The organism is Pseudomonas marginalis, assembly GCF_008692035.1.
In the GTDB taxonomy this organism is placed as follows: Bacteria; Pseudomonadota; Gammaproteobacteria; order Pseudomonadales; family Pseudomonadaceae; genus Aquipseudomonas; species Aquipseudomonas marginalis.
Genome location: NZ_VTFG01000005.1, coordinates 1 through 56,421 on the forward strand (window position 1 = coordinate 1; position 56,421 = coordinate 56,421).

Below are 56,421 nucleotides of genomic sequence, written 5' to 3' on the forward strand. Positions count from 1 at the left end.
GGGCTGCGTAGCAGCCCCAATAAGAACGCTGCAGTGTGCCAGACAGTTCCGGGGCTGTGTTTTGGGGCTGCTGCGCAGCCCAGCGCGGGGCAAGCCCGCTCACTACGAGGGTCCATTCGCCATAACGTTTGCGCTTACGGTGCCGGCTCCACCTCCTTGAACACCAGCCCTTGGCTATCGCTGACCTGCCATGGGTTGGCAGCGCCGGTCTGGCTGAAGACCACGTGGTCGAAGCGTGAGTCTTTCAGTCCATCGATACGCGCCTTGGCCGCGCCGCGAAAGCGCACGCGCTCAAACACCAGGCCCTGATGGTAGGCGTTGTGCAAGGCATCACCCTTGACCTCGATCGCCGCTCCCTGGGCATTCTCGACGCTCACGTCGCTCACCCGGATGTCCTTGAACTGCCCCGCGATGGTTGAGCGCTGATAGTCGAGCTTGGCGTTCGGGTCGTTGTAGTCGAGGGTAAAAATGAACGCCTGCTTGACGGTATTGCGGATCGCCGAGTCGCGGAATGTGACGTTGCGCGCGCCGCCGCCCATGAAGTTGGTGCTCTTCATGCGCAACCCGGCATCGGTGCCGTCCGACACGTTGTCTTCGGCCAGGATGTTCTGGATCCAGGCGCCGGTGTGGCTGCCGGCGACCACCATGCCATGACCCTTGCGGAAGTAGTTGTTGAAAATCCACGCGTCTTCCTGCGGCGGCTGGTGCACGGCGTCGGCACCGGTGCCGGCCGCAAAGTTCACGCAGTCATCACCGGTGTCGAAGAAGTTGTTGAACACCATCGCGCCCTTGCTGTTGGCGAACTCGATGCCGTCGCCGTTGTTGGCGTCGTAGGTCGTGTGGGTGGTGTTGGCCAGCACCACGTTTTCGGTCTCCAGGTTCATGATGCCGTGGAACGCCGGGTTCACCACGGTGAAGCCGCCGTAGAACACATTCTTCACATTGCGCAGGGTAATCAGCGAGGAACGCATCTGCCCGTAGGCGTCCTTGACGTTCATGCCGCGTGCCACGGCCTGTTCCACCTGCGCCTTGGCGAGGATGCCGTCCCGGGCATAGCGGGTATTGTCACTGGGCAGGTAGAACGGCAGTGCCTGGCCACGTTCGTCGACGACATCGACGTTGCGCTTCCAGCCATTGCCATCGAGGGTGCCCTTGCCGACGATGCGGATGTTTTCGAATGACTGATGCTGGCGCGGATCACGGGGCAACGCGTTGATCAGCGAGGCCGGGCGCACAGTGGTGGAATACGGGTACTGGATGTAGCCGGCCAGCGGGTAATCTTCGGCGCGCTCGGAGCCGAGCAGGGTCGCGCCTTCGGCGATCTCCAGGGTCATGTTGCTCTTGAGGTAGAGCGCGCCGCTTTTGTAGGTGCCTTCAGGCAGCAAGACTTTGCAACCGACGGTGCAGGCATCGATGGCGTTCTGGATCGCCTGGGTATCGAGGTGACTGCCGTCGCCTTTGGCGCCGTATTTTTTCACGTCAAATACCGCCGCAACCGGGGTGGTGCGTTGCAGCACCGGGGCGCTGTCGGCGGACTCCTTGCCGTTGCCGTCCACCGAACGCACGGTGAAACGGTACACCGTGTCGGGCTTCAGGCCTTGGGCGGTGAAGCTGTGAATGCCGACGCGATGGTGGAAGTTGGCGGTGTCTTGTCGATAAAACTGGTCGATGTAGGGTTTGGCCGGTGACACCTGGTCATTATTGGCATTGGCGCTGCCCAGCAGCGTGCCGTTGGCGTAGACCCGGTAATCCTTGATGCCGGCATGCTCGGCAGGTTTTTCCCACACCAGGATGATTTGCCGGTCATCAAAGGCCAGCGTCGGTACCTGCAGTTTTGACGGGGCTTGCAGCGCCCATGACAGCGGGCTGCATCCAAGCGCCACGAGGGCCAGCGCGCAACGCACCGAGGTTTTTTTCGAGGGTTGATACGGCATGTTGTTCTCCTTGTTTTTGCCGGTATTCACACCGAGGGGCGCTACATCTGCCGCCCGCTTTTTTCGAGGTAGTTGATAAGGCGGTTGCAGGAGCGGGCTTGCCCGCGAAACGCGTCAACGAACACACGCGTTACCGGGTGGCCCGAGTCGTCTGTGGTTTTTTCGCGAGCAAGCTCGCTCCTACAAGGGGCTTACTGGGCGCCCAATGCCTTGATCAGCACGTCCAACTGCTCCACTTCTTGAGGCAGCAAGTCGGTCAACGGCGCGCGCACCGGGCCGGCGTCGTGGCCGACCAGGCGTGCACCGGCCTTGACGATACTCACGCCATAACCTTCGCAGCGGTTGCGGATCGCCAGGTACGGCAGGAAGAAATCATCGATCAAGCGGCCCACGGTGGGGTGGTCGTCGGCGGCCACGGCGCGGTAGAAATCCATCGCGGTTTTCGGGATGAAGTTGAACACCGCCGAGGAATACACCGGCACGCCCAGAGCCTTGTAGGCCGCGGCATAGACTTCGGCGGTCGGCAGCCCGCCGAGGTAGGTCAGGCGGTCGCCGAGGCGACGGCGGATCGACACCATGGATTCGACTTCACCAATGCCGTCCTTGAAGCCGATCAGGTTCGGGCAGCGCTCGGCCAGCTGCTCGAGGCTGTCGGCATTGAGACGGCACAGGTTGCGGTTGTACACCACCACGCCGAAATCCACCGAATTGCACACCTGCTCAACGTGGGCCACCAGGCCTTTCTGGCTGGCTTCAGTGAGGTAGTGAGGCATCAGCAGAATACCGGCGGCACCGAGGCGCTCGGCCTCCTGGGCATAGGCGATGGCCTGACGAGTCGGGCCCCCTGCCCCGGCGAGGATGGGCACCTGGCCTTTGCAGGTGTCCACGGCAGTCTTGATGATCTGGGTGTATTCCTTGGCTTCCAGGGAGAAGAATTCCCCGGTGCCCCCGGCTGCGAACAACGCGCTGGCGCCGTAGGGGGCCAGCCATTCCAGGCGGCGGGCATAGGTGTCGGCACGGAAGTCACCGGCCGCGTCAAAATCGGTAACCGGGAACGAGAGCAAGCCGGAAGACAGGACTGTTTTTAGTTCTTGTGGCGTCATGTTCGCAAACCTCAAATCAAAAAATAAAGGGATACCTTAAGAGGTACGTCATCGTACAACTACAAATGATTGTTAGCTAGTCCTAAGTGCCTTAGTTCGCACCTTTAGATTTAACTCAATAAAAACAGCACATTAATCGCATTTCATAGTAATCAGCGCATGACCAATCAAGCATAGTCATACGATGACTACAGAAATCAGTCGACCCGCCGTCGCTCTGACTCCTGGCTGAAGTCACGACTGGCCTGCACCAGCATGCGCGTGTAGTCGTGCACGGCCTGGTCCTGGCTCAAGGCCTGGCAGTCGAGCAATTCGACGATCCGGCCGTGCTGCATCACCGCCACCCGGTCGCACAAGTGAGTGACCACCCCCAGGTCATGGGTGACCAGCAGATAGGTGAGTTTCTCGCGCTGGCGCAGGTCCGCCAGCAGGTTGAGGATCTCGGCCTGGACCGACACATCCAGGGCCGAGGTCGGTTCATCCAGCAACAGCACGCGGGGCTCAAGGATCAACGCGCGCGCGATCGCCACCCGTTGGCGCTGCCCACCGGACAACTGATGGGGATAGCGAAAGCGGAAGCTGTCGTTGAGGCCGACCTTGAGCAGGATCTCGTTGATCCGGTCGTCCTTGTCCCCTACCCCGTGGATAATCAGCGGCTCGCGCAGGGCGGTGTCGATGGTGTGCCTGGGGTGCAGGGAGCCGTAGGGGTCCTGGAAGACCATCTGCACTTTGCGAAAGTGCTCCTTGGGAATCTTGTGCTGCAACGGCGCGCCGGCGATGCTCAGCTCGCCGTTCCAATGCCGGTATTGCCCGGCCAGGCAGCGCAGCACGGTGGTCTTGCCCGAACCGGACTCCCCCACCAGGCCGAACGATTCGCCGTCGGCGACACTCAGGCTCACATCGTGCAGCACCTGGTTGATGGCAGCGCCGGTGCCGAAACTCAGGTTCAAGGCGTGCGCTTGGATCATGGGCATGGTCAGGTTCCTTATTGAGTCAGCCAGAGTGGATCGCGCTTGAGCACCGGCAGGTGCACGCGACGGTTATCCATGCTCGGCAGCGCGGCCAGCAGGCCACGGGTGTAGGGATGCTCGGCGTATTGCAGGTCGCAGGCAGCCAGGGATTCGACGACGCGCCCGGCGTACATCACTAGCACGCGGTCACAGTAGTTGCGCACCAGGTTGAGGTCGTGACTGACAAAAATCAGCCCCATCTGCTGCTGATCCACCAGTTCTTCCAGCACGTTGAGCACTTGCTGGCGCACCGAGACATCCAGCGCCGACGTAGGCTCATCGGCAATGATCACTTCCGGACGCGTGATCACCATCATCGCGATCATGATGCGCTGGCCCATACCGCCGGACACCTCGTGGGGGTACAGGTTGTAGACCCGCTTCGGATCGCGGATGTGCACCTGCTCGAGCATCTGCATGACTCGCTCGCGCGCATCACTGCGACTGGCCTTGTGGTGGGCCAGGTAGGCTTCGGCAATCTGGTCGCCCACCTTGACCACCGGGTTCAGCGAGTACTTGGGGTCTTGCATGATCATCGAGATACGCTGGCCGCGAATCTTCTGCATCGCCTTTTCACTGGCCGAGAGCAGGTCGACCTCGCCAAACGCCATGGCCTTGGCGGTGATTCTGGCGCTGGGCGGATGCAGCTTGAGCAGGCTGCGCCCGACGGTGGACTTGCCTGAGCCGGACTCACCGACAATCGCCAGTTTCTCCCGACCCAAGGTAAAGGACACATCGCGCACGGCGTGGGTTTCTTTCTGGCCACTGACGAAGCGCACATTCAGCCCTTCGACATTCAGCTTGATGGCAGACATAAGGTGTTCTCCGATTATTCGCTGCGCGGATCAAGGATGTCCCGCAGGCCATCGCCCAACAGGTTGAAGGCCAGGCTGACCAACATGATCGCCGCCCCGGGAACCGCCACAAGCCACCAGCACTCGAGCATGTAGCGGCGCCCGGTGGAAATCATCGCGCCCCACTCCGGCAGCGGCGCCTGGGCACCCAGGCCGAGGAAGCCCAACGCGGCGGCGGTGAGGATGATCCCGGCCATGTTCATGGTCAGGCGGATGATCACCGAGGACAGGCACATCGGCACGATATGGCGCAGGATAATCCGCGCCGGCGACGCGCCTTGCAGTTCCACGGCGACGACAAAGTCGGCGTTGCGCAGGGACAGGGTTTCAGCCCGCGCGAGCCGCGCAATCGGTGGCCATGAGGTCAAGGCAATCGCCACCACCGCATGCTCCAGGCCAGGGCCCAGGGCGGCGATAAAGGCCAGCGCCAGGACCAGGCTGGGGAAGGAAATAAAGATATCGGTCAGGCGCATGAACACGGTGTCGACCGCCCCGCCGAAGTAGCCCGAGACGGTGCCGATAAACAGCCCGATGGGACCGACGATCACGGTTACCAGGGCAATGATGTACAGCGTGATCCGCGAGCCATAGACCAGCCGACTGAAAATATCCCGACCGTATTCGTCGGTGCCGAACCAGTGCGCCGAGCCCGGCGCCTGCAAGGCTGTGGCGAGGTTTTGCGCGACCGGGTCGTGGGTGGCGATCCACGGCGCAAAGGCCGCGACCACCACCAAGAGCAGCGCAACCAGCAGGCCCGCCAGGGTCATGGGGTTGCGCAACAGGTGACGCAGCACCCGCAGGCCGCTCTTGCAGAAGGCATCGAAACTGGAGCCCGGCGAGCGATCCACCGGCCGCTTCGCCGCCGTGTCGATGGAAGACAGATTGGCATTCATAAGCATCTTCTCTGTGTGAATTCTGAAGGGCCGCAGCCCCACTCAACGCTGCTTGTAGACACCCAGGTAGCGGGTGGCCTCGGCATCGTCACCACTGAAACCCTTGACGTCGGCAGCGCTGACCACGGTGTCGGTCATCTGCGAGATCATCAGGATCGGCCCCACCTGCTGGTCATAGAGCGTCTGCGCCTGGTGATACAGGCTGACCCGCTGTGCCGAATCGCGCGTCACGCCCGCCTGGTCGATCAGGCTGTTGAGCTGCGGATTGAAGAACGAAGCGCGCCAGCCCTGGAAGTTCGGCAAGCCGGCGTCATCGCTGTTGTCGGGGTTGTAGGCGAAGGTGCGCAGGCTGAAATACGGATGGGGATAGCGCTCGGCGCCACGGGCCACGATGATCTCGAAATTGCGCGCGCGCATGGCGCCGTAGACCTGGTTGCCGGTGCCGGTGACGATGCTGGCCTTGATCCCGCCTTCGGCCAGGGTCGCTTGCAGGCGCGCGGCGATGTCAATGAACGGCGGCTCCGACAATGTACGAATGGTGGTGTTGAAACCGTCGGGGTAACCCGCCTCGGCCAGCAGCTTTTTCGCCTTGGCCACGTCCATGTGATAACCCGGATCCGGCAAGCGCGCTTCCAGCCCCAACTGCATCGGCTGCTGATTGAGCTTGCCGTAATACGGCATCACCTGTTCATCCAGGCCCTTGTAGTCGATCAGGTTGCGCACGGCTTCACGCACCTGAGTCTTGGCAAACTCGGGTTGCTTCATGCTCATCGCCACGTAGTACATAGTGCCGCGCGGCAATGACTGCACTTGGATTTTGTCCGAGCCGTCGATGGCGCGAATGTCCGGCGCCGCCATGCCGTAGGCCAGGTCGAGGTCGCCGCGTTCGAGCATCAGGCGCAAGGATTGGGATTCGGTCATGTGCCGCACCACCACGCGCTTGAGCTTCGCCGCGCCGCCCCAGTAGCCGTCGAAACGGGTCAGCAGCAGCGAATCGTTGGCGCTCCATTTGGTCAGCACGAAGGGACCACTGCCCGCCTCGTTCGTCACCAGCCAGCCGGCGCCGAGGTCGCCGTTTTTCTCATGGGCCAGGGCGGTCTTGCGGTCCACTACCACGGCGCTCGGCGAGATCGCCAAGGAGTCCACCAGCAGCAGCGGGTCCAGGGTCTGCGGCAGGTCGACGACCAGGGTGTGGGCGTCCGTGGCGCGGATCAGCGATTGGATATTCTCGACGCTGTAGCCGTAGGCCTTCCAGGTGGTGGCCAGGCCGAAATTGAGCTTCATCACCCGGTACAGCGACCACGCCACGTCCTCGGCGGTCAGCGGGTTGCCCGAATGGAATTTCACATCCTGGCGCAGATGAAAGGTCACCTGCTTGCCGTCTTCGCTGATGTCCCAGCGTTCGGCCAATTGCGGCAGGTGTTTTTCCGGGTTGCCCCGGTCACGCTTGATCAGGGTGTCGTAGAGGTTGGCGTTGACGCCGGAGGCATCCAGGCCAGGCGCATTGGCCGGGTCGATGGAGAACAGGTTGACCATGCTCATGCCGACGATCAATTGATCGGCGGGGGTCTTGGCGCTGGCCGTTGTCATCGGCCCAAGGGCGAGCATCGCCGTCAACAGGCCAAGGTGCAGTGTTGAAAATACCGTCTTCATGCAAAATTCCTTCTTTTTATAGTTTTATCGGTACGGCGCAGTGCGTTAACGGGTACGGGGGTCGAACACCTTGTACAAGGCGTCGCTGATCAGGTTGAGCGCGACGAAAATCAAGCCGATCACCAACACGCAGCCCATCACCGCGTTCATGTCGCCGAGCATCAGGCTGCTGGTCAGGTACTGGCCGAACCCCGGCCAGGCAAACACGGTTTCGATCAGCACCGCGCCCTCCAGCAACGAGCCGTAGGCCAGCGCAACCACCGTCAGCAACTGCACGAGGATGTTGCGAAACGCATGCCCCCACACCACCTGGCGCCGGGACAGGCCCTTGACCCGCGCGGTGATGATGTACTCCTGGGACAGCTGCTCGAGCATGAAGCTGCGGGTCATGCGGCTGATATACGCCACCGAGTTCAGGCCGAGGATCAGCGCCGGCAACACGATGTGGCGCAGGGCGCTGGCGAAGGCCTCCCAGTCACGTGCCAGGGTCGAGTCGATCAGCAGCAGGCCGGTGACCTCGGGCACCATGCCGTCATAGGCCAGGTCGATGCGCCCCGCTCCACCGGCCCAGCCGAGCCAGGCGTAGAACACCAGCAACCCCATCATGCCCAGCCAGAAAATCGGCGTGGAGTAGCCGAACAAGGTGATCACCCGCGCCACGTGATCGCCGAGGCGCCCCTGGTTGCTGGCGGCACAGACGCCCAGGGGCAAACCGATCAGCACGCCGAACAGAATCGCCAGGGTGGCCAGTTCAATCGTCGCGGGGAATACCCGCAGGATATCGTCCAGTACCGGGTGGCCGGTCAACAGCGCATTGCCGAAGTCACCGTGGAGCAGGTCATTGAGGTAAAGACCGAATTGGGTCCAGATCGGCTTGTCCAGGCCCATCGACCGGTACACCTGATCATAGGTGGAACTGTCGGCATCCGGCCCGACTACCGCCAGCACGGGGTCGAGCGGCATGACCCGGCCGATGATGAACGTCAGGGCCAGCAGGCCGAGCAAGGTCACCAGCACCGTACCCGCGCGCCGGGCCGTGTTGGACGCGCGAGCGCCCATGACAGAGGCAGTCATAACAAACATAGTGAGCTCCTGATAATCGGTCAGCGCTTCTTGTAGACGTCTTTGTAGCGCGTGGTCGCGGCGGTATGGCCCTGGAAGTCGGCCACGTCTTCGTACACCACCACGGTGTCGGTCATTTGCGAGACCGGCAAAATGGCCCCGACCTGCCGGTCGACCTGCTCCTGGATGTCGCGGTATTGGGCCAGTTGCTTGCCTGTGTCAGGCTCGACTTCCGCGCGCTCGATCAGCTGGTTCAGCTCGGGGCTGTAGAAGGATGTGCGCCAGCCCTGGAAGTTGGTGAGCTTGGCCTCATCGCGGTTATCCGGGTTGTACACCAGCGTACGCAGGCTGGAGTGCGGATGCCGTTCCGCCCCGCCACCGCCGCGGCCGACGATGATGTCGAAGCTGCGCTCACGCATTGCGCCGTAGATCTGGTTGCCCGTGCCGGTGATGATGCTGGCGTCGATACCGGCCTGGGCCAGGGTCGACTGCAGGTTGGAGGCAATGTTGATAAACGGCGGTTCGGCGAGCACGCGAATGGTGGTCTTGAAACCGTTCGGGTAACCGGCCTCGGCCAGCCAGGCCTTGGCCTGCTCGACGTTGAGCGTGTAGCCGGGATCCGGCAGGCGCGCGGCCAGGCCCAGGGGCAGCGGCCGTTGATTGATCACGCCGTAATGGGGCATGACGGTCTGGTTGATGCCCTGGTAATCGATCAGCGCACGCACGGCCTTGCGCACGCGCGCATCGGCAAACATCGGTTGCTTCACACTCAGGGCGACGTAGTACAGGGTGCCGCGCTGCAAGGTCTGGGTGCGGACCTTGGCGCTTTTCTGCAGGGCTTCAATGTCCGGCGCAGACATGCCTTTGGCGATGTCCAGGTCGCCGCGCTCGATCATCAGGCGCAACGACTGCGACTCGGTCATGTTGCGCATGACGATGCGCTTGAGCTTGGCCGGGCCGCCCCAGTACCCGTCGAAACGGGTCATCAGGATCACGTCGTTGGCGCGCCAGTCATTGAGCACGAACGCACCGCTGCCGGCGGCATGAGTCACCAGCCAGGCGGCGCCCATGTCGTTGTTCTTCTGGTGTTCGAGGACTTTCTTGCGATCGAGGACAAACGCACTCGGCGAGGTCGCCAGGGTGTTGAGCACCAGCAGCGGGTCGGTGGGCCGGGGCAGCTCGATCAGGAAGGTCGAGGCATCCGTGGCACGCATGTAGCGCTCGACGTTCTCAGCCGTAAAGCCGTAGGCCTTCCAGGTGGAAGCCAGCGCCAGGTTGAGCTTGAGCACGCGCTGCAACGACCAGGCAACGTCTTCGGCACTCAGGTCATTGCCGGACTGGAATTTCACGCCGGTGCGCAGGTTGAAGGTCAGGGTCTTGCGGTCATCACTGACCTGCCAGCGCTCGGCGAGCGCCGGTACCAGGCGATCCGGCTGGGCGACGTCCTGCACCAGCAACATGTCATAGAGGTTGGCGTTGATCTCCGACACGTCCAGGCCGGTGGCCGCCGCCGGGTCGAGGGACAGCAGGTTGATCATGCTCATGCCGACGATCAATTGATCGGCCGGGGTTTTTGCGAAGCTTGCAGGTACAGCGGTGACAGCCAGCGCGGCGACGAACACCCGCGCCCACAGCGAAGGGAAAATGCTCATAACAAGAGTGCCTTTTTTATATTTATAGGGCTCTTGATCAGCCCGACGGATGCCGGACTGACCCTGTACACGTCAGAAGCTTTTAAGCGTATTGGTCTCGATGAAGTTGAAATCGATGTCTTCACCCAGGCCCGGCAAGTCGGACAGGTGCACAAAACCGTCGTTGTCCATCGGGTCTACCAGACGCTTGAGGTAGGCCGGCACTTCGTCGTAATCCAGGTACGGGTGCAACAGGCCACGCTCATACCAGGTGCAGTTCTTGATCGCGCCGACCACGGCCAGGTTGGCCGCACCGTTGCCATGAATCTCGCAATCCATGCCGAAGGATTCAGCCAGGTGCGCAACCTTCAGGCACGGCGCAATGCCGCCGACGCCCGCCACACCGGCGCGCAAGATATCGCACACATCGTGCTTGACCCAACTGGCGCGGCTCAGGTGTTTGCCGGACAGGGTTTCCGGGCCCAGCACCGGAATGTCCAACTGCCCCGCCAGCCAGGCATAGGACTCGGCGGACTCTTCCATCATCGGCTCTTCGAACCAGGCGAAGTCGAGCTTCTCCAGCTCACGCCCGATGTACAGCGCCTCGGTGCGGCTGTACCAGTGATAACCGTCGAGCATCAGGGCGATGTCCGGGCCAACCGCTTCGCGTACCGCCGCACAAGCCTGCACGTCGATGCGCGGGCTCGGGGCGAAGGACACCGGCGGCATCCAGGTGTGCAGCTTGATGGCCTTGTAGCCGCGCTGCACCAGGGTCTCGGCAAAACGCCCGTAGTCTTCAGGGGTGGCCAGGCCACCGGGCAGTTCGTCGCCACACATGGTGGAGCCGTAGGCCGGCACCTTGTCGCGGAAACCGCCAATCAACTTGTGCACCGGCACACCCAGCTTGCGCCCGGCCCAATCCCACAGGGCCTGCTCCACCAGCGCCAGGGCGCGGTCGGTCAACTGGCTGGCGCTGCCGCGCTGCCAGTGCGCGAGGTCGTGCCAGATCTTTTCGCGATCGAAAGCGTTCTGCCCCACCAGCACTTTGCGCACGAAACCATCCAGTACATACGGGCGAATCAGTTCAGGGGCGCCGAAGGCATAACCCTCGTGGCCGTCTTCGGTCTGGATGCGCAGCAAAGCCATCTGCGCCTGGGTGACATCACCGGGGTGCGCATGGCCGGCACTGTCCACTGCGCGGCGGGTCGGGTAGGAAAATACCTGGACGTTGACTGCTGTGATTCTCATGGACGTCGTAAGCCTTCTTATTGGATTTGTGACGGGAGTGTCGTCTGTTGCGACCGATCATAGGTCATCGTACAACACTTGAAAAGACCCAATAACCCGCCCCTCTTCTGCATGCATTTTCAGTAAATCCCGGCAAAACCCTTATTTTTAAAGACAACTAAGGAATAACTTGGATTACTGTAAAGCCCTATTCACTGGGCACATATATTTCAAGATGTTTCAAAACCACCGATAACCCATAGACGAGTCATCTTGTCGTACGATAACGTATATCGGCACCTTAGATGAGATCCATACGCAACAACCCACTGCCGTAGCAACCGTCAAACGACCCTAACAAAAACAAAAAAGAAGACCGTATGAACACCACCCTACGCACGCTCGTTACTGCCCTGACCCTCGGCCTGCCGCTGTATGTCAGCGCTGACTCCGCCAGCATCAACTACCGCCACCAGTTCACCGAGGAGGACAGCGCCCACGCTGACCGAATCAAGCTCAACTACCGCCTTGACAGTGGCCTGGGATTTGAAGCGGAAATGAAATACCGCACCGCCGGAGACCGTGAAGACGTCGCCTACGACAACATGGTCAACAACGGGCACGAGTTCACCGTGAGCTACAACTACAAACTCAGCGCGCAATCGACGTTGACCCCGGCGTTCCAGATGGACAGCTCGAAAGACTCGACCACCTACAAGTTCGGCCTCAAGTACAACTACAAGATCAACGACGCCTTCTACGCCGCCACGCGCTATCGCCTGGACGCCAAGAAGCTGGACCGCGATCAGGTCAACGAGGACTTGCCCGACCACATCAAGGATGACCAGACCACCCATCGTTTCGAGGGCTGGCTCGGCTACACGCCGGCCAGTAAGTGGGCGTACGAATATCAGTTCATCTACTTCAAGACTGACTACATCCGCTACGACAACAAGAAGAGCGATTACGAACAGAACCTGATCGTCAAATACAAGCTCAACAAGGAATGGGCACCGTTCATGGAGATTGGTGATGTGAAGGTCAACGCCACGTCCGAAGACCGCCAGGCGCGGTGGCGCCTGGGCATCCAGTACAACTTCATGTAAAGCCCCCACAACTTGCCTGGCGAGTGCGCATCGCTCGACAGGCAAGCCACCTGCATCCAGCGTTCAATGGAAGACCTGACCATGACCACACCACCTAAACCCTTCACGCGCATCTTGCTCACCGGCGCCGCCGGCGGCCTGGGGCAAATCCTGCGGAACACCTTGCAGGCCCATGCCGACATCGTCCGCGCCTCGGACATCAGCCCCATGGCCCCCAGCCGTGGTGAGCACGACGAAGTGATCACCTGCAACCTGGCCGACAAGGCCGCCGTGGCGGCACTGGTCAACGGCGTCGACGCCATCGTTCACCTGGGCGGGATTTCCGTGGAGCGGCCGTTCGAGGAGATTCTCGACGCCAATATTCGCGGCACATTCCACATTTACGAGGCGGCGCGACAGCAGGGGGTCAAGCGGATTGTGTTTGCCAGCTCCAACCACGTCACCGGTTTCTATCCCCAGGACGTTGAACTGGACGTGCACTCACCACGCCGTCCGGATGGCTACTACGCGCTCTCCAAGGCCTACGGCGAAGACCTGGCGGCGTTCTACTTTCACCGCTATGGGATTGAAACCGTGAGCTTGCGCATCGGCTCGTCGTTCCCCGAGCCGCGCAACCGGCGGATGCTGTCGACCTGGCTGAGTTACGCCGACCTGGACCATCTGGTGGCGCGCGCCCTGCTGGCCAAGGATGTGGGACACAATGTGGTGTATGGCGTCTCGGCCAATCGGGATCGCTGGTGGAGCACCCGGCACACCGAGCACCTGGGCTTTGCGCCCAAGGACAGTTCGGAAGCGTTTCGCGCCAAGGTCGAGCAGCAATCGCCAGCGCCGGCCGATGAACCGGGCAGCCGGCTTCAGGGCGGCGCGTTCACCGCGGCCGGGCCGTTCGACAACTCGGCGGCGGCAGCTTCATAGGCCCGGCGCATGCGCTCGCGGCTGTTGGACAGGTGCAGGCGCATCGCCGCCCGAGCCGCATCGGCGTCACGGCGCAGGATGGCTTTGTAGATGTCCTCATGCTCACGACTCAAGCGCTCCAGGAAGGGCTCCTTGTTGTCGTTGGCCAGGCGTTTGGAGTGCAGGCGTGTACGCGGCAGGATGTTGAGCCCCAGGTGCAACATGATGTCGGTGAAATAGCGATTGCCCGTGGCCAGCGCGATCTGCTGATGGAACTGAAAGTCTGCCGACACCGCGTAGTCGGCACTCACCGCCCGTGAGTTGAGCGCATCCAGCGAGTCGCGCATCACCTGCAATTGCTCGTCGGTCCGCCCCACGCACGCCAGGCCGGCAGCCTCCACCTCCAGGCTGATGCGCAATTCCAGCACGGCCAGCACATCCTGCAAGGTCACGATGCTGTCCGGGTCGATGCGAAACCCGCTGGGGCTCGGGATATCCTTCACAAAGGTGCCGACGCCGTGCCGGGTTTCCACCAGGCCCGAGGCCTGCAGGCGCGAAATGGCCTCGCGCACCACCGTGCGGCTCACCCCATGTTCGGCCATCACTTCGGATTCGGTGGGCAGCTTGGTGGCACGCGGCAGCTCACCGGAACAGATGCGCCGGGAAAGCTCGGTGACCAGTTCTTCGGCCAGGCTGCGGTGCCGGCGGCGAACGGTGGGCTGGACGTTCGGGTTGTCCATCAAGAACGGGTATCTCGGTTGGCGGAGGAACGCGCATCATAGCGCATTCAGTTGTACGACAACTCTCCCTGTGGCTCCCAGCGCGTCCCACAACGCGAAAACCCCCTGCCAGACCGCCCTCGGCAACTGCCGAGCGGACTAAAAAATGTGCAGGATTGCTCGACGCCCCAGCTCATGATCGGGCTATGATCGGCCGATATGAACCGGACGCCCGATACCCCATGCCCGTTGACCTGCAAGCGCTGTACCCGAAACTGATCCACCTGATGCTGGATACGGTATTTGTCGTCGACGGCGACAGCCAGATTGTCTTCGTCAGCGATGGCTGCGAGGCCCTGCTCGGCTACCGTGCCGACGAACTGGTCGGCACCCTGATCACCCACTACATGCACCCGGAAGACCTGGCGCGCACCCGAGCCTCGATTGTGCGGGTCATGAATGGCCACTCCCATGTCGACTTTCGCAACCGCTACATACGCAAGGACGGCAGCGTGGTGCACATCCTGTGGGCGGCCTTCTGGTCCAAAGAGGTGGGCGCGCGCATCGGCGTCGCACGGGACGTGACGGCGCTCACCCAGGCCGAAGAAGAACTGCGCTTCCTTGCCCACCATGATCCGCTGACGGGCCTGACCAACCGCTCACTGTTCAATGATCGGCTGGACCAGGCCCTGCACAGTGCGCAGTCCCACAACCGCGGCCTGGCATTGCTGTTCCTGGACATCAATGACTTCAAGGGCATCAACGATGTGCATGGCCATGCCATGGGCGATCGCGTGCTGTGTGCGATTGCCCGACGCCTGGAACGCTGCGTACTCGACAGCGACCTGGTGGCGCGGATGGGCGGTGATGAGTTCACGGTGCTGTTGACCGACATCCCGTCGCGGGAGGCTATTTCTGCCAGGGTGGTGCAGATACTCGCGGTCATGGCCGAGCCGCTGGGGCCCGAGTTTGGTGGGGTGAAGATGCCGTCCTGCAGCATCGGCGTGGCGGTTTATCCCCAGGACGGGGAAGATGCCGATACCCTGCTCAGCCATGCGGACGGTGATATGTACCGGATAAAACGGCAGCGATTCGCGGCTGAATGACCAGAAGGCGTTTTGCATCAGGCAGGTCGGTCCACCCGCCCGATGCAGAAGCCCTCAGAGGCTCACAACCGACAGGCGTTGACCGGCGGAACCCGGCCGCGCCAGGGCTGGGCCCGCTCCAGCTGCCCCGCAAGGGCCAGCAGGGTACTTTCTTCGCCAAAGCGAGCGGCGAAGTGGGCGCCCATCGGCAGGCCGGCAGCGCTCCAGTGCAACGGCACCGACATTGCCGGTTGCCCGCTGGCATTGAACAGCGCCGTGAACGGTGAGTAGCTGTGGAACCGTTCGATCAGTTCCTCCAGGCTCAAGCGATCGTCTTGCAGGTCCAGCTCCCCGATCGGCACCGGCTCGCGGGCCAGGGTCGGCGTGAGGATCAGGTCGTAATCCTGCATGAACACCGCCAACTGCCGGCCCAAGGCATGAATCCATTCCACGGCACCGGCGTACTGCGCACCGCTGACAGCCCCTTTGCAGCGCAGGATAATGCGGGTGCGGGCTTCCAGCTCCTCAGGCTGTACGGCGAAACCGCGCATCTGCCCCAACACATCGACGTAGTGACGCGTGCTTGCACCGATGATGGTGAAGACCTGATCGAGAAATGCCGGCAGCGCCACCGGCAAATTGACCGGTTCAACGCGGTGGCCCAGGGATTCGCACAACCTGGCGGCCTGGCGTACGGCTTGCACACTTTCGCCGGAGGTCGGCCAAGGCCCGAGCTGCTCGACCAGGGCGATCCGCAGCGGCCGAGGGTCCTGCTGCAGCGCGGTGACATAGGGCTGCGCCTGCAGCGGCGCGGCATAAGGTGCGCCCAGGTCGATCCCGGCCGTGGCATCCAGCAGCGCGGCGCTGTCACGTACCGACAAGGTAATCGCATGGGGGCTGCCCATGCCGGCCCAGCCCTCGCCGATCATCGGCCCGGAAGGCAACAGCCCACGGCTGGGCTTGAGGCCGAACACCCCACAGCAGGACGCCGGCACACGCAAGGAACCACCGCCATCGTTGCCATGGGCAAACGGTACGACGCGCGCCGCCACCAAGGCTGCCGCGCCGCCGCTGGAACCGCCGGCACTGTGGCCGATATTCCAGGGGTTGCGCGTGGCGCCAAAGCGGTTCGACTCGGTGGAATACGAGGTGCCGAATTCGGGTGAGGTGCTGGTACCGACAATCACGCACCCGGCACGGCGGATACGGCTTACGTGTTCGGCGTCAAAGTCAGCGCGAGCGCCTCCCAACGCCTGCGAGCCATGGGTCATCGCCGCGCCGTTGACCGGCGAAAACAGATCCTTGATCAGGGTCGGTACCCCGGCAAACACACCGGGGCCGGGGCGCGACGCGCGTACCGACTGGCGGGCCGAATCGTAAAGCCGCTCGGCCACCGCATTCAGCTGCGGTTCGACCCGTTCGATACGCTCGATCACCGCTTCCAGCAGTTCGCCGGGCTGCACCTCACCGCGCCTGACCCATTCGGCCAAACCGGTGGCGTCTTCGCTGTCCAGCAGGTTGTGGATGTCCATGCCTATCTCCTCTTGATTACGAATGACTTGATCCGAATGCCTGGGTCAGCGCTTTGCGCCGTGCTTGCAGGCCTGCCAGTGCCCAGGCCAGGGCCGAGGCAAAACTGGCGCAGGCCAGCCACAGGATTGAACGACGCACGTCACCCGAGTAAACGCTGAGCACGGCCACCACCAGCGGGCTGACAAATTGACCGAAATACAGAAACGCCGTGAACCCGCCCAAGCCGCGCCCGCGGGTTTTCGCGCTCAGGGCATTCATCACCGGCGCCATCGCGTTGGGCACCAGCAGCCCGGCGCCCAGGCCATGGATCAGCACGGCCACCAGCACCATGCTGTAGCTCGGTGCGCGCATCAGCAGCCACAACCCCAAGCCCAGCAGGCTCAGCAACAGCGCATTGCAACCGGGGATACCGATGCGCCGGCGCAGCAGCGGCCAGGCTAACGAACCGCCCAGGGTCGCCAGCAGACTGCCCCCCGCCGACAGCCCGATCATCGTGCTTGAAGTGATGCCGAGGCTGACGAGTAAAACCGGCGCCTGGATCGGCACGATAAAACTCAGCACCATCCCACTGAGGATCAGCAGATAACCGAGCACCAACGGCAGCACGGCCACCCTGCCCTGTTCAGCCACCTCGACGGGCTGGCGAGCGGCGGCGGGTTCCCACAGCACCTTGATCATCATCGGCACCAACAGCAGTGGCAGCAGGTACAGCAGGAATGGCAGACGCCAGGAGTGTTCGCCCAACGCGCCGCCCACGACATAGAACAGCGAGCCGACCAAACCGATGGTGACCACTTGCCGATTGATGTAGCGCAGCCGTTCCTCGCCGTGCCAATAGTCGGCAATCAGCGTCGCGCAACAGGTCATCACCGCCGCCTCCGCCGCGCCGAACAGCAGGCGTACAGCGACGATGGCGGGCAAGTTATCCAGCAGCGCCGGGATGGCCCCGAGCACGGCATACAACAGCGTGGCGATTATCAGCAACGCCTTGCGCCCGACCCGGTCGGCCAACCAGCCGGCCAGGGGCGCGCACAGCGCAATCGCGAGTGCCGGCCCGGTGACCGCCAAGGGCACCAGCAGGTCGGCGCGCGGTTCCAGTGCACCGAACTCGGCGCCCAGCTTGGGCAGGATCGGCGCGACCATGGCCGCGCCCATGATGGTCAGGCTGCTGCCCAACATCAGCACCAGCCCTTCACGGCGCCCGGTGGCTTGCCGCGGCGAGGGGGAATCGGAATGTGATGAGTTCATGGCCAGCCCCTTAGAAACTTTGAGAAATGCGCAGTGCCACGGTGTAACCCTCGGCACGGTTGCGGGCATCGGTTTCCTTGTAGGCGTGCAGCCAAATGGGCGGCAGGCCGGGCTTGAAGTAACTCACGGCCGGCCCGACAGCCAGCACCCGCGCCCGGTTGCCCGATTGCAACCCCGGGGCGTCGTCATCGCTGAACTGGCGGTAGTAGTAACCACCCAGGCCCAGGGTCCACGGCCCTACATGCTGGCCCACGGCAAATTCGTGGCGGTATTCGACACCGTTCTTGTAGTCGGTCGCGGGGTTGCGGGTATTGACGTCCACCTCAACGCTTGAGGAAACCTCGAAGCCACTGTCGGTGATGTAGGTGGCGTTGACGATCGGCGAGAACGTCCAGTGATTGAGCCCTGGGGAAATCAAACGATTCTTGTCGTAGTCACCGGTGGGCGCCTGGATCTGCAGTTGCGTGTTGATAAACAGGTTCGGCGACAGGTTCCATTGCAGGATCACCGGCAGAAACTGCATGTCGGCCATTCGAAACGGATCGGCCTCCAGGCTCAGCGGGCCGGCCGGGGTCGGTACCTTGACGGAAGCGTCCATCTTGAAGAACGGTACCACCACCCCGAAACCATAGTTGGCGCCCAGCACCGTGTGATCGGTCATGCGCATGTAGGCGACGCCGATGGACAACACATCCAGTGAGAAGTGGTTGTCGACGGAGCGACCGTTACGGTCCTTCTGCACATTGGCCGAGTAAAACGCCGTGCGCAGTCCCACGGTCCCGAACGGCGTGGCCGGCGGCATCATCCCCGCGCCGAAATCGTACACGCCGACAGCGGTGGTCGGCGCACCGTTCTCGGTGGCCTGGACACCGGCGCAGCAACCCAGCAGCCCCAGGGTGAACAGCGTCATGCGTGTGGCGCTTGCATTATTGTGGTGAATCATCGAATGCCCCTCCCATCAAGTGGTGTGGGCCATCCTAGTAACGCGCAGAGTGAGGCGGTTATCCGTTTTCAGCAGAGTTGCGTGCGACGCAGGGTCTGGGAAGGGCTTTCGCCGAACATGGTGCGGTAATCGCTTGCGAACCGGCTCAAATGCCAGAAGCCCCAGCGCGCCGCCACTTCCTGTACGCCGTGGGCTTGGGTGCTGGTTCGCAGTTCGCGGCGCACCGCATTGAGGCGCAGTGCCCGCAGATAGGCCACCGGGTTGATGCCCAGCGTCTCCTGAAAACAGTACTGGAGTTTGCGCCGGCTGGCGCCGATGTGGTTGCACAGGTCGAGGATCGACAGCGGCTCGTCGAGGTGACTCAATGCATATTCGCGGGCGCGATCGACCATCCTTTTGCGCGCCGTGGGGTTGAGGGGTGGCGCCTGGTCCGGGGCGATCAACTCCAGCATATGCAGCATCACCGCATCGCGGATGCCGCGGCGGATCGAGTCATGCCCGAGCACGGCATCGCAGCCCGCCAGCTCGTCGAACAACGCCGCGAGGTCACGTTGCACGGGTGAATCACCCAAGCGGTAACACCTGGGAAGATCGGTAATTCGAAACTGAATGCCCTGGCACTCCAGCACATGTTCCAGGGCGTGCTCTTCGATGGCCACGCCGAGCAGGTCCAAGTGCTGTGGAGTGTGCAGCTCGGGCAGGTTTTCACCGTGGGCCACCAACAGGCTGGGCTCGTGGATCGGATGCCCCGAGCAATACACCGGGCCGTCGGCACTCAAGGGAATGCTGAAGGTGATCGCACCTTTCCAGGCCACACCACTCTTGACCATGGCCTGATTAGAGCGGTCGCGCACCAGTTGCATCCAGTCCGAGCGGAACTCCAGCAACTCACCGGCAAAGGAGCCAGGTGACAACTGATCGTAGCGAACCTGCCAGCCGCCCATATTGCGAGCGTGCTCGTCGATGTCGCTGGTCAGGAAACGCTGGAGGGGTAACGCCGGTGGAAGCACCACCGAGGCCGCAGGCATCTGCACATTATTATTGTTCATTGACCTAACCTTTTTCAGTTGCAAGGCTTACAGGTCGTATCGCACGCAAGTTCCATTCCGAACCCGGGGCAGCGCGTGCATGTGTGCCGAAAATGGATAGTGAGGATGTGCGCCGGCGATGCCAGCCTCGGGCAAATACGTTCACCTGTTAATGAATTTTTTCACCTTCAAGGCTTGATGTTTTTCAGCTCATTGAGCAAGTCCAGCAACTGCTGCATTTTCTCCGCGCCAAACTGCGCTTCGATTTTCTGGTAGTTGCTTTCCATGCCCTCGCTCATGGAGACGAAACACTGCTGGCCGCGCTCGGTGAGGCCCACGAACACCCGGCGCTGATCCTGGCTGGACTTCTGCCGGCGCACCAGGCCGTCGCGCTCCAGGCGCGTCAACACTCCGGTCATGCTCGGTTTCAGGATGCAGGCCTGCTGGGCGAGCTGGTGGCTTTCGAGTTCGCCCTGCTGGCGCAGGATCCGAATGACCCGCCACTGTTGCTCGGTCAGGGCATGCTTGTTCAGTGCCGGGCGGAAGAACGCCATTGCGGCTTCACGGGCTTGCAGCAGGGTCAGGGTCAGCGAAGGTCTGGGGTTGGCCATATCGGCACCAATTGGATGGGCGAGTCGGCAGCTTAGTGTCGCCGGCCAACCGCTGCAAGCAGCCTGGGGGCTGTGAAAAGTACAATCGGTTCGGCGTAAAAGCCATTCTGTTGCACCGCGGCGATGCTCATGATGATCCGCACAAGATCAACAAGACCTACCTTATGCCTGGCTCAACGCAATCCCGATTGGCGCTGGCGGTACTCCCCCGGAGTGAGCTGGGCGTAACGCTGGAAAAAACGACTGAAATAGGCCGGGTCCTTGAACCCCAGCTGATAGCAGATCTCGTTGGCCGAGCTGCCGGTAAACAGCAGCAGGCGCTTGGCTTCCTGCATCAGGCGCTCCAGGATCAGGCGCTTGGACGGCAAGTCGGCAATGCGCCGGCACACATCATTGAGCCGTGCTTCTGTCACCCCAATGCCCTGGGCATACCGCGACAACGGCCAGTGTTGCTGGTAGTGCGCTTCGATCAGCTCGTTGAAGCGGTGGAAGATTTTCAAGTCTTCGTGGCGGGCGGGCGTGGCTTTCAACGAGTTCGAACACAGCCGCAACAGGCTGATCATGATCAACCGCGTCAGGCTGTCCAGGGCTGCGCTGCGCCCGGAACGCTGGGCTTTTACCTCTTCGCGCAGTTCCTCGAACAGATAATCCAGGCGGCGGATATCGCCCGCGTATTGCGGCGCCAACTGCGTCAGGGCGACACACGCGGCCGGCAATTGCACACCGGCCGGCGCCAGGCTGGCGTCGGCTTCGATCAGTTGCCACACCAGTTGCTGACGCACCGTCAGCACATGCCCGTCACTGTCGGCCTCGGTCACAAACGAGTGCGGCACCGTGGGTGGCGTGAGGAAGAACATCGGCCCGGACTCGACGTATTGCTGGTCGTCCAGGTACACGCGCACGGTGCCGCTTTTTACGTAGTGAACCTGGAAGAACCGGTCATGCCGGTGAACGGGCATGTTGCGCCCGAAGAAATCCGCCAGGTTGGCCAGCTTGTCGTAATGGACTTCGGCGTCGCTGTAGCGCTGGTCGTACACCTGGCCAATGTTGATGTTCGGGATGGGTTGACGGTCGCTCATCGCACGCTACTCGTTTTTATTGTGATTGCCCTGATGCAGCGGTGCTCACCCTGCAAGCACCCCGTGGACAGTCTACACCCTTGACGATAGTTAACATCTTAATTATAACTGTTAACACATTAACTAAATGCAAGGCCGCCATGGCCCTGCCAGGAGAACCCATGAGCCGTGCCTTGCATGACATCGCGACCGGCACCCTTTTCGGTGTCGCGCTGAACTACCAGGGGTTGCTCAAGCAGCGCCTCGCCGAATTCGAACAGCCGCCGTACCAGAAACCGCCGGTCAAGCCGGTGCTGTTCATCAAGACGCCCAACACCCGCAACCAGCACGGCGCCGAGGTGGTGCATCCCGGCCAGGGCGAGCGCCTGCAGCCTGGGCCGGCATTGGGGGTGGTGATGGGCAAGAGCGCCAGTCGCGTCAGCGCGGCCGAAGCCCTCGACTACGTGGCCGGCTACACCCTCGTCAATGAGTTCAGCCTGCCGGAAGACAGCTACTACCGCCCCGCCGTCAAAGCCAAATGCCGCGATGGGTTCTGCGCCATCGGGCCCGAGCTGATACCCACCGCACAGGTGTCGAACCCGCACAATCTCGCGATCACGCTGTACGTCAACGGCGAGGTTCGCCAGCACAACACCACGGCCAACTTCGTGCGCAATATTCCATTGCTGATCGCCGAGATCAGCGAATTCATGACCCTGCACGCGGGCGATGTGCTGATCACCGGCACGCCCGAAGGCCGGGTGGATGTGCAGCCAGGCGACACCGTGGAGGTCGAGATCAGTGGCCTCGGCCGCCTGGTCAACCACATCAAGGCAGAGGAGCTCCCATGAAACACGCCCGTATTCGCTTTGAAGGTGAAGTCCATTCGGTACAGGTCGAAGCTGAAAACGCCGTGCGCCTGGCCGACGGCCGCCTGCTGGCCGAAGACCAGGTGCAATGGCTGCCACCGGCCACCGGCAGCATGTTCGCCCTGGGCCTGAACTATGCCGACCACGCCGCTGAACTGGCGTTCAAGCCGCCGACCGAACCCCTGGCCTTCATCAAGTCCGTGGGCACCTACACCGGCCACAACCAGGTGACCTGGCGCCCGGATAACGTCGCCTACATGCACTACGAGTGCGAGCTGGTGGCCGTCATCGGCAAGCCGGCGCGCAACGTCAAGCGCGAAGACGCCCTGGATTACCTGGCGGGCTACACGGTGTGCAACGACTACGCGATTCGCGACTACCTGGAAAACTACTACCGGCCCAACCTGCGCGTGAAAAACCGCGACGCCACCACGCCCGTCGGCCCATGGATCGTCGATGTGGCCGATGTGCCGGACCCGAGCAACCTGAAACTGCGCACCTGGATCAACGGCGAGTTGCGCCAGGAAGGCAGCACCAGGGACATGATTTTCGACATTCCCTACCTGATCGAATACCTGTCCAGCTTCATGACCCTGCAACCCGGCGACATGATCGCCACCGGCACGCCCGAAGGCCTGGCGGACGTCGTGCCGGGCGATGAAGTGATTGTGGAAGTCGAAGGCGTAGGCCGCCTGGTTAACCGAATTGTCAGCGAAGCGGCGTTCTTCAGCGCCCGTAAAGAGGCTTGAGCAGCATGATCAAACATTGGATCAACGGCCGTGAGGTCGAAAGCAAAGACGTGTTCGTCAACTACAACCCGGCCACCGGCGAAGCCATCGGAGAAGTCGCCAGCGGCGGCGCCGAGGAAGTCGCGCAAGCCGTGGCGGCGGCCAAGGAAGCCTTCCCGAAATGGGCCGGCACCCCGGCCAAGGAACGGGCGCGCTTGATGCGCAAGCTCGGCGAACTGATCGAACAGAACGTGCCGCACCTGGCCGAACTGGAAACCCTCGACACCGGCCTGCCGATTCACCAGACCAAAAACGTGTTGATTCCCCGCGCCTCGCACAACTTCGATTTTTTCGCCGAAGTCTGCACGCGCATGGACGGCCACAGCTACCCGGTCGATGACCAGATGCTCAACTACACCCTGTATCAGCCGGTGGGTGTCTGCGCGCTGGTGTCGCCGTGGAACGTGCCGTTCATGACCGCCACCTGGAAAACCGCGCCGTGCCTGGCCCTGGGCAATACCGCGGTGCTGAAAATGTCCGAGCTGTCGCCGCTGACCGCCAACGAACTGGGGCGCCTGGCGGTGGAGGCCGGGATTCCAAAAGGCGTGCTCAATGTCATCCAGGGTTACGGCGCGACCGCCGGCGATGCCCTGGTGCGTCACCCCGATGTCCGCGCGATTTCCTTCACCGGCGGCACTGCCACCGGCAAGAAAATCATGCAGACCGCCGGGCTGAAGAAGTACTCCATGGAACTGGGCGGCAAGTCGCCGGTGCTGATCTTCGAAGATGCCGACCTGAAACGCGCCCTCGACGCCGCGCTGTTCACCATCTTCTCGCTCAACGGCGAACGCTGCACCGCCGGCAGCCGGATCTTTATCCAGGAAAGCGTGTACCCGCAGTTCGTCGCCGAGTTTGCCGCGCGCGCCAAACGCCTGATCGTCGGCGACCCGCAAGACCCGAAGACCCAGGTCGGCTCGATGATCACTCAGGCCCACTACGACAAGGTCACCGGCTACATCAAGATCGGTCTCGAAGAAGGCGCCACTCTCCTCGCCGGTGGCCTCGAGCGCCCGGCCAACCTGGCGGCGCATCTGAGCAAGGGCCAGTTCATCCAGCCCACGGTGTTCGCTGACGTGAACAACTCCATGCGTATCGCCCAGGAAGAGATCTTCGGCCCCGTGGTGTGCCTGATTCCGTTCAAAGACGAAGCCGAAGCCTTGCAACTGGCCAACGCCACCGAGTACGGCCTGGCGTCTTACATCTGGACCCAGGACATCGGCAAGGCGCATCGTCTGGCCTATGGCATCGAAGCGGGCATGGTGTTCATCAACAGCCAGAACGTGCGCGACCTGCGCCAACCGTTCGGCGGCGTGAAGGGCTCCGGCACCGGCCGTGAAGGCGGCCAGTACAGCTTCGAAGTGTTCGCCGAGATCAAGAACGTGTGTATCTCGATGGGCAGCCATCACATTCCACGTTGGGGCGTCTGAGCAACACCAGTCCCCCGATGACAACAACAACAATTTCAGGAGCATCATCATGGGCGAAGTCGTCCTGGCGGCGAAAATCTGCCACGTACCCTCGATGTATTTGTCGGAGCTGCCTGGCAAGCACCACGGCTGCCGCGAAGCGGCGATTGCCGGGCACAAGGAAATCGGTCGGCGCGCCCGCGAGCTGGGCGCCGATACCGCCGTGGTGTTCGACGTGCACTGGCTGGTCAACAGCGCCTATCACGTCAACAGCGGCGAGCACTTCAAGGGCATCTACACCAGTAACGAACTGCCGCACTTCATCAAGAACATGGCCTACGAATACCCCGGCTGCCCGGAGCTGGGCGAACTGATCGCCGCCGAGGCCAACGCCGCCGACGTGCGTACCCTGGCCCACAACATCCCGAGCCTGGAGCTGGAGTACGGCACCCTGGTGCCGATGCGCTACATGCACATGGGCGTACCGGACGAGCAGAGCTTCAACGTCGTTTCGATTGCCGCCTGGTGTGCCTGGCATCGCCTGCAAGACAGCTTCACCTTCGGCGCCGCCGTGCGCCGGGCCATCGAGAAGAGCGATCGCAAAGTCGTGGTGCTGGCCTCGGGTTCGCTGTCGCACCGCTTCTCCGACGACCGCAATGCCGAAGCCAATATCCATAACTGGACGCGCGAATTCGACAAACAGGTCGACCTGCATGTGGTGGAACTGTGGCGCCAGGGCCGCTGGAAAGAGTTCTGCGCCATGCTCCCGGACTACGCCGAGCATTGCTTTGGCGAAGGCAAGATGCACGACACCGCCATGCTTCTCGGTTTGCTCGGCGGGCCGGACTACGACAAGCCGGCCGAGATCATCACCGAACCCTTCGGCAGCTCGGGCACCGGGCAGATCAACGCCATTTTCCCTGTTTGACCGCATGGCCGCGCGGCATCCCCGCGCGGCCTGAAGGAGCCGTTCATGCCCCACTTCATCGCTGAATACACCGACAACATCGAACAGCAGGCAGACCTGCCGGGCCTGTTTGAAAAAGTCCACGCCAGCCTGGGCGACAGCGGCGTGTTTCCCCTGGGCGGCATCCGCAGCCGTGGCGTGCGCCTGGACACCTGGCGCATGGCCGATGGCAAGCATGACTACGCGTTCGTGCACATGACGTTGAAGGTCGGCCATGGCCGCGACCTGGCGACACGGCAGCACGTCGCCGAGCGCCTGTTCGAGGTCATCACCGAGCACTTCGCCGCGCTTCAGGCCCAGCGCCTGCTGGCCTTGTCGTTTGAAATGCTCGAACTGCACGAGCAGCTCAATTTCAAGCAGAACAACGTGCATGCGTTCCTCAAGGCGCAGGTCGGTTAAGGCGCCCTGCCCGTTCACACCCTCGGCCTCTCAGATAAAAAGTATAAGACCATGAGCACAGCCCATACCGCCGACAACCTCGGCCAGGTCGCACGCGACCGTACTCACAGCACCATCACCTGGCGGCTGATGCCGCTGTTGCTGGTCTGCTACCTCTTCGCCCATCTCGACCGCATCAACATCGGCTTCGCCAAGATGCAGATGAGCGCGGACTTGAACTTCAGCGACACGGTCTATGGCTTCGGCGCCGGCCTGTTCTTCGTGGCCTACGCGCTGTTCGGCGTCCCCAGCAACATGGCCCTGGACCGTGTCGGCCCAAGGCGGTGGATTGCCACGCTGATGGTGGTGTGGGGCGTGCTGTCGACCTGCATGTTCCTGATCGACAGCGCCATGGGCTTCTATGTGCTGCGCTTTTTGCTGGGGGTGGCCGAGGCCGGTTTCTTCCCGGGCATCCTGGTGTTTCTGAACCGCTGGTACCCGGCCGGGCGTCGCGCGCAGGTCACCGCCTTGTTTGCCATCGCGGTGCCGATGGCCGGGGTGATCGGCGGCCCGCTGTCCGGCGGCATCCTTGAACACTTCCACGACCTGGGCGGCCTGCGCGGCTGGCAATGGATGTTCGTCATCGAAGGCGCCCCCGTGATTCTGCTCGGGCTGGTGGTGCTCAAGTGCCTGCCGGACAGCTTCGAGACGGTCAAGTGGCTGGCGCCGGAACAGAAGCAACACCTGCGCGAGCAACTGCACCGGGAAGAACACCGCAAATCCATCACCTCGTTTTCCGCCATTCTCAGCAACCCACAGGTGTGGCTGCTGGTGGCGGTGTACTTCGCGGTGATGCTGGCGGTCAACACCCTGGCGTTCTGGATGCCGACGCTGATCCACGGCGCCGGCATCGGCAGCGACGGCAAGGTCGGCCTGCTCAGTGCGGTGCCGTACCTGGCCGGGTGTTTTTTCATGATCGGCTGCGGGCGCTCGTCCGACCGCCAGCGTGAACGCCGCTGGCACCTGTGCGTGCCCTTGCTGATGTCGGCCGTGGGCATCGCCATCGCCGGGCTCGCCCCCGCCAACCCGGCCGTGGTGCTGGGTGGCCTGATCGTCGCCGGCATGGGCGCCAGCGCGGCGTTGCCGATGTTCTGGCAACTGCCTCCCGCGTTCCTCTCCAATAACACCCAGGCCGCCGGGATCGCCCTGATCAGCTCGTTCGGCAGCATCGCGTCATTCTTCGCGCCCTACCTGATCGGCTGGATGCGCGACACCACCCAGAGCGCCAGCCTGGCCCTGTACGTCCTGGCGCTGCTGATTGCTCTCGGTGGCCTGCTGGTGCTGCGCACCCGGGCGGCCATCGTCAACCCTCAATAAGAGACTCTTGCCATGCTTGATCAATCGCTCATTTTGCAAGCCGCCGCGCGCCTCGACCAGGCCGAACGTTCACGCGAACAGGTGCGTCAGTTTTCCCTCGATCACCCGGCGATCACCCTCGAAGACGCCTACGCCATCCAGCGCGCCTGGGTGGAACAGAAAATCAGGGACGGGCGCAAGCTGGTCGGCCACAAGATCGGCCTGACCTCCCGGGCCATGCAGGTCTCGTCCAATATCACCGAGCCGGATTACGGCGCGTTGCTGGACGACATGTTCTTCGATGAAGGCACCGACATCCCCTTCGAGCGCTTTATCGTGCCGCGCGTCGAGGTGGAGCTGGCGTTTATCCTGGGCAAACCGCTGAAAGGCCCGAACGTGACGGTGTTCGACGTGCTCGACGCCACTGAATGGGTGATCCCCGCGCTGGAGATCATCGATGCGCGCATCCAGCAGGTCGACCCGCACACCAAGGCGACCCGCAAGGTGTTCGACACCATCTCAGACAACGCCGCCAACGCCGGCGTGGTCATGGGCGGGCGGGCCGTGCGGCCCACCGAGATCGACTTGCGCAAGGTGCCGGCGGTGCTCTACCGCAATGGCGTGATCGAAGAGTCCGGCGTCTCCGCCGCCGTGCTCAATCACCCGGCCAAGGGCGTGGCCTGGCTCGCGAATAAACTGGCCGCCTATGACGTCACCCTGCAACCCGGACAAATCATCCTGGGTGGCTCCTTCACCCGCCCGGTGGCGGCCAACCCTGGCGATACCTTCCATGTCGACTACGACATGCTGGGTTCGATTGCCTGCCGATTCGTTTAACGGGAGAGTGCTCATGGACATGCCTGTCAACACCTTCAAACATCGCCTGCGCAGCGGTGAAACCCAGATCGGCCTGTGGCTGGGCCTGGCCGATGCCTATTGCGCGGAACTGGCCGCCAACGCCGGTTTCGATTGGCTGCTGATCGACGGCGAACATGCGCCCAACGACCTGCGCGGCCTGCTCGGCCAGCTCCAGGCCGTGGCGCCCTACCCCAGCCAGCCGGTGATTCGCCCGGTGATCGGCGACACCGCGTTGATCAAACAAGTGCTCGACATTGGCGTACAAACCTTGCTGGTGCCCATGGTGGAGAGCGCAGAACAGGCGCGTACGCTGGTGAACGCCATCCACTATCCGCCCAAGGGCGTGCGCGGCGTCGGCAGTGCGCTGGCCAGGGCTTCACGCTGGAACAGCATTGCCGGTTACCTCGACCACGCCGATGAGCAGATGTGCCTGCTGGTGCAGATCGAAAACCGCGAGGGCCTGGCCAACCTGGAGGCGATTGCGGCGGTGGAAGGCGTCGACGGGGTGTTTATCGGGCCGGCGGACCTGAGCGCCTCGATGGGCCATCGCGGCAACCCCGGCCACCCCGAGGTGCAGGCGGCAATCGAAGACGCCATCGCGCGCATCCGCAACGCCGGCAAAGCCGCCGGCATTCTCAGCGCCGACCAGGCACTGGCGCGGCGCTACATCGAACTGGGCGCGGCGTTCGTGGCGGTGGGCGTGGACACCACCGTGCTGATGCGCGGGCTGCAAAGCCTGGCGGCGGCCTTCAAGGACTCACCGGCGCCTGCCGTCACAGCCGGCGGGGTCTACTGACTCAGCCTCGCTTGCGCTCGGCAGCTGTGGGGCTAGCTCAACTAGCGCTTGAGGGTTTTCAGTTCGTTGAGCAAGGTCAGCAAGGTCTGCAACTTCTCTTCGCCAAACCCCGCCTGCAAGCGCTGGTAATTGGCTTCCATGCTCTGGCTCATGGAGTCGAAACAGGCTTGCCCCTTCTCGGCCAGCCGCACCAGCACGCGGCGTTGGTCCTGTTGCGCCTTGCGCCGCTCCACCATGCCTGCCGCTTCCATGCGCACCAGCACCCCGGTCATGCTCGGCTTGAGGATGCACGCCAGCTCGGCCAGGCGGTTGATCTCAAGCTCCTCATGCTGGCTGAGAATCCGAATGACCCGCCATTGCTGCTCGGTCAGTCCGTGTTGATTGAGCGAAGGGCGAAAAAACCCCATGGCGGCTTCACGCGCATGGAGCAAAGTGAGGGTCAGGGATTGGCGCGGTTTGGACATGGATGGCGGCGTCGCAATTAGTTAACAGATTAACAACATTCTAGCATTGGCGATTGTTGCCCGTGTGCGGCTTTACCGCGCGGCCGGATTCAGGGTGGATGATTGGCAGCCACGGTCAAGAGCAGCGGCACACAGAATCAAGACACCTACCGCGCGGAAGGCACCTAATACACCCCAACATGCACAGAGCTTCGTGTCGGCTCTGCAGTGAGTTTCCCTTCACTTTTCCAGGCTGCGCCATGATCAATATCGAAACGCCGACCTACTACTCGGCAACCAAGAAATACAACCTCAGTTTCCCCACCCTCGAACAGGACGTGGAAGCCGATGTGGTGGTGATTGGCGGCGGTTTCTCCGGCATCAACACCGCATTGGAACTGGCCGAAAAAGGCATCACCAACATTGTGGTGCTCGAAGCGCGCTACCTGGGTTTCGGCGGCACGGGTCGCAATGGCGGGCAGATCATGGCGGGGATCGGCCATGACCTGGAGAAAATCAAGAACCAGGTCGGCGACGAAGGCCTGCGCCAGATCTTTGAAATCAGCGAGCTGGGCGCCGGCATCATCAAGGATCGCATCGCCAAGTACGCGATCGACGCCGACTTCTGCCACGGCTACGGCTACATGGGCTTCAACGCCCGCCAGGAAAAAACCCTGCGCGCCTGGGAGAAGGACTTCAAGTCAATCAACACCAAGGACGAAATCCGCTTTATGGCGGGATCCGAGGTCAAGCAGATCATCGGTTCCGACGCCTACACCAGCGCGCTGCTGCACATGGGCGGCGGGCACGTGCACTCGCTGAATCTGCTGCTGGGCGAAGCCAAGGCCCTGGCCGGCCACGGCGTGCGCATCTTTGAGCACAGCCCGGCCCTGGAAGTCAGTTATGGCGAACGCATCACCGTGCGCACCGGCCGAGGCTCGGTCAAGGCCTCCAAGTTGCTGTGGGCCTGCGACAGCTTCCTCAACAAGCTGGAACCGGAACTGCACAAGACCACCGTCAATACCTATGCCTTCCAGTTGATGACCGAACCGCTATCCGACGAGCTGATCAACCGCATCAGCCCGATTCGCGGCGCCTACAGCGATATCCGCCCGGTGATCGACTACTACCGGGTCACCAACGAAAACCGTTTGCTGTTCGGTGCCGCCACGCCTTTCGTCGAGCACATCCCGCTGGACCTCAAGGCCTGGAACCGCAACCTGATGCTGAAGATTTTCCCCTACCTCAAGGACGTGAAGATCGACCTGGCGTGGGGCGGGCCGATGGCGACCGGGGCCAACCTGTTCCCGCAGATCGGCACGCTCAGCGGGCGTCCGAATGCCTTTTATGTGCAGGGCTACGCCGGCTTCGGGGTCACGCCCAGCCACATCATCTGCAAGGTCCTGGCCGAGGGCATGAGCGAAGGCTCGTCGCGCTACGACCTGATCAGCGCGGTCAAGCATGTGCAGATCCTGGGCAAGGACCATATCCGCCCGCTGCTGCTAACGGCTGGCAAAAGCCTTCATCAACTTTCGGGCTACTTCAACGGTCGCCGTTGAGCCCCGCTGTTTCATTCACAGGAGAACTGCCATGCCCGTTACCCCCCTGAAGAAAGACATCCAATTATCGGACCTCGATGCCTGGGGCACCGTTGCCGACCTCGGCTCCGAGATCCTCGAAGGCGAAGTCAAAGCCTTTGGCAAAATGACCTTCGGCGCCCCGACCGACGCCGTCAGCAGCGCCTATTTCGGCACCACCCAAGGCAAGTTCCGGATGGTCTACCCGTTCGCCGAACAAGCCACGGTGGTCACCGGCGAAGTGGTGCTGACCGACGAAAGTACTGGCCAGAGCACCCGTTACAAGGCGGGCGACAGCTGGTTCGTGACCCAGGGCACGCCGGTGCTGTGGGAGGTGGTGAGCGAGAGTTTTGTGAAGCACTATTTCGCGGTAGTCTGATCGCTCCCCTCTGCCGGCTTCGGCCGGCAGCGTTTGTTCCGGCGCAGGTGACTGACCATGCACGCCATCCCCGCTCAGGAAGTCGCCGGCCATTGCCTGCAGGCTTTCACTCAACTGGTGCCCGCCAGCCAGGCAGCGTTCTATTGTGTCGACCGCCAGTTGCAGGCCCGTGATTTCAGGCTGCAAGGCATGAGCGGTGAAATGCACCGCGACTACCTGGACAACTACCGCCAATTCGACCCGTTGCAACCGCGCAATTGCCTGTCCAGCGGGCTGGCGGTGGTGCCGCTGGGGTTCGCCATGGCCCGCCAGCCCCTGCGTGACAGCCGCCGCTATCAAGACTTCCTGCAACGCTATGGTGTGGTCGATGTGGTGGAGATCGTCGCCCATCGCGCGGACCAGCCCCAGGCGGCCATCTCCTTGCTGCGCACGGCGGAGCAAGGGGTGTTTACCCCCGACCAACTGGCTCAGCTCAATGCCTTGCAGGCGTTGCTGCAAATGGCCGTGGCCAATATGCAGCCCTGCGACGATGCATTGGCTGGGCTCACGCCCAAAGAGCGCGAGATTGCCTGGTTATTACGCCAGGGTGCGAGCAACAAGCAACTGGCCCTGGAGCTGGATGTCGGCCTGCCGACCATCAAGACGCACTTGATCCACCTGTTTCGCAAAACCGGTGTGAGCAGCCGTACAGAACTGGTCGCCGCGCTGTTTCTTTAAGTTGCCTCAACCCTTTGGTTGATAGGCACGCCAGGTTGCCAACCGCATGATCCGGGGTGTCCATTCCCTCAACCGGAGCCATGCAATGACCACTTCATCCGACTGGATCACCGTAGGCGCTCTCGCCGACGGGTTTGCCCCCGACGCGTTTATCCTGCCCAACCTTGCCGACCTCAACGGCAAGGCCTTCACCCTGCACTTCGCCAACGGCTGGCAGATCGAGCATCGCTTCGACACCGAGCAGTTGCACTGGCACGCCGCCGACGGTCACTCCAGCGGTTCGGCCGCCTACCGCGCCACCTCGGTCCGCCCGGGCCTGTACCTGGTCGACTTCATCAAGCATGAAGCCGGCCAGGCTTGGTCGATCAGCCTGGTGCTGGACACCACCACGTCGTCGTTCACCGCCGTGATCGGGCGCATGCCGGACCGCGAACAAACCGAGCAAGGCCTCTACAGCCGCGCCCTGGCCGGCAAGGCCCTGACCTCGGTGGACGTGGACTTCCTCCACGGCAGCCTGGATCAACCCTGGCAGCCGGGCCAATGCCCCCACGCGCCCACCCAGGAACTGACCGGCCTGCGCAACCTGTATCGCTACAGCCCCAGCGAAGTCTACGAGCACATCTACCTGAACGATCAGTTCTATGCCTGGCAATGCCTCAAGGGCGTGGAGCAAGGCCTGTGCGATACCGATCGCTGCCACTACTACAAGATCGCCGATCAGCTGTACCTGTTCGTCTGGCGCGAAAAGATCATCCCGACCCTCGGCCTGGTGCTGATCGACCTGCAACAGCACCGCAGCGACGGCAAGATCTTCGGCTATGCCGGCGCGTCGTTCGATGAGCTGTCGAACTTTCCGGTCAGCTCCTACTGCCAAGTGCTCAACCGCACGGAGTATCCCGATGCCTGATCCACGCACCGTTGTCATCACCGGTGCCGGCACGGGCATCGGTGCCGCCTGCGCGCGCTTGTACGCCGCCGAAGGGGCCAACCTGGTGCTCATCGGCCGTCGCCGCGAGCCGCTGGAGCAGATTGCGCAGGACACCGGCGGCCTGGTGCTGGTCGGCGATGCGGCCTGCCCGGCCACCTGGGAGGGTTTCGTTGCGCAGATCGGTGAGCGCTACGGCCGCCTCGATGTGCTGCTGGCCTGCGCCGGCGGGCATGGCGTGGGCAGCGCCACCCAGACCAGCCCACACACCTGGGAGGCGGCCTTGCGCAGCAACCTGGACAGCGCGTTCTACAGCACCCGCGCCTGCCTGCCGCTGCTGATCGAAAGCGCCGGCAATATCGTGCTGCTCGGTTCCATCGCCTCGCTGGCCGCCGGACCCGAAGTATGCGGCTACACCACCGCCAAGCATGCGCTGCTCGGGCTCAATCGCTCCCTGGCGCGGGATTACGGCCCACGCGGTGTGCGGGTGAACGCGGTGTGTCCCGGCTGGGTTACCACGCCCATGGCCGACGAGGAAATGCAGCCGCTGATGAGCTTCCACGGCGACACCCTGCCGCAAGCCTATGCCCGCGTATGCGCCGACGTGCCGTTGCGGCGTCCCGCCAGCGCCGAGGAAATCGCCAAGGTGTGCCGCTTCCTGGCCAGCCCGGATGCCGCGATCATCACCGGCGCCAGCGTGGTCGCCGATGGCGGTTCGAGCATTGTCGATGTACCCACGCTGGCTTACGTCCATATGGAGCGTGCACATGCCTGAAGACTTGGATTTCAGCGGAAAAACCGTGCTGGTCACCGGCGGCGCCCAGGGTATCGGCCAGGCCATCGTCGAGGCGTTCGCCTGGCGTGGCGCCCGCGTCATGATCGCCGACCTGCGCCTGGCACAAGCCCAGGCATTGGCCGAGGGCTTGAGTGCGCGCGGCTGCCAGGTCGAGGCCATCGCGCTGGACCTGGCCGACGCGACGGCGGTGTTCGAAGGCATCAAGGGCATAGAGCTGGCCTGGGGTCGCCTGGATATCCTGGTGCACAACGCCGGCTACTTTCCGTTGACAGCGTTCGCGCAGATCACTCCGGCCATTCTTGAACGCACGCTGGCGGTCAACCTCTCAGCCCTGTTCTGGCTGACCCAGGCCGCCTTGCCGATGTTTCAACGCCAGGGCGGTGGCTGCGTGCTGGTCACCTCATCGGTCACCGGGCCACGGGTCGCCTATGCCGGGCTCAGTCACTACGCGGCGTCCAAGGCCGGGGTCAACGGCTTTATCCGCAATGCCGCGCTGGAGCTGGCGACTTACCAGGTGCGCGTCAACGGCGTCGAGCCAGGGATGATTGCCACGCCGGCCATGGATAACCTGGGCGACAGCCAGGTCAATGCCGACATCGCCAGCCGCGTGCCCCTGGGACGCCTCGGTGCCGCTCAGGATATTGCCGGGGCCATGCTGTTCCTGGCCTCCGACCTGGCGACCTACATCACCGGGCAGACCATCGTGGTGGACGGCGGCTCGACGCTGCCTGAGGTGAAATGACCTCCATCAGGTTGTAAACCGGATCAAATCTGGGAGGGGCGGTGTATCCGTTGAATAGCGCTCGCCCCTTCAAGCAGCGACAGTGAATCACTGAACACCCGCGACAACGCCGCAAGCCGTTTGACGTAACCCTGGGGCGTCGAATAGATCAGCTCCACATGCAGGCTGTCGACGATACCCAGGTAAGCGTCACAAAACACCTCAAGCGCCTCGGGTCGTACCATCCGATACCGCCCTTGCGCGGCACGCTGGAAATCCTCGCGAATGCTCGCCAGGTAGCCCTCAAATCCTGTCGTAATCACGCTGCGAATATCCGCCGGCGGAAAGTAGGCCGTGCGCAGCAGGAAACGCAGGTGCGCCGACCCTGCATAGCGCCGGCGCAACCGCTCAAGGTGTAATTGCCCAGGCACGCCGAGGTGCCCGGCCTCTTCCTTGAAGCACTGCGCGATGTACTGGTGTTCATGGGCCAGGGCAATCTCGAAGACCGTCTGAAACAGCGCGTCCTTGCTGACAAAGTGCGCGTACAGCGAGGCCTTGCGCATGCCCGCCCCGACCGCGATTTCGTTCAGCGATGAAGCGTCGTAGCCATAAGCGGCAAAGTGTTCGACCGCGACTGCACAAATGTTATGGGCCGACAGGGTGAGCGGTTTCATTGATCCATCGATACCCTATGCCGCACCGACCGCTTGCTGCAGATGAGTGGAACGAAAATCCTTGGGCGACAGCTCGAATTGCTTCTTGAACGAGCGGCTGAAGTGCGCGGAATCGGTGAAGCCCCACTTGTAGGCAATCGAGGTGATCGACTCGCTCTTGAGGAACGGGTTGGTCAGATCGTCCGCGCTGCGCTTGAGCCGCGCACGCTGGATGTAGCGGCAGACGCTGTCGTCCTGCTCTTCAAACAAGCGGTACAAATGCCGCACCGAGATGTTCAAGCGGCTGGCCAGGCCCACCGGGCTCAGGCCGGGTTGGGTCAGGGACTCGTCGATGACTTTCTGTACATAACTGCGCAGGTTACTGCCGTGCAAGGATGTGGCGCTGTCGCCTGGGGCGTCATGCAGTTCGAAGGCTGAACCGAGCAGCGAAACAAACGCCGCTTGCAGCGCCTCGGCCTCTTCAATCGAATCCTGACCCTCCAGGCCCTCGCGGCACAGCTGGTCCATCAACACGTGGAGCATGCGCCCACAGGCCTTGCTCGAAGAGATCTTGCCGAAGGTTTTCGAGGCGCTGCCCAGTTGCTTGCACACTTCGTTGCGCGAGAGTGACAGCGAGGCATGTTCGATAAGGCCAAAGGGGCTGATCTCGATCGAACCCGTGGAGTCCATCAGCAACATATCGCCGGGGGCCAATTGAATGACCTGGCCGTTCTGGGTGATCTGGCAATAGCCGCTGCGCTGGCTGACCAGGAAGCAATGCTGGTCCATATCGTGATCGGCATTGGGTCGCTCGCGTTTGATCAGGCCGGCGTTGGTGCGCAGGTTGGCCAGTGACAGGCCGCCCCGGGAGTGCCTGGACACTTCACCGATGAACAGTGAGCGGTTGAAGGCCAGTTCCGTGTCGAAATGGCCGCAGGCCGCTCGCAGATCCCGAGTCCAGGTTTCCAACCCATAGTGCGCAGACTGATAGGTGCTCATGGCATCTCCACAATGGTTTCTTGTTTTTGTTGGCTAATAGTTAACATGTTATCTATATAGGCGCAACAAGTCCGTGATACCGACTGTAGAAGCACTAATGATGCCAATTCCTCAACTCAGATCGCGCCCAATACCCGCTGCAAACCCGCCAGCACCGTCAACAGCCCATCACGCTGCGCGCCGCTCAAGGGGATGTAGCGCCGGAACGCCGGCATGCGGTTGACCACCTCGCTGCCGCCCATGTGTTCAAGCCGTACGTGCCATTGCTGCCCGCTCAAATCGAGGTGCAGGCGCTTGAAGTCCAGCCCCATCAACGCTTGATGCAGGTCGGGGTCATCGTTCAAGGCCGCCTGGAGCCTGGCCCGCAAATCCGGCGCGCCCGCCCGTTGCCGGCAGGCCAGCCCCGTGCGCCGGACCGACCCGCTGTGGTGCAGTTCAAAGCGCGCACTGCCCTGCTCTGAGGCGGGCACCGTGAACATGAATTCGGTCATCACCAGGTGCATCAGCAATTGCGCTTCGGTGCGCTCGGCCACGTCGACCTGAAGGCCGATGTCGTCCAGGCAAAACCTTGCCTGGGCTGGCCCCGTCGAGGTGAAACTCGCCAGCCCGAGGTTGCGCCGCACGTACTCAAGCGTGACCCCAGGCCGGTAACCAGACGGGGCCCGTTGGGCGCTGAACAGCTCAGACAGCTTTTGCAGCCTGCTCGAGATAAGGGTCGTGAGGGTTGCCAGGCTCATGGGAAAACTCCTTGGCCAGCACTTCTTCTACCGAAGCCGGCTTGAATGGATTGACCTTCTGTACCACCAGTGTCCAGAACAGCGCGTATGAAGCCGTGATCCCGAGCATCACCCCGAACGGCACATAAATGTCCGCAGGGTTCATGCCCGGCGGGGTAATGAACCACATGCCCAGCAAGATGCCGACGCTGGAAAGAATCTGTGGCAACGGGAAGAACGGCGAACGATAGGCCCGTGGCAGGTCCGGACGACGAATGCGCAGGATCACCACCGACAGCGTCACCAGCAGATAAGAGAAACTCCACGCACACACCGCCGCCAGCACCAGGTGCATGATGTTATCGGTGTTGCCGCCCAACCACAGGGCATACAGGCACGGAATCAGCATCGCCACCAGGATGCACAGCAGCGGCGTCTTGAAACGCGGGTGCAAATATGTGAAGACCTTGGGCAACGCGCCGTCCACCGCCATGCCGTAGAGAATCCTCGGCACGCCCGCCATCAGCGTGTTGATGGTGGCGGCACCGGCGAACAGGAAACCGATCCCCAGCCACAGCGGGCCAATATCGCCCATGACCTGCTGGGCAAAGCGTGGGATTGCCATGGGCGTGTCGAGCAGGTGCACGCCCGTGGCGGCATCCAGCACCACGTTTTCCACCTGGCGCTTCATTGCCGCGCCGTAGATAAACATGCAGGTCGCAACGCTCATCAAGCCGAAAATCATGGCCTTGGGCATGACCTTGGCCGAATTGCGCAGGTCCGGGGCCAACGGTGTGACGAACTCGCAACCGACGAACATGAACATGGCCATGCCCACCAGCGACAGAATGGTGACCAGGTCGGTACCCACCAGCGACACGCCGAACCAGCCCTCCAACTGCACCGCCGGGGCCGCGATCAGGCCGAGCACGCCGAACACCATCAGGGTGGTCCACATGCCGAAGGTCAGGATGATCTCGGCCCTGCCGAAGGCGCTGACGCCAAAGGCATTGAGAACACCGAACACCACGACAAACCCCACCCCCAGCAACCAGGAGCCGCCAGCGGACTCCGCCAGGGTATTGAGGTGTTCGAAGTTCACCAGGGCCATGACCCCGGACAGAATCGTCTCGGCCGTGCCGGCGAACACGTGCACGATCAGGTACGCCGACAGGGTGCCGGTGATCGCAAAGAAACGGCCCATGCCGCAATTGATGTAGTCGTAGACCGAGCCGGTGGTCGGCAGGATCGAGGCGGCCTCGGCGAAGGTGGTCGCCTGGGCCAGCATCATCACCACCGCAATCAGCATGGCCACCGCGAAGGCGCTGCCGCCGATACCGAAGCCCATGGTCGCGGTGAGAATCACCGGGCTGGCCATGATCAGGCCGATGGTGCTGGCCAGCGCGGTCGGAAACCCGACGCTGCCGCGTTTCAAATGCTGTGTGAGCCGGTCATTGATCGACATGGTGCGGATCCTCGAAAGCGGATTTCTGAGTGGATGCATCGAGCCGTTCAAGGAGCCGGCGATAAAGCCCTCCCCAGCCAGTCCCTGATCGAAACGGCATCGTGCGCAAAATCACTGTGCACTTCCCGAGCACCGAGCGTCTTGCCCATGTCTGCCGTGGCTTTTGTTGCTGCCTGCCAAGGCATGCGGCTTGGCGGGCAGGATCAATTACGTGGCACGCAGGTGAAAGACTTCCTCCGCCTGGGGTCATCTTAATGCGCCCTCGACTTAACCAAGCTGGGGACTATAACAATGGAGCACACCTTGAAAATACGCACGCAATCCTTGGCCGTCGGCCTGGGTATCGCGCTGTTGATCGGCCATTCACCGGCCCAGGCCTATGAGCTGTACGCCGACGAGGACACCCACCTGAATGCGGACTTCCTGGCGGTCTACGGCCTGTTCAACAGCCGTCACAACTACGACGGCACAGCGGGCGGCTCGACCTGGCGCGAGGGTTTCATCAAGTACGGGGTGAGCGGCGACCAGGGCCTGGCCGGGCACGGCACCGCGTATGGCGCGCTCAATTGGGTCAGCTCCGGCACCTGGGGCGATGGCGATGCGGCGGGCAACACCGATGGCAGCGAACGCACCACCAAAATCGAAGACGCCTACCTGGGATGGCGCTCGGCCGACCTGTTTCCGGCGCTGGGCAAGGACGGTGTGGATTTTTCCGTCGGGCGCCAGGTGGTCAAGATCGGCCGGGGTTTCCTGATCAACGACGACGGACCCAACCTCGGCAAAGGCCCGGCTGACGGTGCACTGAACCGTGGCGGCGCCTATTACCTGGCGGCACGCCACGCCTTCGACCGCACGGCGGTGCTGCGCCTGGGCGGGCAAGAGGGCCTGCACGGCTCGGTGCTGTGGCTCAAGTCGGACAACCGCGCCCAGGCCGAAACCGAACTGGCGGCGGGCACCCTCGACTACACGGCCGCCGCCGGAACGCTGGGGCTGACCTGGGTCCACGGCATGAACGTCACCGACCAGTGGGCCAGCGACTTCCAGAAACAGCGTGAGGGCCTGGACACTTACAGCGTGCGCGGCGAAGGCAGCGCCGGTATCGACAACGCCAGCTTCGCCTTCGAATACGCCTGGCAAGACAAGGACGCGGGGCCGGAAAAAGCCTGGTACGCCGAGGCCGGCTACACCTTCGCCGATGTCGGTTGGTCGCCAAAAGTGACCTACCGCTACACCCGCTACTCGCAAAAATGGGACCCGCTGTTCACCGGGCTCAGCACCGGCTACGGCACCTGGTTCCAGGGTGAAGTCGCCTCCAACTATGCCGGCCCGTTCAACAGCAATACCGGCATCCATCACGTCGGCCTCAAGGCGACGCCCCTGGAGAACCTGACGGTCGGCGCGCTGTACTTCGACTTCAATACCCTGCGCAAACACGACGCGCTGAACCTCGACGCCCGGGAGCTGGACCTGTACGCCGAATGGGCGGTCAACAGTCACCTGATCATCAGCCCGCTGGTGGGCATCTACCAACCCAAGAAGGATGCCGACTCCGGCGGTAACCAGGTGGGTGGCAACGGCACCAACCTCTACAGCCAGTTGACGGTGGCCGTGCCCTTCTGACCGGCCTCAGGAGCTGCGCAACGCAGCTCCGTCCTAGCGTTCGTGCTGGTGCAGCATCGTCTGGATCTGATGGGTCGCCTGACGGGTGTTTTCCGCCAGCTTGCGCACCTCATCGGCCACCACCGAGAACCCGCGCCCGACCTCGCCGGCCCTGGCCGCCTCAATGGCGGCGTTCAAGGCCAGCAGGTTGGTCTGGTCGGCAATGCCCTTGATCACACTCACCACCGTGGCGATCTGGCCGTAGGTGGCCTGATTGTGTGCGAGCAGCTGTTGATGGGTGGTCTTCGCCGACTGCTCATCGCTGATATCGCGTACCGCGCCGATCACCCGCGCCAAACGCCCCTGGGCATCGCGCACCGCTCGCCCACGCTCGCGGCACCAGATGTAGTCACGGGTCTTGTGGCGCATCCGGTATTCAAACACGTACTCACCGCTGCCCTGGGGCGCAAGGATTTCCCGGTCGAAGATCGCCATGATCTTCGGCAGGTCATCGGGGTGGGTGATGCTGACCTGCGCGTCCCAGCCGTCGGGCAGCTCATGGGGCGCGTAGCCCAGGAGCAGGCGGAACTGATTGAAAATCCGCATGCGGCTGGCGGGATCCTGCACGTCACCGTTGACCACGGTGATGTCCCAGCAGCCTTCGGTCATGGTGCAGAGCAGCAGCTCCCAGATCTGCGTCTCGTGTTGATGCGCAAGGGCGCGCTGCGCATGCTCACGCAACTCGGCTTCCAGCGCCTGTTCACGCTGCCCGGCCTGCTCCAGTTGCCGGCGAAGCACGGCAAGTGCCTGTTCGCTGCGCGCCCCGTCGGCAGCCTGATCGCGGGCTGATTCCTCGAGCAACAGCAACTGCCGCGTAGCCTGCGCACGTTGTGTGGCGAGTTGCTCCAGGTCGGCCTGCACCGACGGATAAGCGTGCAGTGCCTGGGTTCCCAACACCTCCCCCGCCAGCAATTGCTTGAGGACGGCGGCAAGGTCCTGCATCGGCTGTTTTTTCTTGAAGAACATCGGCCTGGCCCTTTCTGATCGAGTCGAAACCCCGGATCTGATCGCAAACCGAGCGTGATTGCTTGTACGAGCCTGCAAGGCCTTTGCGCGTGGCTGCCATCCAAAAAAGCCCTGCGTCGGGCGCTATCGTGCATCTGTAGGATGGTGATCGGCTTTCAACCCGTCGATACTTGTCCCCAGGCCCTGCCCACGTCCAAACGACGTTCCGGCCCTTAATGACTTCGTGACGAAAACAATAAGAATGTCGCACAGAGGTACATACGAATGAGCCGTCATGATCATGGTCACGCCAGCCTGCTGGAGGCATTCAGCGCGATGACACTGGAGCTCCAACGCCTGGCGCAGGACAAAGACATAGAACACTTCCACGAAGCGGCGCTGAGCTGCATCCGACAGTTGTTGCCCTTCGACAGCGCCTGGTGGGGCCGGGCTGCGCTGATTGACGGCCTGCCCGAAGAACACAGCTCCTACCTCTACAACCTGCCCCGCAGCTACCTGGCCGATTGGCAATCGATTCGCCATATCGATGTAACCATTGCCAGGGTCAACGACGTGCCGGGGCAAGCGGTCATCGTCGACATGCGCAACCCCACCAACGGCCCGGGGCTCAACTGGCTCGGCTCGTGCTACGCGATCGGTGAGTTACTGTGCGTGGTGTACATCGACCCGCAAACCCACCTCAGCGATCACCTCACGCTCTACCGTGCGCCCGACGCCCCACGCTTTACCGAGCAGGACTGCCTGCTGCTGAACAACCTCATGCGGCACCTGGTGGCGGCGGTCTCGGCCAATCAGATTCGTACCCTGGTCGCCATGCGCGAAGCCCTCACCCACCCGCGCAATCTCGCACTTGCCGTGTGCGACCAGCGCGGCACCCTGCACTGTACGGAACGTGGCTTCGTCGACTTGCTGCTGAGCGAATGGCCGGACTGGACCGGCCCTTGCCTGCCGGTCGCGATGGACGCCGAGGGCTATGACGGCAAGCACCTGCAGGTCGAGGCCTCGACGGTCGGCGACCTGCTCCTGCTGGCTGCCCGCAGCCGTACGGTGCTGATGCAACTGAGCCCTCGGGAGAATGCGGTGGCCCAGGGTTTCGGCGAAGGCAAGACCTACAAGGAAGTCGCCCGCGACCTGGGCATGTCGCCCAATACCGTGCGCCATCACATCCGCGCCATCTACAGCAAACTCGGGGTCAAGGACAAAGCCCGAATCGCCCACCTGCTGCACGCCCCGCCTGATTGATCGGCACCACTGACCCGCGCTGACTTTTTCGCTGTCGTTTTGACGGCCACGGGACACCTTTGCGCTTTTTTTGTCCCCTCTGCCACCCACGGGCGAGCCGTTCGCCACACAACACCTCAAAGAAGAGATGCCATGCCCATGATCCACACCTTCACCCGCACCACCACACTGGCCCTGCTCGGCGGCCTGTCGAGCCTGCACGCCAGTGCGGCCGACCTCAACGCCCGGGACTTTTTCGGCGCCCCCTCGGGCACCAGCCTGGGCGTGCTGTACCTGCCGGCAAGCCGCGCCAGTGACTTCCATGGCCCGGCCGACAGCACCGGCAAGGCCGACCTGAAGGTCAACGCCGTGGCGTACCGCCAAGTGTTCTTCACCGACCTCTGCGGCACCCTCTGTACCCCACAGTTCATCGTGCCTTTCGCCGACATCAACGCCCGCCTGCCGGGTGCCGGCCAGCACAGCGCAGAAAGCGGTTTCGGTGATCCCCAGGTCGGCGGCACGGTGTTTTTCATCAACGATCCGGCCTCGCGCACCTACAGCGGCCTACTGACCCTGATCACCCTGCCTGTGGGCGAATACCACGGTAACAATCCCGATGTATCGCCCGGTGCCAATCGCTGGGGCACCACCTTTGTCTACAACTACACCCAGGGCATCGGCGAAAAGTGGGTGCTGGAAGCCAACCTCGAAGCCCAGCTCTACGGCAAGAACGACAACTACTTCGGCAGCGACCTGAAACAGGACCCGCTGTACCGCCTGCAAGCCTTTGCCTCCTACGACTTCACACCCAGCACCTACGGCGCACTGCGACTGATCCACGCCGATGGTGGCGAATTGCGGATCAATGACCAGCGCATCGACAACACCCACAAGCGCTACACCCAGGTGGGCTTCGAGGTTGGTCACTGGCTGGATAAACAGAACCAGTTGATGTTCGGCCTCTCGCAGAACGTCGCCACCGACAACGGCTATCACGGTACCGACGCGCTGCTGCGTCTGGTCCATGTGTTCTGAATCCCCTCATCGGAGCTTGCCCATGAACACCCAGACCCAACCGCTGACCGATGAACGCGCCCACGCCTCATCCCCATTGGCATTGCTGGCCGCCATCGTGCTGTTCGCTGCCATCACCCCGACCATTCTCATGACCGCACCGGCCGTGGCTGCGCAACTGGCGACGCAATGGCAGTTGAGCCCGTCACAGATCGGGGACCTGTTCTCCACCGAACTCGGCGCCATGAGCCTGGCCACCCTGCCCGCACTGTGGTGGCTCAAGCGTGTCGACTGGCGCCGCGCCGCCTTGCTGGCCGGGTTGCTGTTCATCGCCGCCAACCTGCTTTCAATGCTGGCCCGCGACTACCCGATACTCCTGGCACTGCGCTTTTGCAGCGCCCTGGCCGGTGGCTCGTTGATGATCATCTGCCTGTCCAGTGCGGCCTCCACGGCCAATCCCGGGCGTGTCTACGGGTTATGGGTGATGGGGCAACTGGTGGTCGGGGCGATCGGCCTGAGCATCCTGCCCCGGCTGTTCGAGCACTACGGGCTGTCAGCCTGCTACCTGATCCTCGCCGCCTTGATGACGCTCTTTCTGCCCCTGGCACGGCACTTTCCCCAGGGCAGCCCGGCGCCTGAAAAAGCCGCCGAGCGCATCGCCCTCGCCTCCCGGTGGAAAGCCGCACTGGGCATTCTGGGCCTGCTGAGTTTCTACGTCAGCCTGAGCGGTGTCTGGACCTTTATCGGTTCCATCAGCAGCCATGCCGGCCTCTCTGCCGAGGCCAGTGGCGAGATTCTGGCGCTCGCCACGGTGATGGGCATCGTCGGGGCCGGTTGTACCTCGCTGATCGGCGACCGTCTGCCACGCCTGTTGCTGTTACTGCTGGGGTACGCGTTGATGGCAGGCGCCGTGCTGTTGCTGCTGGGCCAGCCCGACATGCTGCGTTTTGCTTTGGCGGCGCTGCTTTTCAAGTTCACCTGGACGTTCATCCTGCCGCTGGTCCTGGCCTGCCTGGCCGACCTCGACCGCTCCGGAAAATTGATGAACACCTCCAACCTGGTGATCGGTGGCGGCCTGGCCATCGGCCCGACCGTGGCTGGCCGGATGATCGAAGCCAGCGGCGGCTTCCAATCACTGCTGATCGCAGGGGCGTGCGTCACCGTGCTGTCCCTGGTGTTGATGCTGAGCAGCCGCCCGAATGCCTGACGGGCCCTTTTACCCCAACGAAAATGGAAAGACGATGAGCCGAAAAAGTGCATTTTTCTTCGACGAACTCAGCCTCTGGCACAGCGCCGGGTTGCACGCCTTGACCTTACCGGTGGGCGGGTGGGTGCAGCCGCCTGCCGCCGCCGGCCACGCCGAGTCACCGGAAACCAAGCGTCGCTTGAAGAGCCTGCTGGACGTTTCCGGCCTGACCCGCCACTTACAGGTGCGCAGTGCCAACGCGGCCACCGCTGAAGACCTGCTGCGGGTGCACACGCCCAACTACCTGCAACGCTTCAAGGCGATGAGCGATGCCGGGGGCGGCGAATTGGGCCCCCACGCGCCCATCGGGCCAGGCAGTTATGAAATAGCCAGGCTCTCCGCCGGGCTGGCCATGGCGGCAGTGGATGCGGTGCTGTGCGGCGAAGTCGACAATGCCTATTCTCTGTCACGCCCACCCGGCCACCACTGCCTCGCCGACAACGCCATGGGCTTCTGCTTCCTGGCCAACATCGCCATCGCCATCGAAGCTGCAAAAGCACGGCGTGGCCTGGGCAACGTCGCGGTGATCGACTGGGACGTGCACCACGGCAACGGCACCCAATCGATCTTCGAAGAACGCGGCGACGTGCTGACGATTTCCCTGCATCAGGACGGCTGTTTCCCGGCAGGTTACAGCGGTGAAGCCGATCGCGGGCGCGGCGCGGGGCTGGGCGCGAATATCAATATCCCGCTGCCCCCCGGCAGCGGTCATGAGGCGTATCTGCACGCGATGGAGCGTATCGTGATTCCGGCGCTGGAGCGCTTCGAGCCGGAATTGATCATCGTCGCCTGCGGCTACGACGCCAACGCGGTCGACCCACTGGCGCGAATGCTGTTGCACAGTGACTCGTTCCGGCACATGACCCGTCTTGTACGCCAAGCAGCCGAACGCCTGTGCCAGGGCCGCCTGGTGCTGGTGCACGAAGGCGGCTACTCCGAAGCCTATGTACCGTTTTGCGGGCTGGCGACCATTGAGGAATTGGTGGGCGTCAGGACACAGGTCGGCGACCCCATGCTGGAGTTTGTGCAGTTGCAGCAACCGAACGCGGCGCTGGCGGCGTTTCAGTTGCGCGTAGTCGATGAGTTGGCCGAAGCCCGCTGAGCGTGACGCAAAAAAATCCGATGCCGTTGCCGGCATCGGATCTTGGCCAGTCAGCAGTGGCTGATCAGTCCCTTCAACACCGTCTTGAAGGTGTCGATCTGGTCCTGGCTGAACTCGGCGAACACCTTCTCCTGCTGTTCCCGTGCAATGGCCCAGAGGTCTTCGGTCTGCTCGATACCCGCCGCGGTCAGGCGCACGCCGTGCTCGTCGTCATCGACCAGCCCCTTGCGCTTGAGGTTGGCCACGGCGTCGTCGATTTCCCGCACCGGCATCGCCACTTCCCGCAGCAGGTCGCCAGTGCTCAGGCGGGCATCGTTCTCAAGCACCATCAGCATCCGCGCCTCGCTGGTGCGCAGGCCGGTGGACAGTTGCCGGGGCTGGTAGCTGGACTGGTAGGCGCGAACCGCCTGGGTCATCAGGTAATACAGGTTATGGTTCAGGCGCCCCTGGAAGTGGCTGCTCGGCGGCTGGCTTTCGTCGCGCCTGGTCATGCGCGTATGGGGCAGGACCATGGAGTAGGCGCCCTGGTGGTAGAGCAGCGGCGAGCGCCCGAAATCGTCGAAGGCCACCACCTTGCCGATCATGATCCAGTGATCGCCGCCATCCACCTGCTGGTATTTCTCGCAGTGAAAACGTGCCGCACAATCGGCGAACACCGGCGCCCCGCCCTCCCCCGGTGCATAGGCGATCTCGGCGAAGCGGTCGTCCTTGGGCCGGGCAAAATTGTTCGACAGGTCGATCTGGTCCGCCGCCAGCACGTTGACCGCGAAGTGGCTGGCCTCCTCGAACACCCCGTGGCTGCTGGAGCGTTTGTCGATGCTCCACAGCACCAGCGGTGGGTCCAGGGACACCGAGTTGAAGCTGTTGGCGGTAACGCCCACCTTGCGGCCGGAGGCGTCGGCGGCGGTGACCACGGTCACGCCCGTGGCAAAGTTGCCCAGGGCCCGGCGAAAGGCGCGTGGGTCGAAGGTCGATTCAGACATGCAAGACTCCCGGGCTGCGTCAGGCGCAGTCCTGATTGTTGTTTTCAAAAGCAGTTTCAGATCATGCTCGGATCGGGCTCCAGGCCCATCAGCTCGCGGCCGAGGATCTGTGCACAGACGTCGTAGTCGGTGTAGGCATGGGCGCCGGTCATGTGCGAGTCGCGGAACAGGCGCTGCATCTCGTTGTGCTCGAACCAGGCGTTGCCGCCGGCGGCTTCGAACAGACGGTCCACCGCCTGGATGCACATCTTGGTCGCGTAGGCCTGGTTGGTGCGCCAGAACGCCAGGGTTTCGCGGCTGGGGTAGCGCTGCTGCTCACTGTGTTCAGCGTGTTCGTCCCAGGTTTTCTCGAGGAAGGCGCGCGCGGCGGCCACCTGGTGCGTCGACTCGGCCAGGCGCATCAACGCCGGGGTCGCGGCACCGACCGCCGCGCCGGTGTAGGCGCGCACGCGGGTCCTGGTCTTTTCGCGGAACACCTCGAGCATCCGCTCGGCGACGCCCAGGCTGACGGTGGAAAAACCGCTGGCAAAATACGGCCGGTACGGTGAGTAGAAAATCCTGCTGTCGGGGTACAGCCCGAAGCCGGCGGACTTGCCTTCCATCATGTCCTTGGCTTTCTGGATGCGGTGTTCCGGCACCCAGGCCTTGTCGATGATCAAGGTCTTGGTGCCGCTGCCCTTCATGCCGGCGGCAAACCAGTCATCGCGGATCTGGTAGTCACTGCGCGGCAGCACCGCGAAGCAGTAATCCTGGGAGCCCTGGGGGTTGTTGCGGCGGAACCCCACGATCGCCCACTCGGCGTGATCACAGCCGCTGCTCCAGCCCATTTCCCCGCTGAACAGCACGCCGCCCTCGACTTCCTCGGTGCGCCCGAACGGCGCGATGCTGCTGCTGGCCGTGGCATCCGGGTCAGTGCCCCAGACCTCCTGCTGCAGTTGGGCCGAGAACAGTGCCAATTGATGGCTGTGGGTACACAACAGGCTCATGGCCCAGGCCGTGCTGGCGCAGGCCCCGGCGAGCAAGGCGATGCAGTCGGCAAACTGCGGCAGCGACAACTCCATGCCGCCGAACACTTTCGGCTGAAACACACGGTGCATGCCGATGCTCTTGAGCAGCGCAATATTCTCGGCGGGCACCTGGCGGTCCTGCTCGGCCACGAAGGCATTGGCGGCGATGGTCGGCAGGATGGACTTGAGGTCTTCAAGGAGCGGGTTTGGCTTTTTCATGGATGGCCCTGCTTATTATTGGATGTCCGGGCAGCGCCAGAAATCAAGGCGTGGCGCCGGATGCAGGGCCAGTATGGAGCGTGCCTTCCTGGCAGGACATGCACCTTCCAGAGTCAAGATTGTACTTTTCAAAGGCCCAGGCTGATCCGCCGTGTACAGGCGCTGGCAGCCACAGACATGCCACTGGGCAGCCACAGTCAAGCCCGTTCCGGCCACTGGGATTAACCTCGGGCTTTTCAATCTCTGCCACCAGGAAAAACCCATGAGCGATATTCCACTGCTGCCCCAGGTTGAAGCCTTCCTCCGTCGAACCCATACGTTGTTCATTGACGGTGGCTACGTCGAGAGCCATTCCAGCCAGCGGTTGGAGGTGATCAACCCGGCGACCGGCCAGGTCATCGCCGATGTCGCCGACGCCGACCCGGCCGACATTGACGCGGCTGTGGCGTCGGCGAGCCGAGGCTTCAAGCAGTGGTCGCAGGTCGCACCGGCGGTGCGCGGCAATGTACTGCTCAAGCTGGCCGACCTGCTGGAGCAACACCGCGAAGAACTGGCACAGATCGAAACCTGCCAGTCAGGCAAGATCATCCAGATTTCCCGCGCCTTCGAAGTCGACCAGGCCGCGCACTTCCTGCGTTACTACGCCGGCTGGGCCACCAAGATCAGCGGCCAGACCATCACCCCATCGTTGCCCTCCTTCGCCGGCGAGCGCTACACCGCGTTCACCCTGCGCGAGCCGGTCGGAGTGGTGGTCGGCATCGTGCCGTGGAATTTCTCGACCATGATCGCCATCTGGAAACTCGCCTCGGCGCTGGTGACCGGTTGCAGCATCATCATCAAGCCCAGCGAGTTCACGCCGCTGACCATCCTGCGCATCGCCGAACTGGCGATTGCCGCCGGCCTTCCCGCCGGTGCGCTGAACGTCTTGACCGGCGGCGGCAGCGTCGGCAAAGGCCTGATCGAACACCCCGGCACCGACAAGGTGTCGTTCACCGGCTCCGTGCCGACCGGGATTGCGGTGGGCCAAAGTGCCATGGGCGCCGGGCTGACCCGGGCCACCCTTGAACTGGGCGGGAAAAACTCGGCCGGGTTCCTGCCCAATGTGGACCTGGACAAGGCCGTCAACGGCATCATCGAAGCGGGCTTTTTGCACTCCGGGCAAATCTGCGCCGCCGCCGAACGCTTCTTTGTGCATCGTTCGCAGATCGAAACGGTGATGGGCAAACTGGCCCAGCGCCTGAGCACGCTGAACATCGGCTCGCCCCTGGATGAGCGCACCGAATTCGGCCCCGTAACCAACCGCCAGCACCAGCTCAAACTCGGCGAGTTCTTCGCCAAGGCCCGTGCCGAAAACAACCGCATCATTCACGGTGGCAACCTGATCGACCGTCCGGGCTGTTACGTCGAACCGACGATCATCCTCGCCAACGGCGTCAATGACACCCTGCTCAACGAAGAGACCTTCGGCCCCATTGCCACGTTCTTGCCGTACGACAGCGAAGAAGAACTGCTGGCCTTGATGAACAACACCCCCTACGGCTTGAGCGCCAGCCTGTGGACCAACGACCTGGGCAAAGCCCTGCGCATGGTGCCCGCCATCGAGGCCGGCACGGTGTGGGTGAACATGCACACGATGCTGGACCCGGCGGTGCCGTTTGGCGGCAACAAGTCCTCGGGGATAGGCCGGGAGTTCGGCAGCGCCTTCATCGAGGACTACACCGAGTTGAAGTCAGTGATGATTCGCTACTGAATCCAACCAGTGGATCCATTGAAACGTAATCGTCCGATAATCGCCCAATAAAGCAACCACAATAGATTGACTCTCCATCAGGCCAGCCATTTAATGGATCCATTAAATAAAAACAATCCGCCGCCTGGAGAGTCATCATGTACCCCAAGAACACTTGGTATGTCGCCTGCACCCCCGATGAAATCGCACACAAGCCCCTGGGTCGACAGATCTGCGGCGAAAAGATGGTGTTTTATCGTGGCCAGGAAGGCGCCGTGGTGGCGGTCGAGGACTTCTGCCCCCATCGCGGCGCGCCGCTTTCACTGGGGTATGTCGAGAACGGCAACCTGGTCTGCGGCTACCACGGCCTGGTCATGGGCGGCGACGGCAAGACCGTGGAAATGCCCGGCCAGCGGGTACGTGGTTTTCCCTGCAACAAGACCTTTGCCGCCGTTGAACGCTACGGCTTCATCTGGGTATGGCCCGGCGATCAGGCCCAGGCCGACCCGGCGCTGATCCACCACCTGGAATGGGCCGTGAGTGACCAATGGGCCTACGGCGGCGGGCTGTTCGATATCCAGTGCGACTACCGCCTGATGATCGACAACCTGATGGACCTGACCCACGAAACCTATGTGCACGCCTCCAGCATCGGCCAGAAGGAAATCGACGAAGCGCCGCCCGTGACCACGGTGGACGGCGATGAAGTGGTCACGGCCCGGCACATGGAAAACATCATGGCCCCGCCGTTCTGGCGCATGGCCCTGCGCGGCAATAACCTGGCCGATGACGTGCCGGTGGACCGCTGGCAGATCTGCCGCTTCACCCCGCCCAGCCATGTATTGATCGAAGTCGGCGTGGCCCACGCCGGCAAAGGTGGCTATAACGCCGCCCCCGAACACAAGGCTGCGAGCATCGTGGTCGACTTCATCACCCCGCAAACCGAGACCTCGATCTGGTACTTCTGGGGCATGGCGCGCAACTTCAACCCCCACGACGAGGCACTGACCGCAAGCATTCGCGAGGGCCAGGGCAAGATTTTCAGCGAGGACCTGGAGATGCTCGAACGCCAGCAACAGAACCTGCTGGCCCATCCGCAGCGCAACCTGCTCAAGTTGAATATCGACGCGGGTGGCGTGCAGTCACGCAAGATCCTGGAGCGACTGATTGCCAAGGAACGCGCCCTCGAAGCGCAACTGATCGCCACCACCACCGCCTGAACAGCGCGACAACTTTGCGAGGACTGAACATGATCGATGTGGTGGTGGTATCCCGTAACAACGAAGCCCAGGACATTTGCAGCTATGAGCTGGCCAGTGTCGATGGCCAGCCGCTGCCGGCCTTCAGTGCCGGCGCGCATATTGACGTGCACCTGCCCGATGGGGTTATCCGGCAATATTCCCTGTGCAATCACCCCGAAGAACGTCATCGCTACCTGATCGGCGTGCTCAAGGACCCGGCGTCCCGGGGCGGCTCGCGCAGCCTGCACGAGCAGGTCCACGAGGGCACCCGCCTGACCATCAGCGAGCCACGCAACCTGTTCCCCCTGGCCCACGACGCGCGCCGCAGCCTGCTGTTTGCCGGTGGCATCGGCATCACTCCGATCCTGTGCATGGCCGAGCGCCTGGCCCATGTAGGTGCCGACTTCGAGCTGCATTACTGCGCCCGCGCCCGTGAGCGTGCGGCGTTTGTGCAGCGGCTCGAGGCGTCGCCGTTTGCCGCGCGGGTGTTCCTGCATTTCGATGAGCAGCCCCACACCGCGCTGAACATCGCCGAAGTGCTGGCAGCGCCCGCCGATGACGTGCACCTGTATGTCTGCGGCCCCGGCGGGTTCATGCAGCATGTGCTCGACAGCGCACGCGCGCAGGGCTGGCAGGAAGACTGCCTGCACCGCGAATACTTCAGCGCGGCACCGGTGGACAGCAGCCTCGACGGCGGCTTTTCGGTGAAGCTCGGCAGCAGCGGCCAGGTCTTTGAAATTCCCGCCGACAAGACCGTGGTCCAGGTCCTGGAAAGCCACGGCATAGAGATTGCCGTGTCCTGCGAACAGGGGATTTGCGGCACCTGCCTGACCCGTGTGCTGGAGGGCATACCGGAGCACCGCGACCTGTTCCTCACCGAACAGGAACAGGCCCTGAATGACCAGTTCACCCCCTGCTGCTCGCGCTCGAAAACCCCGCTGCTGGTACTCGATATCTGACAGGGTTCACGACGCGGGCAAAATCACCTTCATGCGCGCGGCGGCGGTGGCTGAGCTGAAGATCTCGGCATAGCGCAACGTCGCATTGGCGTGTTCGCGCATGATGGCTTCGGCCCGCGCGCCCTGGCGATTGACCAGGGCATCGAAAACCGAATGATGCTGCATGTGGGCATAGTTGAAGCGTCGGTACTCGCGGGCCATGTCCTCGCGATCCACCGCCAGCGCGGTCACCGAGGCGAACGGCAGGTGATCATTGCGGGCCAGCGCGTCGGCGATCGCCGGGTTGTGGCTGCCTTCGACGATGACCTGGTGAAAGCGCATGTTCAGGTCGTGATAGACCTCAAGGTCATCCTCGGTCACGTAGCCCTTTTCGAACAGTTGATCGCCTTCCACCAGGCAGCGCTCCAGCGCCGCACGCGCCGCAGCGGACAAGCCCTGCTCGGCGGCTTGCCGTGCCGCCAGGCCTTCCAGGACGCCGCGCACTTCGACGGCGCCGGCAATGTCGCTGGGGCTGACCGAGCGCACCTGATAGCCACGCCCGCCAAACGGCACCAGCAGTCCTTCCTGCTCAAGGGTACGAAAGGCCATGCGCACCGGCATGCGCGACACGCCGAACAGCTGCGCCGTGGGAATCTCCATCAGCCGCTCGCCCGCCGCCAACTCCCCGCTGGCAATCATCTTGCGCAGTGCAACCAGCACCAATTGACCGGGTTTACTCATCCAGGCAACTTCCAGAAAACGTGAGCCGCCATGGTACCGCAAGTAGTACTGCAAGCACCTGGCCGCGTCAGATGAACGCCAGCGCTGCCCGTGCCCCGTCTATGGCGCCCAGGTGCTGCGCCAGCCGCGACGGCAGGTAATCGAAAAAGAACCCGGCGCTTTGCAGCTTGGCGGCGCGCAGCGGATCGTCTTCGCGCAGGGCCCTGGAGACCCGCGCGGCCCGCGCCCAGGCAAAGGCCAGCAACGCCACGCCACAGAGCTGGAGGAAATCCGGCGCCGCCCGATAGGGGTATTCACTGTCCTCATGGGTGCGTTCACGGATGGCGTGCACCACACTGGCCAACGCGTCGCACAGGTTGGCCAACGCGCCGGAAAAGCCTGCGCATTCCTCATACTGCGCGCCCTGCCCGGCCTCGGCGCGCAATTCGGCCAGCAGCAGGCCAAAGGCTCGACCCTCATCCCCCAGCACCTTGCGCAGCAACAGGTCATTGGCCTGGATCTCGTTACTGCCCTCGTAGATCATCGCGATGCGACTGTCCCGCAGGGTTTGCTCGATGGCGAACTCGGTGACGTAGCCGTAACCGCCGAACACCTGCAGCCCCTGGCTGGCCTGGCGAAAGCCCTGTTCGGTGAAAAACGCCTTGATGATGGGGGTCAGCAGCGGCGCCAACTGCGCCGCCGACGGGTCCTGGCCGTGCTCGGCCTGATCAAGCAGGTGCGCCGCCCAATAGCCGATGGCGCGCATGCCCTCGCTGGTGGTGCGCAGCTCCAGCAACACGCGGCGCATGGCCGGGTGATAACGGATCGGGTCAGCCGCCTGGGCCACCACCTCTTCCGGCCTTGACGGCGCACGCATCTGCAAGCGCTCGGCGGCGTACTGGCGGGCGTTCTGCCAGGCCGCCTCGACATGCCCCAGGCCTTGCAGGCCCACATGCAGGCGCGCCGAATTCATCATCACGAACATCGCCGCCAGGCCGCGATTGGGCTCGCCGACCAGCCAGCCCTGGGCGGCGTCGAACACCAGGGAGCAGGTGGCGCTGCCCTTGATGCCCATCTTGTGTTCGATGCCGTCGCAGTGCACGCCATTGGCCTGGCCATCGTCCAGCTGCCTGGGCACCAGGAACAGTGAAATGCCACGGCTGCCCGGCGGCGCATCGGGCAGGCGCGCCAGCACCAGGTGCAGGATATTCGCCGTGAGGTCGTGCTCGCCGCCGGAGATAAACAGCTTGCTGCCGCTGAGGCGATAACTGCCATCCGCCTGGGGTTGCGCGCGACAGCGCAGCAAGCCGACATCGCTGCCGGCCTGGGGCTCGGTCAGGCACATGGTGGGCAAGGCCTGGCCGCTGACGATGTCGGGCAGGTAGCGCGCCTGCAACCATGGGGCGGCGTGGGCCTTGAGACACAGGTAGGCACCGTGGGCGATCCCGGTGTACATGGCCCAGGCGTGGTTGCTGGCATAGAGCATCTCTTGCAGCGCCGCATCGAGCAGTTGCGGCAAGCCCTGCCCGCCCTGCTCCTCGGCACACGCCAGCGCCGGCCAGCCCCCCTCGACATAGGCGCGATAGGCCTCGACGAAGCCGTCCGGGGTGCTGACCCGGCCCGCCTGCCAGCGGCAGCCCTGGCGATCACCGCTGCTATTCAACGGCGCCAGCACGCCCTGGCTGAAGCGTGCCGCCTCCTCCAGCACCTGTACCGCCAGCGGCAGGTCCAGGGCCGCGAATGCCGGGTGGCGCTGCCAGGTATCGGGCGCCTGCAGCCAGTGTTCCAGGACAAATTGCATATCGCCCAGGGGCGCCTCATAGCTCCACATCGGAACACCTCATCGACAAAAAAGAATCGTGCGCTTCAAGCCCGGTAGGCAGGGTTCTCGATCAGCAACGCCATGCCCTGCCCGCCGCCCACGCACGCCGCGGCAATCCCGTAGCGCAGGTTGTGCTGGCGCAGTTGCCGGGCCAGGGTCATCACCAGGCGCAGGCCGGTGGCAGCCAACGGATGCCCCAGGGCAAGGGAACCGCCCTCGACGTTGAGGCGGCTGCTGTCCAGCTCCAGTTCATGGGCAACCGCCAGTACCTGGGCGGCCTGGGCTTCGTTGATTTCGAAGCGGCCGATGTCGCCCAGGTTCAAGCCGCTGCGTTGCAGCAGCAGGCGGATCGCCGGTGCCGGGCCGATGCCCATGAACTCGGGGGCCACACCGACCACCGCGCTGGCCAGCAGCCGCGCCAGGGCCGGGCGCGTGCAGGCCGAGGCACGCCCCACCAAAGCCGCCGCCGCACCATCGACCACCGCGCAACTGTTGCCGGCGGTTTGCACGCCGCCTGGATGCACGGCGCGCAAGCGCGTCAGGGCTTCAAGGTCGGTAGGACGTGGGTGGCTGTCGGCGCTGACGGCACTCTCCCGGCGCGCCAGGCTGATGCCCCTGGGCTGGTACCCCTCAAGCTCGAACACCTGGTTATCGACCGTGACGATTTCTTCCGCCCACGCGCCCTCACGTTGCGCCTGCAAGGCACGCTGGTGGCTGTCGCAGGCGTAGCGGTCCACGGCCTTGCGGCTCAGGCCATAACGGCGCGCAAGATTGTCGGCGGTGGCGATCATGTCCAGGCCGGGGGCCGGGTCGTACAGGGCCTCCCAGAGAAAATCCTTGAATTGCACCTCGCCGCCGAGGCGAAACCCATCCCGATGGGTGTAGGCCGCAATCGGGTTGCGCGACATGGATTCACTGGCCACGCACAGCGCCAGTTGCACCTCGTCGCGCAGTTGTTCAGCGGCCTGGCGCAGCAGCTCGAAACCGGTGGCGCAGATGCGCTGCACCCCCAGTGCCGGGACTGCTTGCGCCACCCCGCTGTACAGGCCGATATGCCGGGGCAGCAAGTAGGCATCGAAACTGGCCTGGGCCATGGAGCCGGCCAGCACGCTGTCCACGGCCTGTGGCTCGATGCCGGCCCGGGCCAGTACTTCGCGGCCCACCTTGATTCCCAAATCGATAGGCGACACCTGGGACAGTGCACCGCCAAGGTCGACCCACGGCGTGCGCACCGCCGCGAAAATCGCCGCATCGGCAAACGCCGAGTACTGCCCGGCGCAGTTCAAGGCTTGGGCCCGGCGCGCAGGATCGCAGGGTCTTCACCGCGATACAGCGCCTCGACCCTGGCCGCGCGCCATTGCAGCACGGCGCGCTGGTTGACCGAACCCTTGTCGGTGATTTCCCCGCGATCGATGGACGCTGGCTCGTCGAGCAGGGCAATCCATTCCAGGCGACTGGCATTGCCGGTGGCCTCGCGGTTGAGGCGCTGCAACCAGTCGCCGAACCACTGGCGTACCGGTGCGCTGCCCAGCACCTCAGCGTCGCTGGCGTCGGCGCTCAAGCCGGCCAGCCGACGGCACTCGTAGAGCCGGGGGAATACCAGGGCGCCCAGGCATTCGCGGTCCGGCGCGGCAATCACCAGGTCCTGCACATAGGGCGCGCCGTCGAGCACCGCGCGATTGCGCAACGGGCCGACACTGACAAACACCCCGGAAGACAACTTGAAATCCTCGGCAATCCGCCCGTCGAACATCAGCCCCAATTGCGGCTGGTGCGGGTCGGCGAGCTTGATCGCGTCACCTGAACAGTAGAAACCCTGGTCGTCGAACACCTCGGCGGTTTGCTCCGGCGCCCGCCAGTACCCCGGCATGATGTGCGGCCCGCGGAAGCGCCCTTCGAACTTGCCGTCCAACGGCACCAGGCGCACCTCGCAGCCCGGCGCGGGCAAGCCGATGTAGCCGGCCATGGACAACGGCCCGGTGGTGAAGGTGCAGGACGGCGCGGCTTCGGTCATGCCCAGCCCGGCCATCATGCGGATACGTTCACCGCAGTGCTGTTCGGCCACGCGGTCGAGGCGATCCCAGATACTTTGCGACAGGCCGGCGGCGGCGAAGAAGAACAGTTTCATCCGCGCAAAAAAGCGTTCACGCAAC

At 63.1% G+C, this 56,421-nt stretch carries 52 protein-coding genes and 2 pseudogenes (1 of these 54 only partly in view); 25 read left to right on the top strand and 29 right to left on the bottom strand.

Translation table 11 applies throughout. The features are described from left to right. Window positions 1-134: 134 nt before the first annotated feature. The 9 genes from FX984_RS31590 to FX984_RS31630 all read right to left on the bottom strand — a co-directional run bounded on the left by FX984_RS31590 (window position 135) and on the right by FX984_RS31630 (window position 11,388). Entirely contained in the window at window positions 135-1,934 is a 1,800-nt protein-coding gene (locus FX984_RS31590) for a glycosyl hydrolase family 28 protein (protein ID WP_146477551.1), read from the bottom strand. A gap of 191 nt (window positions 1,935-2,125) precedes the next feature. Beyond that, a complete protein-coding gene (kdgD, locus tag FX984_RS31595; protein WP_146477549.1) occupies window positions 2,126-3,037 on the bottom strand; it encodes a 5-dehydro-4-deoxyglucarate dehydratase in 912 nt (303 codons plus the stop codon). A gap of 197 nt (window positions 3,038-3,234) precedes the next feature. After that, the gene (locus FX984_RS31600) at window positions 3,235-4,011 is read right to left on the bottom strand and encodes an ABC transporter ATP-binding protein (RefSeq protein ID WP_146477547.1); all 777 of its coding nucleotides are present in this window, start codon (window positions 4,009-4,011) and stop codon (window positions 3,235-3,237) included. An 11-nt stretch (window positions 4,012-4,022) separates the two neighbouring features. Then, complete coding sequence (locus FX984_RS31605) at window positions 4,023-4,862, bottom strand: ABC transporter ATP-binding protein (protein WP_065923972.1); 840 nt, start codon at window positions 4,860-4,862, stop codon at window positions 4,023-4,025. Window positions 4,863-4,876: 14 nt separating this feature from the next. After that, window positions 4,877-5,794 carry an ABC transporter permease gene (locus FX984_RS31610; RefSeq protein ID WP_027603510.1) on the bottom strand — a complete coding sequence of 306 codons (918 nt, stop codon included), beginning with the start codon at window positions 5,792-5,794 and terminating at the stop codon, window positions 4,877-4,879. 42 nt (window positions 5,795-5,836) lie between these two features. After that, window positions 5,837-7,447: an ABC transporter substrate-binding protein gene (locus tag FX984_RS31615; RefSeq protein WP_146477545.1), complete on the bottom strand. Its 1,611-nt coding sequence runs from the start codon at window positions 7,445-7,447 to the stop codon at window positions 5,837-5,839. A gap of 45 nt (window positions 7,448-7,492) precedes the next feature. Next, window positions 7,493-8,530 carry an ABC transporter permease gene (locus FX984_RS31620; RefSeq protein WP_065923970.1) on the bottom strand — a complete coding sequence of 346 codons (1,038 nt, stop codon included), beginning with the start codon at window positions 8,528-8,530 and terminating at the stop codon, window positions 7,493-7,495. Window positions 8,531-8,550: 20 nt separating this feature from the next. After that, the gene (locus tag FX984_RS31625; RefSeq protein WP_146477542.1) at window positions 8,551-10,161 is read right to left on the bottom strand and encodes an ABC transporter substrate-binding protein; all 1,611 of its coding nucleotides are present in this window, start codon (window positions 10,159-10,161) and stop codon (window positions 8,551-8,553) included. A 72-nt stretch (window positions 10,162-10,233) separates the two neighbouring features. Continuing rightward, the gene (locus FX984_RS31630; RefSeq protein WP_146477540.1) at window positions 10,234-11,388 is read right to left on the bottom strand and encodes a mandelate racemase family protein; all 1,155 of its coding nucleotides are present in this window, start codon (window positions 11,386-11,388) and stop codon (window positions 10,234-10,236) included. A gap of 359 nt (window positions 11,389-11,747) precedes the next feature. On the opposite strand from FX984_RS31630, the gene FX984_RS31635 reads away from it, so the two are divergent. Together FX984_RS31635 and FX984_RS31640 are read left to right on the top strand one after the other, a co-directional pair. Beyond that, window positions 11,748-12,473: an oligogalacturonate-specific porin KdgM family protein gene (locus FX984_RS31635; RefSeq protein ID WP_092359640.1), complete on the top strand. Its 726-nt coding sequence runs from the start codon at window positions 11,748-11,750 to the stop codon at window positions 12,471-12,473. An 81-nt stretch (window positions 12,474-12,554) separates the two neighbouring features. Beyond that, window positions 12,555-13,388 (top strand): NAD-dependent epimerase/dehydratase family protein, encoded by an 834-nt coding sequence (locus FX984_RS31640; RefSeq protein ID WP_146477538.1) that lies wholly within the window; start codon window positions 12,555-12,557, stop codon window positions 13,386-13,388. On the opposite strand, the gene FX984_RS31645 is transcribed toward FX984_RS31640, so the two are convergent. Then, complete coding sequence (locus tag FX984_RS31645) at window positions 13,328-14,107, bottom strand: FadR/GntR family transcriptional regulator (protein WP_065939665.1); 780 nt, start codon at window positions 14,105-14,107, stop codon at window positions 13,328-13,330. The genes FX984_RS31640 and FX984_RS31645 overlap by 61 nt on opposite strands. A gap of 221 nt (window positions 14,108-14,328) precedes the next feature. On the opposite strand from FX984_RS31645, the gene FX984_RS31650 reads away from it, so the two are divergent. Continuing rightward, a complete protein-coding gene (locus FX984_RS31650) occupies window positions 14,329-15,192 on the top strand; it encodes a sensor domain-containing diguanylate cyclase (RefSeq protein ID WP_146477536.1) in 864 nt (287 codons plus the stop codon). 62 nt (window positions 15,193-15,254) lie between these two features. Here FX984_RS31650 and FX984_RS31655 read toward each other — a convergent pair whose 3' ends face one another. The 6 genes from FX984_RS31655 to hpaA all read right to left on the bottom strand — a co-directional run bounded on the left by FX984_RS31655 (window position 15,255) and on the right by hpaA (window position 21,613). Next, window positions 15,255-16,703 (bottom strand): amidase, encoded by a 1,449-nt coding sequence (locus tag FX984_RS31655; protein ID WP_043293242.1) that lies wholly within the window; start codon window positions 16,701-16,703, stop codon window positions 15,255-15,257. A 16-nt stretch (window positions 16,704-16,719) separates the two neighbouring features. Further along, a complete protein-coding gene (locus tag FX984_RS31660; RefSeq protein WP_027603500.1) occupies window positions 16,720-17,952 on the bottom strand; it encodes an MFS transporter in 1,233 nt (410 codons plus the stop codon). Between the two features lie 10 nt (window positions 17,953-17,962). Continuing rightward, window positions 17,963-18,895 (bottom strand): SphA family protein, encoded by a 933-nt coding sequence (locus tag FX984_RS31665; RefSeq protein WP_027603499.1) that lies wholly within the window; start codon window positions 18,893-18,895, stop codon window positions 17,963-17,965. 68 nt (window positions 18,896-18,963) lie between these two features. Then, the gene (locus tag FX984_RS31670; RefSeq protein ID WP_027603498.1) at window positions 18,964-19,944 is read right to left on the bottom strand and encodes a helix-turn-helix domain-containing protein; all 981 of its coding nucleotides are present in this window, start codon (window positions 19,942-19,944) and stop codon (window positions 18,964-18,966) included. Between the two features lie 167 nt (window positions 19,945-20,111). Beyond that, window positions 20,112-20,534 (bottom strand): homoprotocatechuate degradation operon regulator HpaR, encoded by a 423-nt coding sequence (gene hpaR, locus FX984_RS31675; protein ID WP_027603497.1) that lies wholly within the window; start codon window positions 20,532-20,534, stop codon window positions 20,112-20,114. A 173-nt stretch (window positions 20,535-20,707) separates the two neighbouring features. Beyond that, window positions 20,708-21,613, bottom strand: a complete 906-nt coding sequence (hpaA, locus tag FX984_RS31680; RefSeq protein WP_027603496.1) for a 4-hydroxyphenylacetate catabolism regulatory protein HpaA — start codon at window positions 21,611-21,613, stop codon at window positions 20,708-20,710. 161 nt (window positions 21,614-21,774) lie between these two features. On the opposite strand from hpaA, the gene FX984_RS31685 reads away from it, so the two are divergent. From FX984_RS31685 to hpaI, 8 genes are read left to right on the top strand one after another with little or no spacing between them, the layout of a single operon-like run. Beyond that, the gene (locus FX984_RS31685) at window positions 21,775-22,443 is read left to right on the top strand and encodes a fumarylacetoacetate hydrolase family protein (protein ID WP_065939659.1); all 669 of its coding nucleotides are present in this window, start codon (window positions 21,775-21,777) and stop codon (window positions 22,441-22,443) included. Beyond that, window positions 22,440-23,210 carry a fumarylacetoacetate hydrolase family protein gene (locus FX984_RS31690; protein ID WP_027603494.1) on the top strand — a complete coding sequence of 257 codons (771 nt, stop codon included), beginning with the start codon at window positions 22,440-22,442 and terminating at the stop codon, window positions 23,208-23,210. Before FX984_RS31685 ends, FX984_RS31690 begins: the two co-directional genes overlap by 4 nt. Window positions 23,211-23,215: 5 nt before the next feature. Then, window positions 23,216-24,676, top strand: a complete 1,461-nt coding sequence (gene hpaE / locus FX984_RS31695) for a 5-carboxymethyl-2-hydroxymuconate semialdehyde dehydrogenase (RefSeq protein ID WP_027603493.1) — start codon at window positions 23,216-23,218, stop codon at window positions 24,674-24,676. Window positions 24,677-24,725: 49 nt separating this feature from the next. Further along, window positions 24,726-25,583, top strand: coding sequence for a 3,4-dihydroxyphenylacetate 2,3-dioxygenase (gene hpaD / locus FX984_RS31700; protein ID WP_027603492.1), 858 nt, complete (start codon window positions 24,726-24,728; stop codon window positions 25,581-25,583). Between the two features lie 45 nt (window positions 25,584-25,628). Further along, on the top strand, window positions 25,629-26,021 hold the full coding sequence (locus FX984_RS31705; RefSeq protein ID WP_027603491.1) for a tautomerase family protein: 393 nt from the start codon (window positions 25,629-25,631) through the stop codon (window positions 26,019-26,021). A 51-nt stretch (window positions 26,022-26,072) separates the two neighbouring features. Beyond that, the gene (locus tag FX984_RS31710) at window positions 26,073-27,377 is read left to right on the top strand and encodes an MFS transporter (RefSeq protein WP_108574574.1); all 1,305 of its coding nucleotides are present in this window, start codon (window positions 26,073-26,075) and stop codon (window positions 27,375-27,377) included. Between the two features lie 12 nt (window positions 27,378-27,389). Then, window positions 27,390-28,193 carry a 2-oxo-hept-4-ene-1,7-dioate hydratase gene (gene hpaH / locus FX984_RS31715; RefSeq protein ID WP_027603489.1) on the top strand — a complete coding sequence of 268 codons (804 nt, stop codon included), beginning with the start codon at window positions 27,390-27,392 and terminating at the stop codon, window positions 28,191-28,193. Window positions 28,194-28,206: 13 nt separating this feature from the next. Then, window positions 28,207-29,010, top strand: coding sequence for a 4-hydroxy-2-oxoheptanedioate aldolase (gene hpaI, locus FX984_RS31720; protein WP_146477534.1), 804 nt, complete (start codon window positions 28,207-28,209; stop codon window positions 29,008-29,010). A 41-nt stretch (window positions 29,011-29,051) separates the two neighbouring features. Here the strand turns inward: hpaI and hpaR (FX984_RS31725) are convergent, their stop codons facing one another. Further along, on the bottom strand, window positions 29,052-29,474 hold the full coding sequence (gene hpaR / locus FX984_RS31725; protein WP_027603487.1) for a homoprotocatechuate degradation operon regulator HpaR: 423 nt from the start codon (window positions 29,472-29,474) through the stop codon (window positions 29,052-29,054). 239 nt (window positions 29,475-29,713) lie between these two features. Here hpaR (FX984_RS31725) and FX984_RS31730 point away from each other — a divergent pair, with 239 nt between their 5' ends. The 6 genes from FX984_RS31730 to FX984_RS31755 all read left to right on the top strand — a co-directional run bounded on the left by FX984_RS31730 (window position 29,714) and on the right by FX984_RS31755 (window position 34,589). Continuing rightward, entirely contained in the window at window positions 29,714-31,012 is a 1,299-nt protein-coding gene (locus FX984_RS31730) for an NAD(P)/FAD-dependent oxidoreductase (protein WP_146477532.1), read from the top strand. A 31-nt stretch (window positions 31,013-31,043) separates the two neighbouring features. Next, window positions 31,044-31,409 carry a cupin domain-containing protein gene (locus tag FX984_RS31735; protein WP_027603485.1) on the top strand — a complete coding sequence of 122 codons (366 nt, stop codon included), beginning with the start codon at window positions 31,044-31,046 and terminating at the stop codon, window positions 31,407-31,409. Between the two features lie 57 nt (window positions 31,410-31,466). After that, window positions 31,467-32,126 (top strand): helix-turn-helix transcriptional regulator, encoded by a 660-nt coding sequence (locus tag FX984_RS31740; protein ID WP_027603484.1) that lies wholly within the window; start codon window positions 31,467-31,469, stop codon window positions 32,124-32,126. Window positions 32,127-32,211: 85 nt separating this feature from the next. Beyond that, window positions 32,212-33,033: a molybdenum cofactor biosynthesis F family protein gene (locus tag FX984_RS31745; RefSeq protein WP_065923951.1), complete on the top strand. Its 822-nt coding sequence runs from the start codon at window positions 32,212-32,214 to the stop codon at window positions 33,031-33,033. After that, on the top strand, window positions 33,026-33,826 hold the full coding sequence (locus tag FX984_RS31750; RefSeq protein WP_146477530.1) for an SDR family NAD(P)-dependent oxidoreductase: 801 nt from the start codon (window positions 33,026-33,028) through the stop codon (window positions 33,824-33,826). The genes FX984_RS31745 and FX984_RS31750 overlap by 8 nt, the downstream gene beginning before the upstream one ends. After that, on the top strand, window positions 33,819-34,589 hold the full coding sequence (locus tag FX984_RS31755) for an SDR family oxidoreductase (protein WP_146477528.1): 771 nt from the start codon (window positions 33,819-33,821) through the stop codon (window positions 34,587-34,589). The genes FX984_RS31750 and FX984_RS31755 overlap by 8 nt, the downstream gene beginning before the upstream one ends. Before the next feature lie 23 nt (window positions 34,590-34,612). Here FX984_RS31755 and FX984_RS31760 read toward each other — a convergent pair whose 3' ends face one another. From FX984_RS31760 to FX984_RS31775, 4 genes are all read right to left on the bottom strand, one after another. Further along, window positions 34,613-35,242 (bottom strand): TetR/AcrR family transcriptional regulator, encoded by a 630-nt coding sequence (locus tag FX984_RS31760; RefSeq protein WP_146477526.1) that lies wholly within the window; start codon window positions 35,240-35,242, stop codon window positions 34,613-34,615. 15 nt (window positions 35,243-35,257) lie between these two features. Beyond that, window positions 35,258-36,220, bottom strand: coding sequence for a transcriptional regulator FeaR (gene feaR, locus FX984_RS31765; RefSeq protein ID WP_146477524.1), 963 nt, complete (start codon window positions 36,218-36,220; stop codon window positions 35,258-35,260). Window positions 36,221-36,336: 116 nt separating this feature from the next. Beyond that, on the bottom strand, window positions 36,337-36,957 hold the full coding sequence (locus FX984_RS31770; RefSeq protein ID WP_051429289.1) for a DUF3156 family protein: 621 nt from the start codon (window positions 36,955-36,957) through the stop codon (window positions 36,337-36,339). Beyond that, on the bottom strand, window positions 36,902-38,401 hold the full coding sequence (locus FX984_RS31775) for an APC family permease (RefSeq protein ID WP_146477521.1): 1,500 nt from the start codon (window positions 38,399-38,401) through the stop codon (window positions 36,902-36,904). The genes FX984_RS31770 and FX984_RS31775 overlap by 56 nt, the downstream gene beginning before the upstream one ends. Before the next feature lie 291 nt (window positions 38,402-38,692). Here FX984_RS31775 and FX984_RS31780 point away from each other — a divergent pair, with 291 nt between their 5' ends. Next, entirely contained in the window at window positions 38,693-40,021 is a 1,329-nt protein-coding gene (locus FX984_RS31780; protein WP_146477519.1) for an alginate export family protein, read from the top strand. A 45-nt stretch (window positions 40,022-40,066) separates the two neighbouring features. Here the strand turns inward: FX984_RS31780 and FX984_RS33350 are convergent. Both FX984_RS33350 and FX984_RS32985 read right to left on the bottom strand, forming a co-directional pair. Further along, window positions 40,067-40,378: pseudogene (locus tag FX984_RS33350) on the bottom strand (methyl-accepting chemotaxis protein); the annotation flags it as partial. Continuing rightward, a pseudogene (locus FX984_RS32985) lies at window positions 40,364-41,026 on the bottom strand (PAS domain-containing protein); the annotation flags it as partial. The pseudogenes FX984_RS32985 and FX984_RS33350, both read right to left, overlap by 15 nt. A 264-nt stretch (window positions 41,027-41,290) precedes the next feature. Here FX984_RS32985 and FX984_RS31790 point away from each other — a divergent pair. From FX984_RS31790 to FX984_RS31805, 4 genes are all read left to right on the top strand, one after another. Beyond that, window positions 41,291-42,268: a helix-turn-helix transcriptional regulator gene (locus FX984_RS31790; RefSeq protein WP_146477517.1), complete on the top strand. Its 978-nt coding sequence runs from the start codon at window positions 41,291-41,293 to the stop codon at window positions 42,266-42,268. Between the two features lie 132 nt (window positions 42,269-42,400). Further along, the gene (locus FX984_RS31795; RefSeq protein ID WP_092359667.1) at window positions 42,401-43,282 is read left to right on the top strand and encodes a transporter; all 882 of its coding nucleotides are present in this window, start codon (window positions 42,401-42,403) and stop codon (window positions 43,280-43,282) included. A 22-nt stretch (window positions 43,283-43,304) separates the two neighbouring features. Beyond that, window positions 43,305-44,468: an MFS transporter gene (locus FX984_RS31800; protein ID WP_146477515.1), complete on the top strand. Its 1,164-nt coding sequence runs from the start codon at window positions 43,305-43,307 to the stop codon at window positions 44,466-44,468. A 34-nt stretch (window positions 44,469-44,502) separates the two neighbouring features. Continuing rightward, a complete protein-coding gene (locus tag FX984_RS31805; protein WP_027603472.1) occupies window positions 44,503-45,609 on the top strand; it encodes a class II histone deacetylase in 1,107 nt (368 codons plus the stop codon). 50 nt (window positions 45,610-45,659) lie between these two features. Here FX984_RS31805 and FX984_RS31810 read toward each other — a convergent pair whose 3' ends face one another. Then, window positions 45,660-46,592, bottom strand: a complete 933-nt coding sequence (locus FX984_RS31810; RefSeq protein ID WP_098479861.1) for a p-hydroxyphenylacetate 3-hydroxylase reductase component — start codon at window positions 46,590-46,592, stop codon at window positions 45,660-45,662. A gap of 56 nt (window positions 46,593-46,648) precedes the next feature. After that, window positions 46,649-47,818 (bottom strand): p-hydroxyphenylacetate 3-hydroxylase oxygenase component, encoded by a 1,170-nt coding sequence (locus FX984_RS31815; RefSeq protein ID WP_098479862.1) that lies wholly within the window; start codon window positions 47,816-47,818, stop codon window positions 46,649-46,651. A gap of 262 nt (window positions 47,819-48,080) precedes the next feature. Here FX984_RS31815 and FX984_RS31820 point away from each other — a divergent pair, with 262 nt between their 5' ends. From FX984_RS31820 to FX984_RS31830, 3 genes are all read left to right on the top strand, one after another. Beyond that, entirely contained in the window at window positions 48,081-49,568 is a 1,488-nt protein-coding gene (locus FX984_RS31820; protein WP_146477513.1) for an aldehyde dehydrogenase family protein, read from the top strand. A 137-nt stretch (window positions 49,569-49,705) separates the two neighbouring features. Further along, a complete protein-coding gene (locus FX984_RS31825; protein ID WP_146477511.1) occupies window positions 49,706-50,767 on the top strand; it encodes an aromatic ring-hydroxylating oxygenase subunit alpha in 1,062 nt (353 codons plus the stop codon). A gap of 29 nt (window positions 50,768-50,796) precedes the next feature. Further along, window positions 50,797-51,747, top strand: coding sequence for a PDR/VanB family oxidoreductase (locus tag FX984_RS31830; protein WP_146477508.1), 951 nt, complete (start codon window positions 50,797-50,799; stop codon window positions 51,745-51,747). 6 nt (window positions 51,748-51,753) lie between these two features. Here FX984_RS31830 and FX984_RS31835 read toward each other — a convergent pair whose 3' ends face one another. The 4 genes from FX984_RS31835 to FX984_RS31850 form a co-directional block, all read right to left on the bottom strand. Further along, complete coding sequence (locus FX984_RS31835) at window positions 51,754-52,467, bottom strand: GntR family transcriptional regulator (protein ID WP_027603466.1); 714 nt, start codon at window positions 52,465-52,467, stop codon at window positions 51,754-51,756. A gap of 67 nt (window positions 52,468-52,534) precedes the next feature. Continuing rightward, a complete protein-coding gene (locus tag FX984_RS31840; RefSeq protein WP_027603465.1) occupies window positions 52,535-54,277 on the bottom strand; it encodes an acyl-CoA dehydrogenase in 1,743 nt (580 codons plus the stop codon). 35 nt (window positions 54,278-54,312) lie between these two features. Further along, window positions 54,313-55,554 (bottom strand): thiolase family protein, encoded by a 1,242-nt coding sequence (locus tag FX984_RS31845; protein ID WP_146477506.1) that lies wholly within the window; start codon window positions 55,552-55,554, stop codon window positions 54,313-54,315. Next, window positions 55,551-56,421 carry the 3' portion of a feruloyl-CoA synthase gene (locus FX984_RS31850; RefSeq protein ID WP_146477503.1) on the bottom strand. It continues 1,004 nt past the right edge of the window, so 871 of the gene's 1,875 nt are visible here — the last part of the coding sequence; the start codon falls outside the window, past its right edge — the gene reads right to left on this strand; it ends in the stop codon at window positions 55,551-55,553. Before FX984_RS31850 ends, FX984_RS31845 begins: the two co-directional genes overlap by 4 nt.

Excerpts from the sequence above, each read along its gene's own strand:
- FX984_RS31645 (WP_065939665.1), bottom strand. The coding sequence starts at position 14,107 with ATGGACAACCCGAACGTCCAGCCCACCGTTCGCCGCCGGCACCGCAGC.
- hpaA (WP_027603496.1), bottom strand. The coding sequence starts at position 21,613 with ATGAGCGACCGTCAACCCATCCCGAACATCAACATTGGCCAGGTGTAC.
- FX984_RS31810 (WP_098479861.1), bottom strand. The coding sequence starts at position 46,592 with ATGTCTGAATCGACCTTCGACCCACGCGCCTTTCGCCGGGCCCTGGGC.
- hpaI (WP_146477534.1), top strand. The coding sequence starts at position 28,207 with ATGGACATGCCTGTCAACACCTTCAAACATCGCCTGCGCAGCGGTGAA.
- hpaE (WP_027603493.1), top strand. The coding sequence starts at position 23,216 with ATGATCAAACATTGGATCAACGGCCGTGAGGTCGAAAGCAAAGACGTG.
- FX984_RS31820 (WP_146477513.1), top strand. The coding sequence starts at position 48,081 with ATGAGCGATATTCCACTGCTGCCCCAGGTTGAAGCCTTCCTCCGTCGA.
- FX984_RS31740 (WP_027603484.1), top strand. The coding sequence starts at position 31,467 with ATGCACGCCATCCCCGCTCAGGAAGTCGCCGGCCATTGCCTGCAGGCT.
- FX984_RS31760 (WP_146477526.1), bottom strand. The coding sequence starts at position 35,242 with ATGAAACCGCTCACCCTGTCGGCCCATAACATTTGTGCAGTCGCGGTC.
- FX984_RS31805 (WP_027603472.1), top strand. The coding sequence starts at position 44,503 with ATGAGCCGAAAAAGTGCATTTTTCTTCGACGAACTCAGCCTCTGGCAC.
- FX984_RS31610 (WP_027603510.1), bottom strand. The coding sequence starts at position 5,794 with ATGAATGCCAATCTGTCTTCCATCGACACGGCGGCGAAGCGGCCGGTG.
- feaR (WP_146477524.1), bottom strand. The coding sequence starts at position 36,220 with ATGAGCACCTATCAGTCTGCGCACTATGGGTTGGAAACCTGGACTCGG.
- FX984_RS31800 (WP_146477515.1), top strand. The coding sequence starts at position 43,305 with ATGAACACCCAGACCCAACCGCTGACCGATGAACGCGCCCACGCCTCA.
- kdgD (WP_146477549.1), bottom strand. The coding sequence starts at position 3,037 with ATGACGCCACAAGAACTAAAAACAGTCCTGTCTTCCGGCTTGCTCTCG.
- FX984_RS31705 (WP_027603491.1), top strand. The coding sequence starts at position 25,629 with ATGCCCCACTTCATCGCTGAATACACCGACAACATCGAACAGCAGGCA.
- FX984_RS31770 (WP_051429289.1), bottom strand. The coding sequence starts at position 36,957 with ATGAGCCTGGCAACCCTCACGACCCTTATCTCGAGCAGGCTGCAAAAG.
- FX984_RS31835 (WP_027603466.1), bottom strand. The coding sequence starts at position 52,467 with ATGAGTAAACCCGGTCAATTGGTGCTGGTTGCACTGCGCAAGATGATT.
- FX984_RS31605 (WP_065923972.1), bottom strand. The coding sequence starts at position 4,862 with ATGTCTGCCATCAAGCTGAATGTCGAAGGGCTGAATGTGCGCTTCGTC.
- FX984_RS31660 (WP_027603500.1), bottom strand. The coding sequence starts at position 17,952 with ATGAACTCATCACATTCCGATTCCCCCTCGCCGCGGCAAGCCACCGGG.
- FX984_RS31825 (WP_146477511.1), top strand. The coding sequence starts at position 49,706 with ATGTACCCCAAGAACACTTGGTATGTCGCCTGCACCCCCGATGAAATC.
- FX984_RS31790 (WP_146477517.1), top strand. The coding sequence starts at position 41,291 with ATGAGCCGTCATGATCATGGTCACGCCAGCCTGCTGGAGGCATTCAGC.
- FX984_RS31830 (WP_146477508.1), top strand. The coding sequence starts at position 50,797 with ATGATCGATGTGGTGGTGGTATCCCGTAACAACGAAGCCCAGGACATT.
- hpaH (WP_027603489.1), top strand. The coding sequence starts at position 27,390 with ATGCTTGATCAATCGCTCATTTTGCAAGCCGCCGCGCGCCTCGACCAG.
- FX984_RS31775 (WP_146477521.1), bottom strand. The coding sequence starts at position 38,401 with ATGTCGATCAATGACCGGCTCACACAGCATTTGAAACGCGGCAGCGTC.
- FX984_RS31655 (WP_043293242.1), bottom strand. The coding sequence starts at position 16,703 with ATGGACATCCACAACCTGCTGGACAGCGAAGACGCCACCGGTTTGGCC.
- FX984_RS31620 (WP_065923970.1), bottom strand. The coding sequence starts at position 8,530 with ATGTTTGTTATGACTGCCTCTGTCATGGGCGCTCGCGCGTCCAACACG.
- hpaD (WP_027603492.1), top strand. The coding sequence starts at position 24,726 with ATGGGCGAAGTCGTCCTGGCGGCGAAAATCTGCCACGTACCCTCGATG.
- FX984_RS31735 (WP_027603485.1), top strand. The coding sequence starts at position 31,044 with ATGCCCGTTACCCCCCTGAAGAAAGACATCCAATTATCGGACCTCGAT.
- FX984_RS31615 (WP_146477545.1), bottom strand. The coding sequence starts at position 7,447 with ATGAAGACGGTATTTTCAACACTGCACCTTGGCCTGTTGACGGCGATG.
- FX984_RS31590 (WP_146477551.1), bottom strand. The coding sequence starts at position 1,934 with ATGCCGTATCAACCCTCGAAAAAAACCTCGGTGCGTTGCGCGCTGGCC.
- FX984_RS31730 (WP_146477532.1), top strand. The coding sequence starts at position 29,714 with ATGATCAATATCGAAACGCCGACCTACTACTCGGCAACCAAGAAATAC.
- hpaR (WP_027603497.1), bottom strand. The coding sequence starts at position 20,534 with ATGGCCAACCCCAGACCTTCGCTGACCCTGACCCTGCTGCAAGCCCGT.
- FX984_RS31665 (WP_027603499.1), bottom strand. The coding sequence starts at position 18,895 with ATGATTCACCACAATAATGCAAGCGCCACACGCATGACGCTGTTCACC.
- FX984_RS31750 (WP_146477530.1), top strand. The coding sequence starts at position 33,026 with ATGCCTGATCCACGCACCGTTGTCATCACCGGTGCCGGCACGGGCATC.
- FX984_RS31625 (WP_146477542.1), bottom strand. The coding sequence starts at position 10,161 with ATGAGCATTTTCCCTTCGCTGTGGGCGCGGGTGTTCGTCGCCGCGCTG.
- FX984_RS31640 (WP_146477538.1), top strand. The coding sequence starts at position 12,555 with ATGACCACACCACCTAAACCCTTCACGCGCATCTTGCTCACCGGCGCC.
- FX984_RS31600 (WP_146477547.1), bottom strand. The coding sequence starts at position 4,011 with ATGCCCATGATCCAAGCGCACGCCTTGAACCTGAGTTTCGGCACCGGC.
- FX984_RS31815 (WP_098479862.1), bottom strand. The coding sequence starts at position 47,818 with ATGAAAAAGCCAAACCCGCTCCTTGAAGACCTCAAGTCCATCCTGCCG.
- FX984_RS31755 (WP_146477528.1), top strand. The coding sequence starts at position 33,819 with ATGCCTGAAGACTTGGATTTCAGCGGAAAAACCGTGCTGGTCACCGGC.
- FX984_RS31690 (WP_027603494.1), top strand. The coding sequence starts at position 22,440 with ATGAAACACGCCCGTATTCGCTTTGAAGGTGAAGTCCATTCGGTACAG.
- FX984_RS31670 (WP_027603498.1), bottom strand. The coding sequence starts at position 19,944 with ATGAACAATAATAATGTGCAGATGCCTGCGGCCTCGGTGGTGCTTCCA.
- FX984_RS31840 (WP_027603465.1), bottom strand. The coding sequence starts at position 54,277 with ATGTGGAGCTATGAGGCGCCCCTGGGCGATATGCAATTTGTCCTGGAA.
- FX984_RS31635 (WP_092359640.1), top strand. The coding sequence starts at position 11,748 with ATGAACACCACCCTACGCACGCTCGTTACTGCCCTGACCCTCGGCCTG.
- FX984_RS31710 (WP_108574574.1), top strand. The coding sequence starts at position 26,073 with ATGAGCACAGCCCATACCGCCGACAACCTCGGCCAGGTCGCACGCGAC.
- FX984_RS31685 (WP_065939659.1), top strand. The coding sequence starts at position 21,775 with ATGAGCCGTGCCTTGCATGACATCGCGACCGGCACCCTTTTCGGTGTC.
- FX984_RS31780 (WP_146477519.1), top strand. The coding sequence starts at position 38,693 with ATGGAGCACACCTTGAAAATACGCACGCAATCCTTGGCCGTCGGCCTG.
- FX984_RS31650 (WP_146477536.1), top strand. The coding sequence starts at position 14,329 with ATGCCCGTTGACCTGCAAGCGCTGTACCCGAAACTGATCCACCTGATG.
- FX984_RS31630 (WP_146477540.1), bottom strand. The coding sequence starts at position 11,388 with ATGAGAATCACAGCAGTCAACGTCCAGGTATTTTCCTACCCGACCCGC.
- hpaR (WP_027603487.1), bottom strand. The coding sequence starts at position 29,474 with ATGTCCAAACCGCGCCAATCCCTGACCCTCACTTTGCTCCATGCGCGT.
- FX984_RS31745 (WP_065923951.1), top strand. The coding sequence starts at position 32,212 with ATGACCACTTCATCCGACTGGATCACCGTAGGCGCTCTCGCCGACGGG.
- FX984_RS31795 (WP_092359667.1), top strand. The coding sequence starts at position 42,401 with ATGCCCATGATCCACACCTTCACCCGCACCACCACACTGGCCCTGCTC.